The 48,613-nt window shown below is 55.1% G+C and carries 41 protein-coding genes, 1 tRNA gene, 1 pseudogene and 1 CRISPR repeat array; of the genes and pseudogenes, 14 read left to right on the top strand and 29 right to left on the bottom strand.

The genetic code is table 11. From position 1 onward, the window contains the following. The 3 genes from Q4D85_RS10955 to Q4D85_RS10945 all read right to left on the bottom strand — a co-directional run. Positions 1 to 2,521 (bottom strand): fatty acid synthase subunit beta domain-containing protein (locus Q4D85_RS10955; protein WP_303200390.1); only part of this gene is annotated, 2,521 nt, incomplete at its 3' end. Between the two features lie 208 nt (positions 2,522 to 2,729). After that, positions 2,730 to 2,960, bottom strand: a complete 231-nt coding sequence (locus Q4D85_RS10950; protein ID WP_303200389.1) for a hypothetical protein — start codon at positions 2,958 to 2,960, stop codon at positions 2,730 to 2,732. 35 nt (positions 2,961 to 2,995) lie between these two features. Beyond that, complete coding sequence (locus Q4D85_RS10945) at positions 2,996 to 4,429, bottom strand: aldehyde dehydrogenase (RefSeq protein WP_303200388.1); 1,434 nt, start codon at positions 4,427 to 4,429, stop codon at positions 2,996 to 2,998. Between the two features lie 307 nt (positions 4,430 to 4,736). On the opposite strand from Q4D85_RS10945, the gene Q4D85_RS10940 reads away from it, so the two are divergent. Then, positions 4,737 to 6,143 (top strand): FAD-binding oxidoreductase, encoded by a 1,407-nt coding sequence (locus Q4D85_RS10940; RefSeq protein ID WP_303200386.1) that lies wholly within the window; start codon positions 4,737 to 4,739, stop codon positions 6,141 to 6,143. Between the two features lie 164 nt (positions 6,144 to 6,307). Here the strand turns inward: Q4D85_RS10940 and Q4D85_RS10935 are convergent, their stop codons facing one another. After that, positions 6,308 to 6,520 (bottom strand): DUF4926 domain-containing protein, encoded by a 213-nt coding sequence (locus Q4D85_RS10935; RefSeq protein ID WP_303200384.1) that lies wholly within the window; start codon positions 6,518 to 6,520, stop codon positions 6,308 to 6,310. Positions 6,521 to 6,691: 171 nt separating this feature from the next. Here Q4D85_RS10935 and Q4D85_RS10930 point away from each other — a divergent pair. Beyond that, positions 6,692 to 7,836, top strand: a pseudogene (locus Q4D85_RS10930) (IS3 family transposase). A gap of 44 nt (positions 7,837 to 7,880) precedes the next feature. Then, a CRISPR array of direct repeats spans positions 7,881 to 9,133; the repeat unit is 36 nt; unit sequence GCTGGGGTTCAACTCTCAAAATCCCTGGTAAACTTC. Between the two features lie 50 nt (positions 9,134 to 9,183). Here Q4D85_RS10930 and cas2 read toward each other — a convergent pair. From cas2 to cas9, 3 genes are read right to left on the bottom strand one after another with little or no spacing between them, the layout of a single operon-like run. After that, complete coding sequence (cas2, locus tag Q4D85_RS10925; protein WP_303200383.1) at positions 9,184 to 9,513, bottom strand: CRISPR-associated endonuclease Cas2; 330 nt, start codon at positions 9,511 to 9,513, stop codon at positions 9,184 to 9,186. Further along, entirely contained in the window at positions 9,497 to 10,408 is a 912-nt protein-coding gene (gene cas1, locus Q4D85_RS10920; RefSeq protein ID WP_303200381.1) for a type II CRISPR-associated endonuclease Cas1, read from the bottom strand. The genes cas2 and cas1 overlap by 17 nt, the downstream gene beginning before the upstream one ends. Before the next feature lies 1 nt (position 10,409). Then, positions 10,410 to 13,673, bottom strand: a complete 3,264-nt coding sequence (cas9, locus tag Q4D85_RS10915) for a type II CRISPR RNA-guided endonuclease Cas9 (protein WP_303200379.1) — start codon at positions 13,671 to 13,673, stop codon at positions 10,410 to 10,412. Positions 13,674 to 14,179: 506 nt separating this feature from the next. On the opposite strand from cas9, the gene Q4D85_RS10910 reads away from it, so the two are divergent. Beyond that, complete coding sequence (locus Q4D85_RS10910; protein WP_303200377.1) at positions 14,180 to 14,938, top strand: hypothetical protein; 759 nt, start codon at positions 14,180 to 14,182, stop codon at positions 14,936 to 14,938. A 28-nt stretch (positions 14,939 to 14,966) separates the two neighbouring features. Here the strand turns inward: Q4D85_RS10910 and Q4D85_RS10905 are convergent, their stop codons facing one another. From Q4D85_RS10905 to Q4D85_RS10880, 6 genes are all read right to left on the bottom strand, one after another. Continuing rightward, entirely contained in the window at positions 14,967 to 15,494 is a 528-nt protein-coding gene (locus Q4D85_RS10905; protein WP_303200376.1) for a DUF1697 domain-containing protein, read from the bottom strand. A 25-nt stretch (positions 15,495 to 15,519) separates the two neighbouring features. After that, positions 15,520 to 16,614, bottom strand: a complete 1,095-nt coding sequence (locus Q4D85_RS10900; protein WP_303200375.1) for a hypothetical protein — start codon at positions 16,612 to 16,614, stop codon at positions 15,520 to 15,522. 2 nt (positions 16,615 to 16,616) lie between these two features. Then, on the bottom strand, positions 16,617 to 17,888 hold the full coding sequence (locus tag Q4D85_RS10895; RefSeq protein WP_303200374.1) for a glycosyltransferase family 2 protein: 1,272 nt from the start codon (positions 17,886 to 17,888) through the stop codon (positions 16,617 to 16,619). Between the two features lie 8 nt (positions 17,889 to 17,896). Then, complete coding sequence (locus Q4D85_RS10890; protein ID WP_303200373.1) at positions 17,897 to 18,769, bottom strand: ATP-grasp domain-containing protein; 873 nt, start codon at positions 18,767 to 18,769, stop codon at positions 17,897 to 17,899. A gap of 3 nt (positions 18,770 to 18,772) precedes the next feature. Beyond that, positions 18,773 to 19,684 carry a PIG-L deacetylase family protein gene (locus Q4D85_RS10885; protein WP_303200372.1) on the bottom strand — a complete coding sequence of 304 codons (912 nt, stop codon included), beginning with the start codon at positions 19,682 to 19,684 and terminating at the stop codon, positions 18,773 to 18,775. A gap of 307 nt (positions 19,685 to 19,991) precedes the next feature. After that, positions 19,992 to 20,077: transfer RNA gene (locus Q4D85_RS10880), tRNA-Leu, on the bottom strand. A gap of 84 nt (positions 20,078 to 20,161) precedes the next feature. Here Q4D85_RS10880 and Q4D85_RS10875 point away from each other — a divergent pair. The 3 genes from Q4D85_RS10875 to Q4D85_RS10865 all read left to right on the top strand — a co-directional run bounded on the left by Q4D85_RS10875 (position 20,162) and on the right by Q4D85_RS10865 (position 22,226). After that, the gene (locus Q4D85_RS10875; protein WP_303200371.1) at positions 20,162 to 20,575 is read left to right on the top strand and encodes a hypothetical protein; all 414 of its coding nucleotides are present in this window, start codon (positions 20,162 to 20,164) and stop codon (positions 20,573 to 20,575) included. Beyond that, entirely contained in the window at positions 20,572 to 20,919 is a 348-nt protein-coding gene (locus Q4D85_RS10870; RefSeq protein WP_303200369.1) for a DUF3817 domain-containing protein, read from the top strand. Before Q4D85_RS10875 ends, Q4D85_RS10870 begins: the two co-directional genes overlap by 4 nt. 131 nt (positions 20,920 to 21,050) lie before the next feature. Then, positions 21,051 to 22,226: an HNH endonuclease signature motif containing protein gene (locus Q4D85_RS10865; RefSeq protein ID WP_303200367.1), complete on the top strand. Its 1,176-nt coding sequence runs from the start codon at positions 21,051 to 21,053 to the stop codon at positions 22,224 to 22,226. A 22-nt stretch (positions 22,227 to 22,248) separates the two neighbouring features. Here Q4D85_RS10865 and rdgB read toward each other — a convergent pair whose 3' ends face one another. From rdgB to murI, 4 genes are read right to left on the bottom strand one after another with little or no spacing between them, the layout of a single operon-like run. Continuing rightward, the gene (gene rdgB / locus Q4D85_RS10860) at positions 22,249 to 22,863 is read right to left on the bottom strand and encodes an RdgB/HAM1 family non-canonical purine NTP pyrophosphatase (RefSeq protein ID WP_303200392.1); all 615 of its coding nucleotides are present in this window, start codon (positions 22,861 to 22,863) and stop codon (positions 22,249 to 22,251) included. Continuing rightward, a complete protein-coding gene (rph, locus tag Q4D85_RS10855) occupies positions 22,863 to 23,591 on the bottom strand; it encodes a ribonuclease PH (RefSeq protein ID WP_303200366.1) in 729 nt (242 codons plus the stop codon). Before rph ends, rdgB begins: the two co-directional genes overlap by 1 nt. 39 nt (positions 23,592 to 23,630) lie before the next feature. Continuing rightward, positions 23,631 to 24,398 (bottom strand): MBL fold metallo-hydrolase, encoded by a 768-nt coding sequence (locus tag Q4D85_RS10850; protein WP_303200365.1) that lies wholly within the window; start codon positions 24,396 to 24,398, stop codon positions 23,631 to 23,633. Positions 24,399 to 24,448: 50 nt separating this feature from the next. Next, complete coding sequence (gene murI, locus Q4D85_RS10845; RefSeq protein WP_303200364.1) at positions 24,449 to 25,267, bottom strand: glutamate racemase; 819 nt, start codon at positions 25,265 to 25,267, stop codon at positions 24,449 to 24,451. Between the two features lie 131 nt (positions 25,268 to 25,398). On the opposite strand from murI, the gene Q4D85_RS10840 reads away from it, so the two are divergent. Continuing rightward, positions 25,399 to 26,238: a GDSL-type esterase/lipase family protein gene (locus Q4D85_RS10840; RefSeq protein ID WP_303200363.1), complete on the top strand. Its 840-nt coding sequence runs from the start codon at positions 25,399 to 25,401 to the stop codon at positions 26,236 to 26,238. Between the two features lie 38 nt (positions 26,239 to 26,276). On the opposite strand, the gene Q4D85_RS10835 is transcribed toward Q4D85_RS10840, so the two are convergent. The 4 genes from Q4D85_RS10835 to clpS are packed head-to-tail and all read right to left on the bottom strand — an operon-like array spanning position 26,277 to position 28,717. Continuing rightward, positions 26,277 to 26,885, bottom strand: coding sequence for a rhomboid family intramembrane serine protease (locus tag Q4D85_RS10835; protein ID WP_303200362.1), 609 nt, complete (start codon positions 26,883 to 26,885; stop codon positions 26,277 to 26,279). After that, positions 26,882 to 27,847, bottom strand: coding sequence for a P1 family peptidase (locus Q4D85_RS10830; RefSeq protein ID WP_303200361.1), 966 nt, complete (start codon positions 27,845 to 27,847; stop codon positions 26,882 to 26,884). The genes Q4D85_RS10835 and Q4D85_RS10830 overlap by 4 nt, the downstream gene beginning before the upstream one ends. Beyond that, entirely contained in the window at positions 27,844 to 28,392 is a 549-nt protein-coding gene (locus Q4D85_RS10825; protein ID WP_303200360.1) for a DUF2017 domain-containing protein, read from the bottom strand. The genes Q4D85_RS10830 and Q4D85_RS10825 overlap by 4 nt, the downstream gene beginning before the upstream one ends. A gap of 1 nt (position 28,393) precedes the next feature. Next, positions 28,394 to 28,717 carry an ATP-dependent Clp protease adapter ClpS gene (clpS, locus tag Q4D85_RS10820; RefSeq protein WP_083987568.1) on the bottom strand — a complete coding sequence of 108 codons (324 nt, stop codon included), beginning with the start codon at positions 28,715 to 28,717 and terminating at the stop codon, positions 28,394 to 28,396. Positions 28,718 to 28,838: 121 nt separating this feature from the next. On the opposite strand from clpS, the gene Q4D85_RS10815 reads away from it, so the two are divergent. The 4 genes from Q4D85_RS10815 (at position 28,839) to Q4D85_RS10800 (ending at position 34,117) form a co-directional block, all read left to right on the top strand. Next, positions 28,839 to 29,405, top strand: a complete 567-nt coding sequence (locus tag Q4D85_RS10815) for a CAP domain-containing protein (protein WP_303200359.1) — start codon at positions 28,839 to 28,841, stop codon at positions 29,403 to 29,405. Between the two features lie 66 nt (positions 29,406 to 29,471). Beyond that, complete coding sequence (locus Q4D85_RS10810) at positions 29,472 to 30,749, top strand: nicotinate phosphoribosyltransferase (protein WP_303200391.1); 1,278 nt, start codon at positions 29,472 to 29,474, stop codon at positions 30,747 to 30,749. 3 nt (positions 30,750 to 30,752) lie between these two features. Beyond that, positions 30,753 to 32,723 carry an ATP-dependent DNA helicase gene (locus tag Q4D85_RS10805; RefSeq protein WP_303200358.1) on the top strand — a complete coding sequence of 657 codons (1,971 nt, stop codon included), beginning with the start codon at positions 30,753 to 30,755 and terminating at the stop codon, positions 32,721 to 32,723. After that, positions 32,723 to 34,117 (top strand): class I adenylate-forming enzyme family protein, encoded by a 1,395-nt coding sequence (locus Q4D85_RS10800; RefSeq protein WP_303200357.1) that lies wholly within the window; start codon positions 32,723 to 32,725, stop codon positions 34,115 to 34,117. Before Q4D85_RS10805 ends, Q4D85_RS10800 begins: the two co-directional genes overlap by 1 nt. Here the strand turns inward: Q4D85_RS10800 and Q4D85_RS10795 are convergent. The 5 genes from Q4D85_RS10795 to nrdF all read right to left on the bottom strand — a co-directional run bounded on the left by Q4D85_RS10795 (position 34,114) and on the right by nrdF (position 40,223). Continuing rightward, the gene (locus tag Q4D85_RS10795) at positions 34,114 to 34,857 is read right to left on the bottom strand and encodes a YwiC-like family protein (protein WP_303200355.1); all 744 of its coding nucleotides are present in this window, start codon (positions 34,855 to 34,857) and stop codon (positions 34,114 to 34,116) included. The genes Q4D85_RS10800 and Q4D85_RS10795 overlap by 4 nt on opposite strands. 40 nt (positions 34,858 to 34,897) lie before the next feature. Further along, positions 34,898 to 35,668, bottom strand: coding sequence for a peptidyl-tRNA hydrolase (locus Q4D85_RS10790; protein WP_303200353.1), 771 nt, complete (start codon positions 35,666 to 35,668; stop codon positions 34,898 to 34,900). Continuing rightward, positions 35,669 to 36,937 carry a phosphoserine phosphatase SerB gene (gene serB / locus Q4D85_RS10785; RefSeq protein WP_303200352.1) on the bottom strand — a complete coding sequence of 423 codons (1,269 nt, stop codon included), beginning with the start codon at positions 36,935 to 36,937 and terminating at the stop codon, positions 35,669 to 35,671. A 146-nt stretch (positions 36,938 to 37,083) separates the two neighbouring features. Beyond that, positions 37,084 to 38,799, bottom strand: coding sequence for a cytochrome c oxidase subunit I (ctaD, locus tag Q4D85_RS10780; RefSeq protein ID WP_303200351.1), 1,716 nt, complete (start codon positions 38,797 to 38,799; stop codon positions 37,084 to 37,086). A 434-nt stretch (positions 38,800 to 39,233) separates the two neighbouring features. Then, positions 39,234 to 40,223: a class 1b ribonucleoside-diphosphate reductase subunit beta gene (gene nrdF / locus Q4D85_RS10775; RefSeq protein ID WP_303200349.1), complete on the bottom strand. Its 990-nt coding sequence runs from the start codon at positions 40,221 to 40,223 to the stop codon at positions 39,234 to 39,236. A 479-nt stretch (positions 40,224 to 40,702) separates the two neighbouring features. Between nrdF and Q4D85_RS10770 the strand changes: the two genes are divergently transcribed. Both Q4D85_RS10770 and Q4D85_RS10765 read left to right on the top strand, forming a co-directional pair. Beyond that, entirely contained in the window at positions 40,703 to 41,188 is a 486-nt protein-coding gene (locus Q4D85_RS10770) for a ferritin (RefSeq protein WP_303200347.1), read from the top strand. A 209-nt stretch (positions 41,189 to 41,397) separates the two neighbouring features. After that, a complete protein-coding gene (locus Q4D85_RS10765) occupies positions 41,398 to 41,535 on the top strand; it encodes a hypothetical protein (RefSeq protein ID WP_303200346.1) in 138 nt (45 codons plus the stop codon). Positions 41,536 to 41,918: 383 nt separating this feature from the next. Here Q4D85_RS10765 and nrdE read toward each other — a convergent pair whose 3' ends face one another. The 3 genes from nrdE to nrdH all read right to left on the bottom strand — a co-directional run bounded on the left by nrdE (position 41,919) and on the right by nrdH (position 44,936). Further along, positions 41,919 to 44,078 carry a class 1b ribonucleoside-diphosphate reductase subunit alpha gene (gene nrdE, locus Q4D85_RS10760; protein WP_303200345.1) on the bottom strand — a complete coding sequence of 720 codons (2,160 nt, stop codon included), beginning with the start codon at positions 44,076 to 44,078 and terminating at the stop codon, positions 41,919 to 41,921. Positions 44,079 to 44,148: 70 nt separating this feature from the next. Then, positions 44,149 to 44,577: a class Ib ribonucleoside-diphosphate reductase assembly flavoprotein NrdI gene (nrdI, locus tag Q4D85_RS10755; protein WP_303200343.1), complete on the bottom strand. Its 429-nt coding sequence runs from the start codon at positions 44,575 to 44,577 to the stop codon at positions 44,149 to 44,151. A 125-nt stretch (positions 44,578 to 44,702) separates the two neighbouring features. Beyond that, positions 44,703 to 44,936: a glutaredoxin-like protein NrdH gene (nrdH, locus tag Q4D85_RS10750; protein WP_047262780.1), complete on the bottom strand. Its 234-nt coding sequence runs from the start codon at positions 44,934 to 44,936 to the stop codon at positions 44,703 to 44,705. A gap of 1,036 nt (positions 44,937 to 45,972) precedes the next feature. On the opposite strand from nrdH, the gene Q4D85_RS10745 reads away from it, so the two are divergent. Next, the gene (locus Q4D85_RS10745; RefSeq protein WP_303200339.1) at positions 45,973 to 47,481 is read left to right on the top strand and encodes a trypsin-like serine protease; all 1,509 of its coding nucleotides are present in this window, start codon (positions 45,973 to 45,975) and stop codon (positions 47,479 to 47,481) included. The last annotated feature ends 1,132 nt before the right edge of the window (positions 47,482 to 48,613 follow it).

Here is a 48,613-nt window from a genome sequence, read left to right as displayed (position 1 = left end):
CGTAACGCTCATCGTGCGACTGCCACAGCGAATCGGAACGCCACCAGCGGCGCACATCCTGATCGATAACCGGAACGAAATTCACCGGCTTACCGGGGGTGCGGCACAGCTGCATAAACCACGCGACGTCCGCCGGGTGCAACGTATCCGTTGCCGCCTCCGGGTACGCTGCCACTAGCTTTTCGACGACCTTAGCCGGCTCATCTTCCACCGAAACCTGCACCTGCGGGACAAACTGCCCATGATCCTGCGCAACCAAGCGGGCCTCGCAGCGAGCCACCATCTCAGCAAATCGGTTGAACCAGGACACGTCCGTCCACTCACCCTTATACGGGCCGGAAAGCTCAAGGTAGCGCTCCAACCAGGCGGCATACGTCATCTCCGCAAGGTCACCGAAATACGGCTTAGCGGTCTTCGCGATCGCCGCAATGATCTCCTCCCGGCGCGCCGCAACCGCATCAGCATCGCCAGCAACCTCATCCAACAACCGGCCAGCGCGGGCGAAGGAATTATCAATCTCGTGAATATCCGCCCCCAGCTGGGAACGGCCCGAAGCCATACCACCAGCGGCTTGACCGGCACCTACCCACTCTTCAATACCTTTGGTCTCCACCAGCATCTTCTTCACAGATTCACTGGTCTTCGCCTCTTTGGTAGCCATCGCGGCGGTACCAATCAAAATGCCATCAACCGGCATCGGCGGCAGGTCGTACTTCACCGCCCACTGGCCGGTGAGATACTCGGCGGCACGCTCCGGGGTACCGATGCCGCCACCGACACACAGCACCACGTTGTCGTGCGCGCGAATATTTTCATAGGTATTAATGAGCAGGTCATCCAAATCCTCCCAGGAATGGTGCCCACCGGCTTTACCGCCTTCCACCTGAACGATCACCGGAATGTCCGGCACATCGGCGGCGATGTCGAGAACCTTGGCAATCTGGCGCACCGCGCCGGGTTTGAAGGCCACCCACGGGAAGCCGCCGTCGCGCAGTTCATGCACTAAAGCGACGGCTTCGTCGTGCTCCGGGATGCCTGCGGTAATGACAATACCGTCGATCGGCGCGCCGTTCGCCCGGGCTTTCGGCACGAGTCGTTTGCCGCCGATCTGCATCTTCCATAGGTAGGGGTCGAGGAACATCGAGTTGAACTGGGCGTTTACGCCTGGTTTCAGCAGCGAGGTGAGCTTCTCAATATGGGCCTCCAGGATTTCTGGGGTTACCTGGCCGCCACCGGCGAGTTCTGCCCAGTGCCCAGCGTTGGCTGCCGCAGCGACGATTTCCGGGTCGACGGTGGTGGGGGTCATACCGGCCAGCAACATTGGGCTACGGCCAGTGAGCTCGGTGAACTTGGTAGAAACGTGGTTTCCGGTGGCGGTTGCGATTAACCGCGGTGCGAATTCGGTGAAGCTGCGTGGTAGTTCCGGGGCCTGTCCGGCGTCGAAAAGCTGCGATTGGCCGGAAAGTCCGCTCACGCACACCGATACCGCGCCGCGACCGATGAGGATGGAATTGGTCAACGAACCAACGCCTGCGGCTGGCCCGACGTCGAGAATCCAGCGGACACCGGCGTCGACAACCTTGGTGACCTGTGCTAACCAGTCAACCGGGTCGACCATGGCGGACTGTGCGATCTCGCGTGCCAGTTCGGCGTCGATGCCTGCTTTCTCCGCCCAGACGACGACCTGTTCCACACCGTCTGCCATGAGTGGGTGGTGGAAGCCAACCTGTACCGCGAGTGGCGTAACAGTCGGGGCGAATGCGGCGCCGCCGCGCTTCTTCTCCTCGATAGCCTTAGCGTCCTTGCGCGCCCATGCGTTCAAAACGTCGATGACCTTGCGATTATCTGCAGGGCGACCCACGATGACGTAGGTATCACGGGAATTGCGCAGGCCGATCACTGGGCGGCTTTGCGACGCCTCCGCGCCGCACGCCTGGGCGATGGCGGTTTCTAACTGCTCGCGGGTAACTCCGGAAATCGCCACCATTGGCATATCCTCGCCCGTTGCGACTAGGCCGGTGATCCGCGCCTGGCGGGTAATCGCCGCCCCCATTAATTGCGCGATCGCCAAAACCTCGGCCGCACGGCTGAGATCCTGGCACGCAATAACCCCCAATAACCCCTGTGAATGACCGATGCTCGCGATCGCCGATTCCACATCGAGACCCTGCGCCTCCAACTGATCCAGAACCGCAAGCTGGGCGACAAAAATGCCCGGAACGCTCACTGCCGCCTGGGTGAGGTCAATGGCGACGTTTTCTTGGTCAGCCCAGCCCAATGGGTCGAAACCAAATGGTCGGGTACCCGCAATCTCGTCAGCCACTGGGGCGATCAGCGCTGCTGCATGCTCCACCAGCGGCGCTACCGTCTTGCGAGCCCCTTGCGCCACCGCAGCCTGAAGCGTGGGCAGCCACTCGAAACCCTGACCAGAAAAAGCCAACGCAAAAGGCTGCGTAGCAAACCGATCGATGAGTCGATCGGATCCTGGCTGGAGGCCGAATTTGTGGGATGTATCGGTCACGGGAAAACTCCTGAACACTCGGTTACTGAAAAATCCGCCCCTATTTCAGCCGCATTGCGTTGCCTTAAAAAGTTGGCACGACAAAATTAGGGACGTAAAAGTTTTGCCTAACAAATATGCCACAAAACATGAGGGAAGTGTCATCTTTTGCGCCCAAAACCGAGAAATTCACATAAAACTGCCAGACAACAACCCCACCCCAATCCCCCTAAAATCCCAGCTTAATCCCCAAAATCTGGGAAATGACCCGTTCGGCAGATTCCCACTCATCAGAATCTAATTCACCATCCCCATCACCCCTATCCGGCGCATCAGCATCCGGAACATACCACCCAGTTGGCGGCGCGAACTCCTGACAGGCATTCTCCGGTACCACTTCAGCCGACGGCACAATGCCGCGGGCCGCCAAATACTCATCGAAATTACGAGAAATGCTCATAACTCACCAGTGTAATAGGCGGCCCAGAATCGGCATCAGTCCAGGTGAATGACCCCAGTTCGCAGATCGCTCATATCGAGCAGGGTGTGCTTACCGCCAATGCGCCCCCAACCGGTACGGGTACCACCCACACCACCGAACGGCATATTAATATCCCAGAAGCCATTGCTGTCATTCACGACCACCTGGCCGGTGCGGATGTTTTCCACGAACCGATAGGCACGCGTCATATCCTTCGTAAAGACCGCACCCTGAAGCCCCAGCGCATCGTCGTTAGCCAGCCGCAACAGCTCATCGTCATCGGCACCCACGATGATCGGCACCACCGGTCCGAAGGTTTCTTCAACACTTAACAGACTATCCGGCGCCACGTTATCAACGACGGTGAACTCGTAGTACAAATCCGTTGGATAGTCGGCGCTGCGATTACCACCAACCACGATGTCAAAGCCGCGTTCTTTAGCTTCCTGCAAGTGTCGATCCACCTTCTCAGCTGTGCGCTGATTATTCATCGGTCCGAGCGTGGTCTCCTCATCGAACGGATCACCCAACACGGCCTCCTTAGCCGCAGCCTTCACCGCTGCAACGAAATCCTCGTGGACTGCCTGATGCACCAAAACCCGACCCGTGGCACAACATACTTGGCCCGCGTTGTAGTACGCGCCTTGCACCACCGCTTTCGCAGCAGCGTCAAGGTCGGCGTCGTCAAGCACTACCACCGGGCCGTTGCCGGAAGCCTCGATAATGGTGCGCTTCAAACCAGCAGTCTGGACGATCTTTTCCGCCGTCGCCGAAGACCCAATGAAACCAATCGCATCGATTCCCGAATGGCTTACCAATTGGGCACCGAAATCCCCTTCACCCGGCAACACGTTGATCAGCCCCGGCGGAACCCCCGCCTCATTGAGGACATCGACCAAGGTCAGCAGCGTCAGCGGCGTGTGTGTCGGCGGTTTAACCACCAATGCGTTACCGGTAGCCAGACCAGGTGCCGCGAATTCCGAGAACATCAAGACTGGGAAATTCCACGGAATGACGATCGCCCAGGTACCGACCGGTTGATAGAACGTCCACATACGCTTGTGCGGATCGTTCGCCGGGAGGGTTTCGCCGTGCAGCCGCACCGCGTCTTCCGCGTGCAGCCGAAACAGCAATGCCGTCTCATCCACATCCGCATAGGATTCCGTGATTGGTTTGCCCTGCTCCAGCGTCAAAAGCTTCGCCAACTCATCGCGCCGGGCCTCAATCAACTCTCCTACTTTGCGACACACAGCGGCACGTTGCCAAACACCCACTTGCCGCCACTGCGCTTGCGCCTCCCGCGCCACAGCAACCGCACGATCCAGATCGGCCGTCGTCGGCACCGCTACTTCGGCAATCACCTCGCCCGTCACCGGGCTGATAACGGGGGTCACACCACCATCGGAAGCATCAACAAATTCGCCGCCGATATAAAGCTGAGTTTTCATATCTTTGTCACCAACATTCCTTCGAAAAAATGAAACGAAACGGGGGACGCAGCCAGATAAGAAAACCCGAGGGAAAACTTAAGGGCACATTCAGCTACAAAACCCCGATTCAAGAGCACATATAGCCAAAAGCTAGTGCGACCCACCCTATACACACCAACCGAATCCGTGCCACAACTTGACGCAAATTACTACCCCCATCTCCCACATTCACCACAGATTTTCCGAGGGAACCCCACCCCCAAAACCCACACAGTCGTAGCATAGACAGCAAGCAGAAAAGACGAAAAAGGAAACCCCACGCCCCATGTCCACCGCCTACGGATCCATACCAACCCACGACCCGGCGCTTCTTGCCGAGGCCCTAAAAGACGCCAACACCACCCCGTTCTGGCTCGATCACCCCGACCGACCGCAACCCCGACCCGCACTAACCAAGGACATTACCGCCGATCTTCTCGTCATCGGCGGCGGATTCTGCGGGCTATGGACGGCACTTATCGCCAAAGAACGCCACCCCGAGTGGAACGTTGCGGTCGTCGAAAAGCGGCGAATAGCGTGGGCCGCCAGCGGCCGCAACGGCGGATTCTGCGAATCGGACCTCACCCACGGCAAAGACAATGGCAAGCTTCACTTCCCTCAGGAACTGGCGACCATCCACAAGCTTGCCGACGACAACTTCGCCGAGCTACACCGCACCATCACCCAATACGGCATCGACGCCGAATGGGAAAACACCGGCGTTATGGTCGTCGCCACCGAGGAACACCAAGTTCCGTGGATCACCAATAGCGACGCCCAACAGCTTGACCCCACTGGCACCCACGGCCACGGAAACTCCCCCGTCTACCGCGCCGCGCTCTTTAAAAAAGACGGCTATTCCTTCGTGCATCCCGCCAAACTCGCATGGGGTCTCGCCGCGGCTGCCGAAAAACTCGGGGTTTCAATCTACGAAAACACCGAAATCACCGACCTCACACACAACCGGCGCGGCGCCACCGCCCACACCCCGGAAGGAAAAATAACCGCCACCAAAGTAGCACTCGCCACCAACGCCTTCCCCTCCCTACTCCGCCACCTGCGGTTATTTACCCTTCCGGTTTACGACTACGCCATCGTCACCGAACCGCTCAGCCACGCTCAATTAGAAGAAATCGGGTGGACGCAGCGCAACGGAATCACCGACTCTGGCAAAGAATTCCACTACTACCGCAAAACCGCCGACAACCGAATCCTCTTCGGCGGCTGGGACGCCATCTACCATCGGGGCCGTACAATCACGCCCCGCTACGACCAGCGCCCCGAAACCTTCACCCTGCTCCTCGACCACCTCTACACCACCTTCCCTAGTCTTGTCGGTACAAAAATCAGCCATGCCTGGGGCGGGGTCATCGACATGTCCACCCAACTCGTCGCGTTCCACGGCATCACCCGCGACGCAACTGTCGCCTATAGCGCCGGATACACCGGACTAGGACTCGGTGCCACCCGATTCGGTGCGGAAACGATGCTCGATCTGCTCGAAGGAAAAGAAACCGAACGCACAAAACTAAAAATGGCCCGTCGGCTACCCATCCCCATCCCGCCCGAACCGATCGCCTACCCACTGGTGCAAATCATGCGGCGGGCAGTGAATAAATCCGATAAGAACGGCGGGAAAGACGGCCTGCTACTCAAATTGATGGGACTATTCAAAATCGGATTCGATAGTTAATAGCCACGGCTACAGAGATACATTTCGGGCGATCCGGTGTACCTTTCGCGCTGGCTCGCCTGTTAGCTTTAGGGGCGGCTTGTGGCACGTCACCCTTCGGCTATGCGCGCCTTGGGGATGTATGCCTCGGTGATGTACGCGTCGGTGGAAAGCAACGCAGCGACCTACGCTTCCGCGATTTGATCTTCAGTAAGCGCTGGTAAAGCAATGGTTGCCCCGTTTTCATCCACAAACTCAACCAAATAGGCGGCACCATTTAAAAGGTCAACAATGGTCCCTACTGCCCCAGCCGACAACGCCAGTTCGGGCGGGTCAACCGATTCATCCGTGAGGATGTCGGTGGTGAGGCGAACGGTTTGGAGAAGGTTAAAGGGCATAAGGGGCATTGTAGAGGGGATTTGGGTGGTGGGAATACCTAACAAAAAAGGTTTCTCCTACGCGATAGGATGTTTCTTAGAACATCCTTGTGGAGTGGGCGGGGATTTTTGGGCAGGTTGTTTTGAGTGTCTTTCGTGTTGACTCCGTTTGGAGTAGGAAGATTGATTGTTATGAAGAAGTTTTCAAAGCATACGCCTGAACAGATTGTTCGGAAGTTGGAGCAGGCTGAGAAATTGCAGTCTGCTGGCAGTACTGTGGCACAAATATGTCGGGAATTGCAGATCAGCGAGGCTACTTACGCTAGGTGGCGGAAACGGTATGGGACCATGTCACGGACAGAAGCCAAGCAGTTTCAGCAACTACGGGAGGAAAACGCGAAGTTGAAGCGGTTGCTCGGTGAAGCGGAACTAGAAAAAGCAGCGCTTCGGGAGTTGGCTTAAGGGAAACTTCTAACCCCGGCCCGCAAATATGCTGCCGTTGATCATCTCATTAGTCATATGGGATTGTCACAGCGGTTAGCATGTCGTGTGGTCGGGGTGTCCCGATCAGCGTATGGGTATGCGAAAAACCGCGCTGAAAACCCGCAGGGTGATAAATACTCTTCTGTTCGCGATTGGTTAGTTTCTTAGGAACAGCCAAACACCCACGGTGGGGATATCGTCGCGCGTGGATCAAAGCCCGTGAGGCTGGGTTTGATGTTGGTCGTGATGTTATCCACAGGCTATGGCGACAGGAAGGCCTTATGGGTGTTTCCCGCAGGAAATCCAAACGCCGAACCATGATCAGTGCCCCTAGAGTAGAACCAGCACTGTGTCCTAATGATGTGTGGGCACTGGATTTTCAATTTGATTCAGATTTTTCTGGCAAAGCCATGAAGATCTGCAATATTGTTGACGAATTTACCCGCGAGCATATTGCTTTTAAGGCAGGTCGAACAATAACCGCTACAGACGTAGTCGAACTTCTTGATGTCGCAGCGCTACAACGGGACACGCGTCCACGGGTGATACGGATGGATAACGGGCCGGAATGTATCAGCACCACCCTAAAAACCTGGGTTGATGAGGATTTCACCACAACGCGGCATTTCATCCCACCAGGTCAACCGTGGCATAACGGGTTTGTGGAATCATTTCACAACCGACTACGAGATGAACTACTTGAACAGGAGCTATTTGAAAATGTGGCACACCTAGAAAAATCCCTCACCCACTGGTCACACCGGTACAATACATACCATCCTCACTCATCACTGGGATACATCCCGCCCGAGGAATACGCCAACCAATGGCACGCAAACCAGAAAGCATCTTAAAACACACGGTTCAAAAAACCAGACCACCCCACCTGCTTACGCGGGCTGGGGTTCAACTCTCAAAATCCCTGGTAAACTTCGCGGGAAAGCATGGGTGGAAATCGACGCGCTGGGGTTCAACTCTCAAAATCCCTGGTAAACTTCAGAAGTTCTATAACGGTAATGCTGCGGTGCTGGGGTTCAACTCTCAAAATCCCTGGTACACTTCCACCGACTGGTCAGTGATCAGGTCTCTTGCTGGGGTTCAACTCTCAAAATCCCTGGTAAACTTCCCTGGCTTACCCAGTTGCTCCGCAAGCAGCTGGGGTTCAACTCTCAAAATCCCTGGTAAACTTCACGAGTTTGTATTCATAGGTTGTTGGCTGCTGGGGTTCAACTCTCAAAATCCCTGGTAAACTTCCTCAGCGACGACAAAAACAAAAAGTTCAGCTGGGGTTCAACTCTCAAAATCCCTGGTAAACTTCGCCGCCGGATTGTCAATGTAAGCAAGGAGCTGGGGTTCAACTCTCAAAATCCCTGGTAAACTTCGTCGCGAATCTCCTGGGCGATACGGCTCGCTGGGGTTCAACTCTCAAAATCCCTGGTAAACTTCGATGATCGAAGCACCAAATCTTGAAGAAGCTGGGGTTCAACTCTCAAAATCCCTGGTAAACTTCGCATTGAATGCAGCTACCTAGTCCGTGAGCTGGGGTTCAACTCTCAAAATCCCTGGTAAACTTCATTGCGACCATCGTGCAAGAAATAGCCAGGCTGGGGTTCAACTCTCAAAATCCCTGGTAAACTTCTGCCATTTTTCTCGGCCAAAAAACAAGTGCTGGGGTTCAACTCTCAAAATCCCTGGTAAACTTCCCGAACGTCGCAGCCAAGTCGGCGCCTTGCTGGGGTTCAACTCTCAAAATCCCTGGTAAACTTCGGTAACCCCAAGTGCCGAACCATGCGGGGCTGGGGTTCAACTCTCAAAATCCCTGGTAAACTTCTGATTGGTATGGATAAGCAGGAAGAGTTGCTGGGGTTCAACTCTCAAAATCCCTGGTAAACTTCTGACCAGACACCTCCCCTCGCTCAACGAGCTGGGGTTCAACTCTCAAAATCCCTGGTAAACTTCTGCTGTACTACCCGCATGCGCGTGTCGGGCTGGGGTTCAACTCTCAAAATCCCTGGTAAACTTCTCAACCACGATCGCAACCGGATCCGCACGCTGGGGTTCAACTCTCAAAATCCCTGGTAAACTTCCGCCATTAGAGCAGCTTTTGATCGAGGGGCTGGGGTTCAACTCTCAAAATCCCTGGTAAACTTCAGTTAAAGTCAAAAATGGTCTTTTAACTGGGGTTTATCAGGGATCTTTTTCTAAAAAATTGTCAATTGGCCGGGTTTCTCTTCTGCATTTTCTTCAACTGCGTTTGAAAAACGAATCGTTTTCGCCCATTGCGTATCCGTTACAGATAGGATTCGAACGTCGCCGCCTTGGGGCAGATCTGATTTGATAGTTTTCGCGATATTCGAGACTCGTGTAGCTAACGGAAGATACTGGACATAAACACTGAATTGGGCACGGGCAAAGCCGAGATCAAGTAGTTGGTTACGAAATCTTGTAGCTTCCCGCCGTTGGCTTTTCGTGCCTACCGGCAAGTCAAACATCACCACACACCACACCGGAGCACTACCTTTCTTCGGCATCGAAAGGCCCTCTCCATGAAGGCACTTCCAACACATCAATTTCGCCTTCAAGATACATTCCAAATGATTGAGCGAAATCCTCAAAGGCCGTCGAAAGTAACTGCCCGCACTCGTTGAAAACTCCGTTACAATGCGCAACAATCTGACGCTTATCTTCGTTTGATAATTCGTCCTTCGGCGTTAAAGACGAAAACACAAAATGATCGATCATTGGCCGAAAAGGTTCCATCAAGTCATCGACAAGAGCGAAAGAATTGCTTCTACCTCGATGAAATACCCCCAACGCGCCATTCAGACCAGCAGCAGTGATTGCGCGGATTCCATGCCCGCGAAGAATTGTATATCCGTAATCGAGAGAATTATTGTATTTCCCGCCTACCCCAGGAGAACGAAAAAATTGGTGTTTTTTAGGTAAAGCTGCCCAGTACAGCCGAGCGGCTTGCGCCTCTTTATTGTCAGAATCACCTGACTTTACTTGCCGAGACAATTCATAAAGTGCTTTCGACTGATTCAGGTTTCCTAGCACGTTAAGCACATGCGCTTGACCAGCAATCTTTGAACGGATAATTCGAGCCCACGCTTGTTTCTTCCGTGGAATGGACACTGAGGCTTGTGCTTGTTGCCGCGCCCCAATTCTTGTGTGCTCAGACCAAGGATTCGCTGCAGCAATTGGAATCTTTCGCCAGTCACACACTAATAGCGCAATGTCGTATTCAGAAAACTTTGCTATCACAGCGCCACTTACTGAGACGGCTCCGCCAATAAGCACGACTGCAATTTGCACGAGTGGAATTTCATGGAATTCTGCACCACAAATCTTCAAACGTCCACGAACATAACGAAGCTCACCTGAAAACCCTGTGAGATCCAATATTTGCCACCCGTGCGAATTCACGCTATTTCACCTGCCACGAAACCGGAAGATGTGCATGACTTGAAAGGCGTGGACGCCCCAAAACGTCTCTGCGAATCACGGTGACGTTTCCGTTTGCAAAGAGCTTGTTTACTGCCGGTAACCAACCAGGTCTATCAAGAATTTTCCGTGTGTCTGTGGATGCATCAGGGCTCAAGCCTTCAGCACTCATCTGAAGCGGGCGAAGCCTAAGCTTTGAATCTGAGTAAAAGCCATCAACTCGCCAACGTTTGATAACACCCAGTTCTTTTTGCGCTTCTGCAACCTGTCCGGTATTGAAGCTAGTGGGGTCAATCATCAGCTCATCATCTGTGACTATCCAACCTAAATACTCAGCGGTTCCCTCCGCAAGCGCTTTTCGGAGTTTCGGCTCGCACTGCCTGACTGACATTGTCTGCGGTTTGAGCTTCACCGAGAAGAGATCTTCATTCCGGTATTTTTGGAGGTCAATTGCATAAACACGCATCATGCAAAAGGCCGTGTTCTTTCCGGATGGCACTTTATAGATACGTGCGTGGTGGAAGCTTGACCCTAATTCAACATAGCCGCCGCGCACTGCTAATGCCCCGGCGCCTACAGGGAAAACGGTAATTGTGTCATCGGCATTTAGCCGAGTGCCATGAATCCGAATTTCACGGTTTGGGTTCTCAGGCAAACCAGTTTTCGGATCATACTCTGGATCGCGAGTTAATGCGCACCATAATGCTTCGCTTGAAGCACGATCAATATCAACCGCAGAGATACCATCTCCGACCTTCAGCTGTTTTAGCTTTCCAATCGTATCTTCATGCACAGACCCATTTCCAAAACGGAGCCGAAGATTGGACATAACAACAATGCGGTCTTCATCAAGCGCACGAGTCAGCAGGTTTGCGAGGGCGTTCATTCGAGGCAGCCAGCGGTTCCAGGCAGCGCGGTGTGCTGGGTCTTTCCCAGTGAATTCTTTCCATTGTGGCGGCATACGCTTAATTTCCTGGCAGAATTTCTGGTTTGACCGTATTGCAAGGGTTTCAGCCACATAGTTGGATACGAACGCAATTACTGCTGCATCAACTGCGTGGTGCCGCCTATCCAGCCGTGATTTTCCGGTCCCATCAATAAACCGCAATTGTCCTGTTATTCCCGAAGCGGCTCGAGCTTCAGCGGTTAATGCGCCTTTATAAACTCGTACCTCGGTTCCGGCATCTTTGTACCGTTGAGCAATACGAGAGCGTAGTTCATTTGCCATCCACGCGACTGACTCAATTGATCGCGCATCAATTTCTTCATCCCTTGTCTTCCTCATGAGCCTTTGACGAACGTCTTTTGTGAACTCCGCGAACTGCTTAGCGCTTAAGCCCGGATCAGACACCCAATGCCGAGTTCGTTCAACGGCTTCTGCTACAGAAACACCTTTCCGCGCAGTTTTTTCTGCCCAAACTGCAAAAGGTATGTTGGATTTTTCTGAATTGCATGGTTTACAAACGGCGACAAGGTTTTCGCGTTTATTTGTTGAACCTTGCCCCATTTGCGGAACGATATGATCCATTTCGCATGTCTTGAAGTCAATCGGGAGACCGCAATACGCACACTGACAATTTTGTCGTTGGATTGACTGGAATCGCCATAAGTCTCCCCGACGAGGTTTTCCTTTTATCCCAAGGCGTTCATTCATCTGCGCAATCAATTCCAAATTGCGCTTTTCACGCCTCTTATTGCTCTTTTCTATCTCCCTTGTTTCGCTTTCAGAGATGAAAGCAGCACGAACATGCTCAATGTTGATACTCAGCGGCGAACCCCAGGCAGACTCAGCGGCGAGTAACCAACGAGCAACACCTTTTAGCACGCGGTCAACTGCCGGATTGCCAACTGGCTCGCCGATTTCGGGTGCTGGTGGAACCCAATCATTAGGAATCCCAAACTCGGCCTTCCGTGCTTCATAGAGATCCATCCCGTCAGTAAGCATTCGTTTTGTGAGTCGAACGAGAGTATTTTCACAATACGCAGCACGTCCGATAGGTAAATGCAACGAATCCAATTTAGCGTGCGTTTCATCATCTAATTCGGAAAAGAATGCTTGTACTTTGGCACCAGCAGGTGAGTCGAAATCATCCACCTCCGCATTCGACATTGCTTTTATCATTGCCGCTTTTTCTGCGTCATTAGCTTCATTCCACCAGGCAACCAGTGGTTTGATCTTACTGTTAAGTACCGCTCGATGCGTTTCAAAAACCGGAGGTTTGGATCCGGCCCGTTCACCGTCGTCAGTCATCGTTGCGGTTCCAAGGAGGTCTCCCCGGTCAATGCCAAGTATTTCTGCTACCCCTAACCAGGTAGGTTGTTCCTTTATTGGGAGATTTCTGAGGTAATCAAAAATGAGTTTGTTTTCTTCAGCGGACAAGCGTTTCGGCTCTCCTTGAACCCGAATTCGCAAGTTAGCTATCAGTGCAGCAATTCGGTAGTTTTGAAATTCTTCCGTCGCCTTAAGTGCGCGAAGTTTAGTTGGTTGTAAGGGATCCTTTCCAACGCGTCCAGCCGCTGATCCTTTTGGCGATTCGGCTGCAAAAACCTTGTCGATTATCTGCCCCACCAGATCATCGTCCAGGCCTTGAGTTTTTGCTATCTTTATGATTTCGGTGGCGTAGTCAGATTGATGCAACCGTGCTGATAAAAGCCCATTTGGCCCTCGGAGTTTTTGTTTACCGAGTTCGGCAGCGACAACGATATTTGCCAGCGTTGCGCCTTCAGAAATTTGTCGACCTATCGACTTAGATGCTAACTCCCTGATCCCCTCAAGCGCAGACGTCGGCTCCGTCATGACTTTCAGGGTGTCAACCTTAGAATATGGATTACGCCAACCTCTGTGCCGGGCAATATGCCGAAATGCAATTGAGAGCTTTTCTCCCCGCTCAGTCTCATCAGCAATAGGTGTTGATACCAGTTCATCACGGACACGCCAGGGATAGAACGGGTCTGAGTATTCTTCAAATTCTTTGGTGATCCATCCCTGGTTTTCAAGAAACGAATCAAGCGCGATCAACCGACGACGTTTTCTACGATACAAACGTCGTGTTCGGCGAGCGATCCCCGAGGAGGCAAGACGCGTAACCGCTTCCTTGATTTTATCTGGGTCTAAACCCGAATCGTGGATTAGCGAAACAGAACTCAAAATCTCTATTGGAAAATCATCCTCGTCCACCGCAATTGCAGACAAGCCCAATGAGTAACTTCCAACATCGATACCCACTCGGTATCTAACTCTTTCCATCGAATATTCTGCTTTCAGTAGATAGAGAAAAGCCGACAGCAGATGCTGTCGGCTTTTGGAGCATTCAGCATCGGAAACTAGCCAATGCCTTACTGAGGTTCAACTCTGGTAAAAATAATAAAGACATTAACGAGAGCAGTCAAGGTTAAGGTTAGAAATTTCCATACAGGGGGGTAAAAGCCTATCGCACAGAAAACGTTCAAACCACAAATAATCACCCAAAACCCATTTAAAAATACACAAAACCACATTAAACAGTAAGTCTAATCCACCCCCGTCGGCCTTCCTTAAATTAAACAAAATACATTGCCAGCAACCAGTCCGGTAACACCCAACTCGGCAGAGGACAGACTCATCACTGAAATCCCTAATCAAAACCCATTAAGAACAGATTTTTAGTATACTTGTTCGAGTTTTTGTAGATTTAACCCTACAATCAACCCGAAAAGAACATTCTTGTTTTCGTTTTTCGCATAACCGTATCCCCGCCCACACAAGGATTTCCTATGCCCCACGCCACCCACCGAACCCAAACATCTGTGGTCATGACGGATCATCCGGCATGGTTAGTGCAGGAAGGTGGGAAGTTTCGCTGTTGGCGGCATGCAGATGGTCGCATTCAGGAGGCAACGGTGACGGATATGGGTGCGTGGGTTGGTGGTTCACCATCCGACCATGCGCCGCACGTAGTCGCTACTATGCCCACACCTGGCCAGGAAACCCCAATCACTGTGCGACGGTGGGCTACAACCGATCTGTGGGAGGCGATCGCCGCCGGTATTGTGCGGCAAGTCATTCGCGCCGATCAAGCGCGGAAGCTCTACTCGGTTGCGGCGAGGCAGTTGGGCGAAGACTGCGGTAACGGTTTCCGGTTGTTCCCAAGCGCCGAGCAGGTTTTGTCGCGTCCTACCCAGGATTTCATTGATTGCGGCCTGGCGTTCCAGGTCCCGAAGTTGAAGGCGGCGGCCGAATGGTATGCCGCCGCCCCTGCTGCCCCACTGGAGTTGGATACCCTTGCCACGCAACTTAGCGGTATTCCGGGGATCGGCCCGTGGTCGGTGGGCGTTATTATCGCGGATATCAGCAATGATTTCGCGTGGTATCCCTATGATGATCTTGCGGTCCGGCGCGGTGCGCAGCGGTTGTGGCCGGATTATGGGTTCCCGGATAAACCCGGCGCGTTTGCCCGGCAATGGGCGGAATTCACTGGTGATAATCGAGCTGCGTTCACTGCGGTGGCGCTTTCGGGCATAGCGTCGTTGTAGGCTGCCACCGGTGCGGCGTCGAAAAGCATTATATCTTTTTCAGCAATCTGATTATTGTGCTCCGGGTGCGGGTGGTGGCGACGCCACTGGTTGCGGTTTCGATTTCGCGGGTGGGGCTGCCAGTGGTGTTGTTGCGTTTGCGGATGGTTCCCAGCGCGATGCCGTCGTCGATAGCAAAGATGGTCACGTCGTTTTTGGGATTTGTCCAGGGCAGTTCCCAGGTTGGTTCCGTGTTGCTTCTGAAGAACGTGACGGTTTCGCGGTAGGTGTCATCGTTGGTGTGGTGAGCGTAGCCGTCATTGGTGACGGTCTCTTTGAGACGATCGATGGGAATTATGAAGTTAGCGTCGTCGTAACCGCAGGTGTGCGCGATGGTTTCCGTCGCTTGTTGGGTGTGTTCGTCGGGTGTAGCGGTTTTGATTATCACTGTTCCATTGGTTTGAAACGACGTTGCGGCTTCGCAGCCAGCGTCACGAAACGCGGCTTCCAATTGGGCGTGGTTGGGAGAACCTGCATGGCCAAGGTTCATATTCCGGAAAAAGACTACGTAATTCACGCCTGCGGTTCCAAGCGTCTGTTGGTTATTGCCCAACCCAGATTTCTCCCAATGTCGTCCAGTGTTCGTCGGTCATTTTACTAGCTGGGGTCACGGAGACGTGATCGGCCCCGCCCTGGGCGGCGTAGCGAAGCGCCAAGGCCATGTCGGCCGGACTTACAGTTGTGCCGTTGTCGCCCCATAACCCGACGGAAATGGTGTATCGGTCGCCGTAGCGGTCGCTGAGCGAGGTAGCTAGCTCCTGGGAGTATCGGGCTGGTTTGTCGTTCATGACGTGGTAGTTCCATACCCCGATCCGGTCGGCGCGGCTAAGTAACGCGTCGTAGTCGTGGCCGGACAGCGCCCGGTCGGAGGTGGGATCGTCCCACGGGGCGCGCACGTCGAGTTCGAGTTGGGTGCTTTCCGGGAGTTGGTCTTGGATTTTTTCCGCCAAGTGGCGCAGTGCTTCGGATCGCCATTTCCCCAGGCTTGGGTCGGCGGTGTCGATGGTGGTGCCGGTGCGCGGCCAGTCGGCTGCGCCGCTGTATTTTTTGTAGGATTCGAGGTCGTCTTCGCCGAAGGTGAAGTCGTCGAACATCAGCTCAGTTAGCACGATGCGCTGTGGGTTGTACCTATCTGCGAGGTATTCGGCAAGCTCAATGATCCGGTCGCCGACTTCCCCGTCGCGCAGCGCCGTCACCGAGGCGAAGTTGGTGGAGCGCTCGCCGGTGGGTGAGACCCCGGCAAGGCTGGGATCTTCGGCGATCTTCGACGGCACCAAGGTGTCGATGATGAGGCTGTAGCGGTAGGAATCGCCGAGGGTGGTCATGGCGGTTTTCACCGGGTCGGCGGTATCGTCAAGCGCTTGGGAATCCGTATACGCAGGCCACGGGTGCGCGACCCATTCGACCCGGCCCACTCCCAGCCCCACGGCGTTGGCGCCGACGGTTTTCAGTTTGTCGGCGGCCCCCGCCCAGTCGTAGTCGAGGTTGGAGACGTCCTCAAAGCCGAAATTGACGCTGCGTTCTTCGGGTATGGGGGCGTCGTCAAGCTTTTTCAGCTCCGAGCTTGACCCGCACGCGCTAAGCAGCAGGATGCCGGTGGTGGACAATGCGAGTTGGAGAAATTGTCGACGTTTCATGGTTATGCTTCGCTCCGCTCTTGCTTTTCGACGCTGAGCCCTTTGATACTAATCGTGCCGGTACGTTCCAGCTTGTTCCAGTTCTTTTCAGCGCCCCGCAATTCGAGAATAACCGCCCAGCCTAGCGCAAAACCCATGACGGTTGCATAGATCGGCCACAGCGGAAACACCCAAAAATATCGTAGGTCTCTCCACGCCCGGTTAAGCGCAATGGAATACAACAAGACAATCAAGGCCAAGGTAAGCCCGATCAAACTAATCCACCCAATGAAGTCACTCGGCAGGTTATCGGGTTGCGTGATCAACACCACCGGCAGCCCGATCATGACGAAAATTTGGGCCACTGGAACCACGATCATGCTGAGGGTATTAAACAGAAGGTAGATGCCGAAAGCGCCGTACCGGGGGTTACCGATCATGTCTTTATGGATCACCGTCGATTGCAGCATTCCACGCGCCCACCGCACGCGTTGCCGCCACAACCCCCGCAGCGTCGACGGCGATTCCGCATAGACGACGGCTTTCGGGGCGAATTTCACCGTGTAGCCCGCCCGGTGCATTCGCCACGTGAGTTCCAGGTCCTCGCCAAGCGTGTCGGTGCGTAACGCACCTGCTTTCTCCAATGCCTCCCGGCGAAACATCCCGATGTTTCCGGACACCACCGGCAGACAGTCGATGACAGACAGGGCACGCCGAATGAAACCGGTGCCGACGTGGGAAATCAGCGATAATAGTTTGGTAAGCAACCGATCCAAGTTCACCGGACGGTCGTCCCCGCTTACCGCCCCTACCTTGCGGTTTTCGAAGGGGCGCAGCATTTCATTGATGGTGTCCTTGCCAAACACCCCGTCGGAATCCACATACATGATGAACCGGCCATTGGAGTAGGCCGTTCCCGTGTTCAATGCCGCACCCTTGCCGGAATTCGGCTGGTCAACGAAGATCGTCTTGGGGTAGGTTTGCGCCAATTCCCGCATGGTTTCGGCGGTGCTGTCGGTGGAACCATCATTGACCAAAATTAATTCGTAATTCTCGTAATTAGCGGCCACAATCGATTGCACACAGCTTACTACCACCCGATCTTCGTTATAGCCGGGCACGATGATGCTCACCAACGGTTCCTCGCGCTTGGGTGCTTTCGCTTGTCGACGCCTCCTGCGCGCGGCTTGGATCTCAAAAATTGCGGACAAGGGGATAAAGAGAATCTTTATCGCCCCAATCCAGAAAATAAACACACTCAATGCCGCAACGGTGGCGGTCACCAGTACCGACATCGACGCTGTCACTCCGTCGAAAAGCTAAGAACAGCGTTTAAAATCTCCGGTGCCTGTGAACTATTGGCACCAAACCGGGCATTGACCTCCAATACCACCGGTCGCCCATCCGCCATGCGCCGAATATCCAAATCCACCGGCCCCACCAGCTTTAAGGCGCGGCATGCCCGCACCGCAAGCATAGCCACATCCAGCGCCTCGGACGTATCAATCAACTGCACCAACGGCGCTTCCGTGCCGCAAAAATCTTCACGCTTCTTGTGCACAACCGCGACTAATTCCTCGCCATCCTTGGTGCCCATGTGCACCATCGGCGCGTATTCCTCGCCCGAAGCGAAAGCCTGAATGATGTAAGAATCATCGTACGCAGCCAAATTAAAGGACTCCGGCGAACGATGCACCTTGAAGCCGCGACCGCCTCGCGCCACCCGCGGCTTGGTAATAATCACCTCGCCCAGCTTGGCGAATACATCCTCGGCATCCTTGAAATCGCTCGGCAGCCCGAACGGCGGCACCGAAACCCCCGACTCCCGCAGCGCGCGCATGGTGAAAAGCTTATCGAAGCACTTCTCCACCGCCTCCGGGGCGGAAATAACCACATGGGCATCCGCGAAAACACCGACATTCGCGGCCTTAGCCACCATCAAAAGCTCGTCCGCAACCGTCGGAATCAACACATCAACTTGATACTGCTGAACTAATCGCGCTAAATGATTAATCATTTCCGGATCGTGCGCAGCCGGAACCAGCTCAAACGCATCCACCTCAGCAACCGGAACCTCCTGCATGTCCACGCCGATGACACTATGCCCACTGGTAGCCAATTGCTTCACCAACGCCCGGCCAGCTGGGCCGCCCACACCTGTAATCAAAATATTCATCTTCTACCTCAACCCCGCAATCGAATCCTTCAACCTGACAATTTCAAACCCCTCAGCCAATTCCACCTTCCCCTGGGCACCCCGGAAATTAGCCATGCCCTTGAGCCGATCACACCGCAAATAGCGCTTACCTGCCTGATCCCGATGATCCTGCACCGCCTTGACCTTGACATCCATATAATCCGTGATGTCGATGAACACGGCCGGGTTAAATTCCGCAGTCACCGACGGCGACTCGAAACACAAAATAGACGGGTGCTTCCGGGCAGCACGCAGCACCGCATAATGCACCGCTTGATGATCCTGGTGCTGATCATGGATCGAATGAGTAAAGATCACCTCAGGATTAATCTCATTGATCTTCGCCTCCACAATCTCCACCATCTCCATGTTGTGATCCTCCAACCGGGTATCGGTCAAGGAATACACGTCGATCCGCTTGATCCCCATCGTCCGCGCACCATTACGCGCCTCATCCGGACGCACCCCCTGATCACCACCCTGACGACCGTCACTCATGACGATTGCATGAATCTCATGACCTTCATCACTCAACCGAGCCAAAGTACCACCACAGGCGATCTCCAAATCGTCCGGGTGCGCACCAACAGCCAACACCACCTTAGGATGTACGGCCCGTTGCGGCGCCGCAATTCGATTGCGCAACAGCACAACCAGCAGGCAACAACAACCACAAATAATTATTGCCAACGGAATAGTCACCGACCAGGCCGCTTCCCCATTCACGGCAAGGATCCCCAAGGCGATAAGAACAAGTGCCAATACCGCTATGAACGCGCCACGAATCTGCGCCCCCGCAGCAAACCGCTTAAAGAACACTGTGCGACCATTGGGCGAAATCGCATATCCAATGAGCGCCACCACCAACAGCATTAAAACAATATAGAGGGCCATGACCAGCCTTTTCTTAACGTTAGATTAATAACGATCATTACTTTCAATTTTGCGCAATAGGTTTGGGTGACCACTGTTTTTCAAATTGAAACATAACGATACAGTGACTAACTGTATCCAAACGCAATCAATCGTGCGCAAATACATCATGAAAAAATTTTCATTTTTCTCACCGTTTCACACAATTGCTGGTCATGTCACCTATCCCCCCTATTGGGGAAATTCAAAGTACGCAAATCAAACGCAACAACACCCCCAAATGTGCTAACAACAAAAGCACTTCCCATTGGGGAAGTGCTTTTGTTGTTGGTGCGCCCGGGGAGACTTGAACTCCCACGTCACTAAGACACTGGAACCTAAATCCAGCGCGTCTGCCAATTTCGCCACGGGCGCTTGCCCTATGCATTCTACAACCAACCCCCCTGCCAAACACAAATCAGCAAGGGCGATTTGCGCAACACGGTATCCTTAAGGCTTGTGAGTACCAACGAAGAAACCCCTCGCCCGGTCAAGAAACTCAAAGTCAAAGCGTGGCACATCATCTTCCTTGCCATACTCATCACCTGCACCCTCGCACTCGCATGGTGGCAATGGACGCGGTTCCAATCCGGAAGCGGCACTTTCCAAAACTTAGGCTACGCCCTCCAATGGCCATTCTTCGGACTCTTCTTCGTCTACGCCTACAAAAAATTCATGGCATACGAAAACGAAAAACGGGCATTCGAAGCAGAACAAGCCGATGAGACGGAACAATTCACTATCCACGACGCCCCAAGCGACATGATCGACGAGGATTTCCTCCCGCAGAGAAAACAACTCACAATCGAGGAATACAATCAACAAAATCAACCCCGCCGACGAACGACCCACCTACAAGGAGACCCCCAATGACCATCCACCCCGAACGCAAAAAACGAGTAAAAACCGCACTCACCTTCTTCTCCATCTCCGCCTGGGTTACAGGCGTGTGGCTGCTGATCCTTACCGCCCGTATGATCGCCGAATACCTATTGGGGATTTCGGTTCCCCAATGGATGCACTATATTGGGCAAGTCCACGGGCTGTTCTACATCATCTACCTCATCGCCACCCTTAACCTCGGCACCAAAGCCCTCTGGCCTCCATTGCGCTGGGTGGTCACCGCGCTTGCTGGATGCATCCCGTTCCTGTCCTTCTTCGTCGAAAAGTGGCGGCGGGATGAAGTTACCGAAAAATTCCAGCTCAACGTTTCCTAGCTATTGGGGAAATACAAGTCCCCAATAGTTAGACTCAGTCAATACCCCAATCGGTTCCCTGTTGTGAGATATCCCCTTTAACAGGGAAAATACCTTGTCAGTTGGGCGTCGAAAAGCATAGGCTGCAGGGTATGAACCCCACTCCGCTTCTCGACGCCTACGCCGCGGCCACCCGGGCCAGCGCAGGCATCCTTGCGGAAATCAAGGGGGCAAAACCCAAACCAGAGCGTCTCGCGCAGCAACTTGGCATCACCCAGAACGCAGCAACCCAACTTTTACGCAACGCCACCTACTTTTCCGCCGAACAGTTAGCGGACATGGGGCACGCCCAGCTCACCATGGACACCATCGCCACCATTGGGCGATTCTGCCGAAAACTCTCCAATCTCGACATCGACCCCAACGAGTTCTTTCACCAATCAGTCGACTACGCGACCACCGCATCGCTAACGGAACTTACCGAACACCTGGCCGCCATCGTCGCACAGCACAACAAGGCTAAAGCAAACCGGCCCCGCGCCGACTGGGCCCGCTTCAGCCACAGCGCCGACTGCGACGGCAAAGCATATCTCAACATCAAAGCACCCGCCGCCGACCTAGCCCGCATCCGCAGCCTTATCGACGACGAAGCCAAAGCAACCTTCCACCAAGGCCACGCCACCAGCATCGCCGAAGCATACGCGCACATCATCACCAAACGCATCATCGAACACAGCCAACCTGCCACCGACCCAAACCCCAACCCCCACGACTTCCGATACCGGCCCTTCGTCACCATCTGCCACCCCTGGCAACTAAACAACCACGACGGAAAATACGCAACCACCGACGGCACGATTATCGATCCGGTCGAATTCTCCAATGCCATGCTCGAACCACTCGGCTGGGCCACCGTAGCCTACAAAAACCCAAACAACCAGCTAGAATTCACCCCACCCATCGAAATCCGCGCACGACAAGCAACCGACGCACAACGACTAATCCTCAGCAACGCACACCCCATCTGCGCCCACCCCGACTGCCGAATCCCCGCCCGATACTGCCAAATCCACCACATCGAAGCCTACGCCGCCGGAGGCGTCACCGACCTACCGAATCTGGTGCCCTTATGCCTTCGCCACAATAAAGAAAACGACGACGACCCCACCAAACCCAAAAACGGCCGAATAGAAAAAGACCCCGTAACCGGCCGAATAGGGTATCGACGAAAACCAAACGAGCCCTTAAGACACAACCGGGCGCCCATCGTCCGATACGGGGCATTCGAACAAGCCAAACGCTACTTCGACACCAATTCCGCAGAATAGGCCGAGAATAAACGTTCTCGGCCTAAAGGTGCTGCCCAATAATTGGCGCTAATTGGAGCAATGCTTTACGACGGTGGCTGACCGCATTCTTCTCATTGGGGGAAAGCTGGGCACTGCTGCGCATCGTGCCACTTTCAACCTCCTCATTGGGGACGAACAGTGGATCGTAACCAAAACCGTTTTCGCCTCGAGGCTCCCGCAGCAACCAGCCGTCCCAACGCCCCTCAGCAAGATACTCCTCCCCATTGGGGAAAATCAACGCACACACACTCACGAATGCCGCTTGCCTACGCTCATCAGGAACATGCGCCATTTGCTCCAATAGCAGGGAATTATTGGCGGCATCATCCCCATGATTGCCAGCCCACCGTGCGGATAGCACACCAGGACAACCATTTAATTCCTCAACAGAAAGACCGGAATCATCCGCAATCGTAATCATCCCCGTATTGGAGACGCCTGCGCGGGCTTTAATAAGCGCATTATCCGCAAAAGTTCGCCCATCCTCGACAGGTTCCGCATACTCAGGAGCATCGCGAAGTAAAACTACTTGGACACCAGACAGACCGAACTCTGCCAATATGGTTTCTAGTTCACGAGCCTTTTTCGCATTATTGGAAGCAAGCAGTATCTCCATCATTTCCCCAATGCCTTAAGTTGGGCTTGAATTAACTCCCTACAACCTTTCTCAGCGTAATCCAGCATGTCATTGAGCTGTTGTCTGCTAAAAGTATCGTGCTCGCCAGTACCTTGAATCTCTACGAATTTTCCATCCGCAGTCATGATCACATTCATATCGACTTCAGCTCGTGAATCTTCTTCATAAGGCAGGTCAAGGCACGTGTGCCCATCAAGAATCCCCACCGATACGGCCGCCACAGGAGGAAGAAGCGGTTCCCCTGGCACCACGCCTTGGTCTTTCAAAAAAGCGATGGCATCTGCCAATGCCACGTAGGCACCTGTGATTGAGGCTGTTCGAGTGCCGCCGTCTGCTTGCAACACATCGCAGTCGATTTGAATTGTGTTTTCCCCCAATGCTGTCAGGTCAATCGCTGCGCGTAGGCTTCGGCCGATCAGGCGGGAAATTTCGTGGGTGCGACCTTTGACTTTTCCTTTGAAGGATTCGCGCGGCATGCGCTCATGTGTGGCGGCAGGAAGCATTGAGTATTCGGCGGTTAGCCACCCTTCACCCGAGTCTTTTTTGAATCGGGGAACACCGGTTTCGACGCTTGCGGTACACATGACTCGGGTGTTGCCGTATTCGATTAGTACGGAACCTGCCGGATTGGTGGTGAAGCCACGAGTGATCCGTATTGGGCGAAGTTGATCGGGGGCGCGGCCATCTGCACGAGTGAAAACTGTCATAGTTGTTAACTTTAGTGCTTGCCGACGTTTCCCCAATAGTTAGATCGTCAATTCCAACCCCGAATACGCCACTTCAATCGGCCCGTCGTAGTGTCGCGCCGCGGCTTTTTTCGCGGCTTCGGCATCTGCCCACGGTGGGATGTGCACAAGCACCAGCTTTTTTGCCTGGGCTTTAGCTGCAATCGTTCCGGCTTCGTTTCCGCACATGTGCATATTGGCGGCTTTATTTGTGCTGGATTCACACCAGGTGGCTTCGCATAGGAAGATGTCGGCGTTACGAGCGCAGTCTATAAGTTCTTCGGTGTATGCGGTGTCACCGGAGTAGGCAATGGTTTTTCCGGTCGAATTTTCGGTAATCCGAAGTGAATACGATTCGATGGGGTGGATCGCTGGATATGGGGTGATGGTTACCGTGTCGAATAATTGGGAAACGTGGTTTTCCCAATAGGTGAAGGCGAATGTGTCCGACATATCGTCTATTTCGCCTGGCTTATCCGCGCTCAGCCGCCCGAGGTGTTCCGGAGTTGCGATTGGCCCCGCACACAGGTTTCGGGCTGGTGCGGGCCGGGTCGGATGGTATCGCCGCCACACTAGCAATGACGGGAAGTCCAGGCAGTGGTCGGGGTGTAGGTGGGAGAATATGACGTGGGCGTCGTTGGGGTCTTGGTGTTGTTGGAGTTTTGCTAGCACGCCTGGCCCCATGTCCATGATGATGCTTGGTCCATGGTTGGGCTGTATGAGGTAGCCAGATGCTGGGTTCGTCGGCGCCGCTACGCTGCCGGAGCTTCCTAATACAATCACCTTCATGGTCTTACTTTCCCATGTTTTTCCCCAATAGGGAATTTTTTTGGTGGGGATTACATCGGGTTTAGCTTTTCGACGTGCGTCACATGCGGCCCCAGGAAACGTTCGGCAAGCTGGGCGAACATGTGGGGGTCGCCGGTGGATTCGAAGGTTTTGACGGGGGCTACGGTGTCGTCGGCAAGCAAATTGTGGGTGGTGAGTTCCTTGAGGACGTCTTTGGCGGTTTCTTCAGCCGAGGACACTAGTGTCACATGGTCCCCAATAGCGAGTTGGATGACGCCGGACAGCAACGGGTAATGGGTGCACCCCAATACCAGCGTGTCCACGCCAGCGGCCTGTAGTGGTTCTACGTAGCTTTGGGCAACGCCTAGGATTTGTCGGCCGGAGGTTATTCCGCGTTCGACGAAGTCGACGAAGCGGGGGCAGGCTTGGGCGTACGCGGTGACGTTTGGGTTGACTGCGAACAGGTCTTGGTATGCGCCGGAGTTGACTGTCCCTTCGGTGCCGATGATGCCTATTTTTCCGTTTCGGGTTGTTGCGATCGCGCGTCGTACCGCGGGTTGGATAACCTCGATGACGGGTACGTCGTAACGTTCGCGGGCATCACGTAAGCAGGCGGAAGAGGCTGTGTTGCAGGCTATGACGATCATTTTGCAGCCGCGTTCGACGAGTTCGTCGGCGATATTGAGCGCATGATTGCGGACTTCAGCGATCGGCAGTGGGCCGTAGGGGCCGTTGGCGGTGTCCCCAATGTAGGAGATGGACTCATTGGGGAGTTGCTCCATGATGGTTCGTGCGACGGTCAGTCCGCCGACTCCGGAGTCGAAAATCCCGATGGGGGCATTGTGGGGGGTTTGCGCTGGGGTTGTCACGTTCCCCAATGGTAGTGATTTTCTCCCCTATTGGGGAATTGCCGGATGTAACGTTTCGTTTGCTATGGACTATTTATCTATTTGTATTAGTCTTGATGGGTCTAGGTTTCCCCAATGAGAGGTCGGTTGTTATGAAGTCTCGTCGGTTTGTGGCTGCGATATCCGCAGTTGTGGCTGGGTTTAGTTCGGTAGTGGCGGGCCCGATGGCGGTCGCCCAGGAAAAAAATGTCGTTATGTTTGGTGATTCGGTTTTGGCGAATCCGACATTTTTGTGGGCGGAGATTTTCCAGGGGCCGGGTAAAGCCACGAAGAACGCGCCTGGGGATTGGCGGTGCCCCCGCGGCGAAAGCCGGATTGCGGCGTCGTTGCAGCGGGAAATTGGCGGCAAGGTAGAGGATTTCGCCTGCACCGGCGCGGTTGCGTACGCCCCTATCGATTCCAATAAGAGCTTGAAGAAGCAAGTTGATACCGCACTCAATCAGAATCAGCTGACTCCTGCGACAACGAATGTGTTGATTCAGATCGGTGTCAATGACACGTGGAAGGCACCTGGTTTGTATCACATCCAGTCGAAGAACTTCGTCGACGAAATGCGCGCACAGGTCGGCCGTATTAAGGCTGCAGCCCCTAACGCTCGGGTATCTTTCGTGAGCTACCCGGCAATGGTGGGTCCGCATGGTGAGACCTGCCCGTTCCATATCAATAATGCGCCTGCCCCGGTGATTCCGGTGGGCGCGGTACGGTCGGCGTTGAATGCTGCTCACGATTGGCAGCGGCAGTCGGCTGCGGCTACGGGTTCGGATTGGATCAATATTGAGCCGGAAACTACTGGGCATGATATGTGCGCCCCGCAGAATCAGCGGTGGGTTGCCGGGATTTTGGATAATTCTACCGAGCCGTACAATATTACGACTCACTTAACGCACCGAGGCAACGACGAGGTCGCTAAGATTTTGAGTCGCCACCTCTAGGAGACAACGAAACACCAGCCGTGTGCTGGTGTTTTTGCTTATCGACGCCCCGCCGCCGCACGTTTTGCTTGCAGCGCTGGCGGGTCGTCGGAGGTTATGAACGCTCCAGCGACCATTCCCCCAATAGCGCCGAATAGGTGGGCCTGCCAGCTGACACCGGGCTCACCTGGCAGCACTCCCCACACCAGTCCGGAGTACGCAACAGCAAGCACAAACCCCAATAGGACTTGGTTGAGGCTGCGGTTGAAAATGCCTCGAATAATCAGGTAGGCCAGCCAACCGTAAATCAACCCCGATGCCCCAATATGGGTTGTGCCAACACCACCGGTGAACCACACGCCGATCCCACCAATCGCCATCGTGATGAGCGTGACTTCCCAATAGACCCGGGCTCCGGACCATCCGATAAGAAACGAGAACACTGCCCCGGGCACGGTATTGGCTATCAGGTGGTTGAAGCTGCCGTGGATCAGCGGGGAGGTGACAATATGCCACAGGGTGGCCGGGTCAAGCGGCCGGATGCCGAAGTAGGCGAGGTGATTGCTGAATACGGAGGCGTTGATGATGTGCACCGCCCAGATGATGAGGGTGTATCCAATGGCGAAGCTTAGGGCGGTTGTGATGCCGCCGCGGGTTGGTTGCGTCATGGGTGGACTTTCGTGGTGTCGTCGAAAAGCTCGTTGAGGGTAGTTAACCCGTAGCCGGGTTCGGCGGAGGCTACCGCCGTAATGATAGCGTCGGATACCACGGTGGCGGCGGCGTGGGACAGCTGCCGCATAGTGTCGATATCGACGCCGACGGGGTCCGGCGTGGTCGACAGCGCGAAAAGTGTGTCGCCGTCGAGTGGACTGTGGGCGGGCCGCACCGCCCAGGCGATCCCGTCGTGCCCGGCGATTGCGAGTCGTTTCGCCTGAGCCACGGTGATCGGCGCGTTGGTAGCGAGCACACCAATGGTTGTGTTCAGCTGCGCGGTGTGCGGCGGCAGCGCGCGGTACGCCGCCGGATCCACCCGCATGTCCGGCCGCGCCCACAGCGCCCCGGTGTCGGGATTAATAATGTCGCCGACGGGGTTGGCGACGATCGCCGCAGCGACCACCCATTCCCCAATACGGGTCGACGCCTGCCCGAAGCCGCCCCGCAGTTTACCGGCAGTCGCCCCACAGCCCGCCCCAATGCTGCCATTGCTTTTCGACGCCACCCCGTTCAGCGCCGCTTCCGCCGCCTGGTACCCATCGGCGGCGGAAGGGCGATTGTCCGCATCCCCAACCAAGAGGTCGAAGATCACCGCGGCGGGCACTATTGGGACAATCGGGCCGGGCACGGATTTCCCCAATACCGGGAAGCCGATCCCCGATTTCTCCAATAGGGTCATAACCCCGTCGGTCGCCGCCAAGCCGTAGGCGGAACCGCCGGAAAGCGTGATCGCGTGGACGTGCTGCACCGTGTTGTGCGGTTCTAGAAGGTCTGTTTCGCGGGTACCAGGCCCGCCGCCGCGTACGTCGACCGCGCAGATCGCGGGGGTTTCCGGCACTATGACGGTGCAGCCGGTATCCCCCAGGCTGCGGTGACCGATTCGGATGCCGGGGACGTCGTCAAGCGTTCCGCTCACGAGGGGTACTCTCCTGTCATCGCGCTGAGCAGGGACTCTTGGTTATAGGCCAGCCATTCCACCAGGTTGTCCCGGTCTTCCGCGTGTTCAGCGTCGGGCACGTCGCTGGCGGCGAGGAATAACCGCATGTCGTTCAGCGCGATCAGCCAGGCTCGGGCTTGTTCTTCCGTGATGGTCACCGATACCGACCCATCGGGGCCGACTGCCTCCCCTAGGATGGCGAGATTGATGAGTTTCGCCTTGGTGATGTCCGATTCGTGGAGGGATCGCAAGAGGGAATTGTCGCCGTCGTATTCCTCGTCGCCGTCTCGTTCAAAATCTGGCAGGAGCCGTAACAGCGCCGGGTCTGCGGGGGCTTCTTTATGCCCTGAGGGCATTCCCGCCAATTCGGCCAGTTCGTCCTTAGGCGCGGATTGGGCTCGGTGCATGAGCGCGTCGGCGACGGTGGCCGCTATGTTCCCCAATACCTCGCGTTCGATCGGTTCGAATACGCAGGAGTATTTCGGTTGGCTGAACAGCCCTTTTTTGCGTTTCCAAGCTTTCATTTTAACCCGCCTGTTGCATGGTGGCCCACAGTCCGTGGGTGTGGAGCTTTTTCACGTCTGCTTCTACTTTGTCTTTCTCACCGGAGGAGACGACCGCTTTTCCTTCGGTGTGGACTTGCATCATTAATTCCATGGCGCGTTTCTTGTCGTAGCCTAGAACCGTTTGAAAAACGTAGGTGACGTAGCTCATGAGGTTTACTGGATCGTCCCACACGATGCATAACCAGGGTAGGTTTTCACTGGTTGCCACGTCGACGACAATGTCCTCGTCGAGTTCCGGCGAGGCCATTGGGGAAGACAGCGTGACTGTGTGGTTTGTGTTCATGGCTAATACAATAGTCAACGTCCTAAAGCCTGTGCATTGGAGGGGTTAGTCGAACTGTATTTCTTATGAGAATTTTCTTGGTAGAATGATCTACCGAAATGCAGGTGGAAGGTGTTAGTTGATGAATCAGATTGTTAATTGGTTGGTGCAGTGGATTCCTGGAATGTCCCAACCTGAGCGATATCGGCACATCCAAAATTTGCTGTCGGTGATTCTTGCGGCCTTGACTTTCGCCAGCGCTGCGGTCACTTCATACAATTCTCTTAACGATGGTGGCAGTTCGGACAATAAGGCCGACCAGCCGAAGCTCTCTGAGCTGGTGCAGCCGTTGGACACCTCCCGGCTGTGGGAAGATACAACTATCCGAAACGATCTGACCAATATTTTGAATCAGTCGCGGATTGAGGCGGGCCGCAACATTGTGGAACCAAGCTTTGATTTGAGTTCCACCGCCCAACGGTGGGCGGAGCGTAACGCCACTACGGATAGTTTTAAACCAACGCCAGATAATGTCGTTATGGTTCAGGCAGCGTTGCCGTCAACCGATGCGAAGGCAGCCCGCTTCTTAGGCGGCTGGTTCAGCGATCCGCAAAGCCAAGCGGCACTGGGGAAACCCGACTTGCGCCATATCGGTGTCGGAGTTGCTAGCGCGAATGGCAAAACTTTTGCGGTGATTCAACTTAGCTAATCGTAGGCTCGGCCATTAAGCTGGGGTGCTGTGAATCCTTTGCAATCTACTGCCCTATTAACTGACATGTATGAGCTGACCATGTTGCAGTCAGCTCTCGCCGATAAAACCGCACACCGCAAGTGCACCTTCGAGGTGTTTTCCCGTCGGCTGCCCAATGAGCGACGCTACGGTGTTGTGGCGGGAACCGCCCGGGTGTTATCCGCCATCAAGGAATTCCGGTTTACCGAGGAGCAAATTCAGTCGCTGGATTTCCTCAACGACGAAACCCGCGATTACCTGCGTTCCTATTCCTTCTCCGGCCAGATTGATGGCTACCGTGAGGGGGAACTGTATTTCCCCCACTCCCCGATTTTGACGGTACGCGGCACCTTTGCCGAGTGCGTGATTTTAGAAACGGTTATCCTCTCGATCCTCAATGCGGATTCAGCGATCGCTTCGGCTGCCGCCCGTATGGTCACCGCAGCCGATGGCCGTCCGATCATCGAGATGGGGTCCCGCCGCACCCACGAATTGGCCGCCGTCACCGCATCCCGCGCCGCCTATTTAGCGGGCTTTGTCGCAACCTCCAATCTGGAGGCGGTGCACCGCTACGGCATTCCCGGTTCCGGCACCGCGGCCCACGCCTGGACGTTGTTGCACATCAACGACGACGGTTCCCCCAATGAGGCCGCAGCGTTTAAGTCCCAGGTGGATTCCCACGGGGTTGGTACTACACTATTGGTCGATACCTACGACATCACTCAAGGCGTGAAAACCGCCATTGAGGTGGCTGGCACCGAATTGGGTGCGGTGCGGATCGACTCCGGCGATTTGGGTGTTTTGACCCGCCAGGTGCGCCAGCAGCTCGACGAGCTGGGCGCACATAACACCAAGATCATCGTGTCCTCCGATTTGGACGAGTATGCGATCGCCGGTTTGCGCGGCGACCCGGTCGACGGCTTCGGCGTGGGCACCTCGGTGGTCACCGGTTCCGGGGCTCCTACCGCTTCCATGGTGTACAAGCTGGTGGAGGTGGACGGTCATCCCGTCGCAAAGCGGTCGCGCAATAAGCAGTCTGCGGGCGGAACGAAGCGGGCGATCCGTACTCACCGCGACACCGGCACCGCGGTGGAGGAAATTGTCTTCCCCTTCGATGCTGATATGCCGGACATCGGTCATTTAAACGCCACCGAGCTTACGGTGCCGCTCATGCGGGACGGCGAGATTGTGCCAGGTTTGGCCACCTTGGATCAGTCGCGCGATTACTTGGCCAAGCAGCTGATTACCCTGCCGTGGGAAGGCTTGGCGCTCAGTAAGGACGAGCCGGTTATTAACACGCGGTATGTCGGGTTTTCGCGTTAATCCATGAGCACGGAAGCAGCGTGCACTACCGGTGACTTGTTAACCGCCGCTGTCACCAGTATCGGTGGTGCCACCCGGGCTGGCCAGGTGGCGATGGCGGAAGCGGTTACCCGGGCATTGGAAACGGAGCGGCATTTGGCGGTGCAGGCGGGCACCGGCACCGGTAAATCGCTCGCGTATTTAGTCCCGGCGATCCGCTACGCGCAATTGTCGGATTCCACCGTCGTCGTCTCCACCGCCACCATTGCGCTGCAACGCCAATTGGTGGAGCGGGATCTCCCTCGGTTGGCGGACGCATTGGAGCCGGTTCTAAACAACAGGCCCACCTTTGCCATCATGAAGGGGCGGCATAATTACTTGTGCCAGAATAAAATCGCGCACGCCGAGAGCCTCGCTGGCGATGAGGAAGCACTTATCGACGAATCCGAGGTCAGCTGGTTAGGGGCGCAAATAACCCGCCTGTACGAGTGGGCGAATGAGACCGAAACCGGTGACCGCGACTCGCTCGAACCAGGTGTCTCCGATCTGGCGTGGCGGCAAGTGTCGGTTAGCTCCAAGGAGTGTATTGGGGCGAGCCGGTGCCCACACGGCGACACGTGTTTTGCGGAATTGGCGCGGCGGCAGGCCAAAGACGTCGATATTGTTGTCACCAATCACGCGATGCTGGCAATCGATGCGATGCTCGATGTCAATGTGCTACCGGAACACGACGTGGTCATCATCGACGAGGCGCACGAATTAGACGGCCGGATCACCTCGGTTTCCACCACAGAAATCTCCACCACTACCTTGACCTTGACCGCCCGGCGCGCCGGTAAGTTGGGTGCCGAGGGGCGAGACGAGAAGCTAAAAGAAGTGGCCACGGAGTGGGAGCAATCCATGTTGGGGATTGAGCCGGGTCGGTTGGTTAACTTGCCGGAGCAGGTGGCGCCGACGTTGACGGCGCTGCGGGATTGTTTATGGCAGTTAAAGCAGACTATCGGCCAGGCCCCAGCAGGCGAGGCGGCGAATCAGCCGGAGCAGCATGCGGAGCGGTTGAGTTTGGCCAACCATATTGAGGATCAGCACGACTGTGTGGTGCGGATTTTGGAGGTTTTTGCACAGCCGGACGAGTCCCAGCACTCGGATGTGGTGTGGGCCGAAATCGACGAGCGCCGGGGCACGATGCTCAAGGTCGCCCCGCTGTCGGTGGCGGGGTTGCTGCATGACCGGTTGTTTGGTTCCAATACGGTGGTGCTTACCTCGGCGACGCTGACTATTGGGGGGAATTTCACGGCGATGGCCGCGAGCTGGGGCTTGCCGAAGGGTAGCTGGGATCATTTGGATGCGGGCACCCCGTTCGATCCGGCGAAGTCCGGGATTTTATATACGCCTCGGCATGTCCCGGAGCCCGGTCGCGATGGTTTGCCGCAGGAGCTGGTAGATGAGATTTACGATCTGATCATGGCTGCCGGTGGCCGAACGTTGGGGTTGTTTTCTTCCCGGCGCGCGGCGATGCAGGCTACGGAGTTACTGCGTCCGCGCCTGCCGTTCGATATTTTGTGCCAGGGCGACGATACTACCGGCGCGTTGGTGGATCGGTTTGCTAAGCAGGAGAACACGTGTTTATTCGGCACGTTGACGTTGTGGCAGGGGGTGGATGTGCCGGGTAAGAGTTGTTCCTTGGTGTTTATGGATCGGATTCCGTTCCCCCGCCCGGATGATCCGTTGCTGCAGGCGCGTAAGGAGGCTGCGGATGCGGAGGGGCGGAATGGCTTCATGGAGGTTGCTGCGACCCATGCGGCGTTATTGATGGCTCAGGGCGCGGGCAGGTTGCTGCGTCATGTGTCGGATCGGGGCGTGGTTGCGGTTTTGGATAAGCGCATTGTGGAGAAACGTTACGGCGGGTTTTTGCTCAATTCGATGCCGCGGTTTTGGCGCACCACGGATAAGGCTGTGGTGACGGCTGCACTGGGTAGATTGGTGGCGGGTTAATGGAGTTTCCCGATGTGTCGTTGACTCGCTTGCTTTTCGACGCCGCCCCGCCGGAGCGCACCGCGATTATTTCCCCAATAGGGGCGCTGAGTTACCGGGAACTTTTCGACGACATTCGGCGCGTAGCCGCCCGGTTGGATCTTTCTCCTGGTGCGGTGGTGGGGGTGCACTTGCCCAATGGGGCGGATTTTGCGGTGGCGTTCCACGCGGTGTTGTGCGCTGGTGGGGTGGTCACCCCGATCCCTATGACCGCAACGGATGCGGATGTTTCCTATCAGGTGTCGGCAACCGGTGCGGTTATGGTCATCACCGCCACCGAATTGGCGAGGTTGCGTGCCCTTCCCCCTATTGGGGAAATTTCGGGTCTTTTCGACGCTGCACCGACGGGGCTTGCGTGTTTACCGATGAGTTCGGGGACCACCGGTCTGCCGAAGGCGGTGATGCTTACGCACCGGAATTTGGTGGCCAATACCATGCAGTTTGCTCAGGTGGTTCCGATCTCGCCAGGTGAGCGGTGTTTATCGGTGTTGCCGTTTAGCCATATTTATGGCCTCACGGCGTTATTGCACACCCCGTTGTTCTTGGGGGCGACGGTTATCGCCCAGCCGTTTGCGGCTGAGTCGTTTATTCAGGCTCATGAGCAGCACGGCGTTAATGTCACGTTCATCGCGCCGCCGCTTGCCACGTTATTGGCGCGGCATCCGCTGGTGGATCGGACCGATTTTTCCTCGTTGCATACGATCATCAACGGCGCGGCTGCGTTGCCGGCTGCGACTGGGGAGGTCGTCGAAAAGCGAACCGGGGCGCGGGTGATTCAGGGATACGGCATGACCGAGGCTGCGCCGGTGACCCACCTGGCGCAGCGCGGCGATACGCCGATGGCGTCAATCGGTAGCGTTGTGCCGGGGACGGAGACGCGGGTGGTTGACCCCGAAACCAGCACCGAATCCGCGCGTGGCGAGCTGTGGGTGCGGGGTCCGCAGGTCATGGCCGGGTATCTGGGCGACGCCGCCGCCACCGCCGCCACGCTTGTCGACGGCGGCTGGTTGCGCACCGGCGATATCGTCGCCCGTGACGGCGAGGAGTTTTTCGTGGTGGATCGGTTGAAGGACATCATTAAATCGCACGGGGTGCAGGTGTCGCCGCAGAAGCTAGAAAATATCATCCTGACCATTCCCGGCGTGCTGGACTGCGCGGTGGTACGCGGCTTCGGAGCCGATGGGGAGGAGCAACCCGTCGCGGTGATTGTCGGCGATGTACCGGCAGCGGTGGTCATGGAGACCGTAGCAAGCCGGGTAACACCAGCTGAGCGGATTCGGCAGGTGCGGTTTGCAGATAGCATTCCGCGTTCGGCTTCGGGGAAGATTCTTCGACGGCTTATGCAGGATGGTTAAGACGCCAACACAACGGCGGCCAGCGCGGCGCTGGAAACCATTTCCCCAATGCCGATTTCTTTCGGCCGCCACTTTCTACCCATGGTGGGCACCCACCATGCACGCAGCGCGTAGGCGAGGAACACCGGAAGCGCCCACCAGCTCACCAGCTGGTTCCAGGCTAGTTTAGAGACCAGGAAAAACGCGACCGCATGATAGCCCACCGAGCCTTGCAACCAGGCGGGGTCGTTCCGGTTCCGGATCAACGTCTTTACGTAAGGGATCGTGCCGCAGAAATACAGTGCGACCAGAAGGGTGCGCGCCCACACCGACCACGGATCGGCACCAGCGGCGGCCACCGTGACCGGCAGCATGAGGGCGCTGGCCAGAACCGTTGCGATTCCCGATGCCAGCGATCGGGGGCGACGTTTGATCGCCTCCCATGCGGCTACGGCAACCAGCGGGGTAAACAGCAGGCCGAACCACAGCAGGTGGGGGTTAAGCCAGAGGGTTAGCAGGCAAGCGAGCGCGGAGACCATCCCGTATGTGATAAGCGGCGGTAGGTAGTGCGGTTTCCTATTGGGGCGCGCCTTGAACCACAGGGAGGCGGCGAAGAAACAGAAATAGCCCACCAGCCAGGCAATAAACAGCGGCAGGTGGATAAGGTGGGGCCTGGCGATGATGACGCCTAAGACGAACGGTAAGAAAACCATAACCCACGCACCGTGTTGATCCGGTACCCAGCCGCGAGTGCGCGCCATTTTCTATCTTTCCGCCTGTTAAGTCGATATTTTCTCCGGACTAAAGTATAGCCTGCGGGGCGGCAATCGCCGTAGCACTCCCGGCAGCAACCTCGGTAAACCCCGCATCGCGGACGACCACAACGTCCGCGTGCTCGCGCAGCTGACCGAAAGTCTGCGCATCAACCATTTCCACCGCGAGCGGGAAGCCACCGTTCGCCCACTCACGCACCCAGTCCAGCGGCCTGGCGGCGGCCAGGAGCATCGACGCGTGTCCGGCCTGCGCGGCCAGTTTTCCGGTCGACATAGCCAAACCAGAATCCAAGTAAATATGCGGGCACCCACTTGGCCGCTTGTCGACGTCCCCATCGTCGACGTTAGTTCCACCGATCTGGAGTTTCGCCACCGCTGGGTCGACCCGATAGACCGCACTGGGCACTATCGCACGCGCCGCCGCCTGCTCGTAGGTGGCGGTGACCCCGGGAACCAGCTGCACCCGCTCCCAGGCCGCATTGCGGGCGCGGCGGGTTACTTTCCGTATCCGGTGCTGGTACCACGCGTCGATTGCGGCGGCGAATGAGCCATCACCTGGTTCAAAGCCGAAACCCGCCCGGTCATCTAAGCACAACCGCACCGTCGCCTCCGCCGCTGCGGCCACCAATGCTAGTTGCGGCGGCGGATTGAGCTTCGGGATATTCAGCACGATCTGCATGGCGTGAATGGATTCTGGGTCGGTGGGGTCTTCACCGTGATCGTCCCAGTCCCGGTCCGCCGCTGCGGCCTGGAGGCGTCGAGAAGCGGTGGCGAAGTATTCCGAATGTGGGTCGAGCACCTATTGCTCCAACGGAACTCGGTGGACGGTGCCTGCATGCTCGTCGGCGGCGTCGACCTCGGCGCGGGTTATGCCCAGCATGTGCAGCACCTCGTCCAAAAACGGCGAATTAACGGACGTATCCGCTACTTCCCGCAACGCGGGCTTGGCGTTGAAGGCAATGCCTAAACCGGCAGCGGAAATCATGTCGATGTCATTCGCGCCGTCACCGACGGCCACGGTTTGGTGCATTTCCAGGCCGGAATCGGCAGCAAACTCCGCCAAGAACTCGGCCTTGGCGGCTCGGTCCACCACCTTGCCGATGACGTTTCCGGTCAGCTTCCCATCGACGATCTCCAAGGTATTGGCACGAACGTAATCGAGGTCAAGTTCTTCGGCCAAATCCGACAAAACCTGGATGAAGCCACCAGAGACCACAGCTGTCTTATACCCCAGCCGCTTCAACGTGCGGATGGTGGTGCGCGCACCCGGCGTCAGCACAATATCCGCTGCCACCTTATCGATAACGGACGCATCCAAACCCGCGAGGGTTTTCACCCGCTCCCGCAACGACTCCTCGAAATCCAATTCGCCGCGCATGGCGCGTTCGGTCACTTCGGCGACCTCCTTCTCGCGCCCGGCATGGGCCGCGAGCATCTCGATAACCTCACCGGTAATCAAGGTCGAGTCGCAATCGAAACAGATCAATCGCTTCGACCGCCGCTGTAAACCGGCTCGTTCGATGGCAATGTCCACCCCCAGTTCTGGAGTGAGCTGAGCCAACGCCTTACGGATGGGAATACCACCGCCCGGCTTCGGGTTCGGAATGGTTACTTTGAGCTCCAGACCCGTCACCGGGTAATCCGCAATGCCCCGGATAGTGTCGATATTGGCGCCGTAATCGGCAAGCGTTTGGCCAATTCGGGAAATATCCTTAGCCTCCACCGGGTTACCGAGAATCACTATCTCGTGGGTGGAGCGGGGGCGAGAAGACTGCGCTTCGGACTGCAATTCCACGGAAACGATCTGGCCATACCCCTTGAGGGTTTCCCTCAGGCCTTCCTCAAGATTGTCCACCCCCTCCGGGGCGATGCCGACGAAAGCGGCAAGCGATAAATAACCGCGGAACTGCGACTGCTCAACGTCAAGCACCTGCACGCCATTTGCCGCTAACACCCGGAAGAATGCGGCCGTCACCCCGGGGCGGTCCTTGCCAGAGATAGTGACCACTGCGGGGATCAACCCGTGTTGTAGCGCAACCGTTAACTGAGTGGAATTTGCATCAGACACGTTGTTGTATTCTTCCATGAAAATCGGGCCGGAGAAATTCCAACCTCTTCGCTGCCCTCAACAAGGGGAAACCAAAAAGGGTTAAAGGAGACATCCAATGTCCCTTTAACCCTTTTATCGAAAAGTCAGTGAGGTAGTTAAAGACTTTACTTCTTGTTCACCGGCTCGGTGTGGTGCCCAACGTGAGCTTCACGACGCATCCGCTCCACCATGTGTGGATAGTGCAGCTCGAATGCAGGACGCTCCGAGCGGATACGAGGCATGGAAACGAAGTTGTGGCGTGGCGGTGGGCAAGAGGTAGCCCATTCTAAGGAGTTGCCGTAACCCCATGGATCGTCCACGGTAACGATCTCACCGTAGCGCCAGGACTTGATCACGTTCCAAATGAACGGGATCACAGACATGCCCAGCAGGAAGGAGAACACGGTGGAGATCTGGTTCAGCGTGGTGAAACCGTCGGAGTCAAGGTAGTCGGCGTAGCGACGAGGCATACCCATGTTGCCGACCCAGTGCTGGATCAGGAAGGTGCCGTGGAAGCCGATGAAGGTCAACCAGAAGTGAACCTTACCCAGACGCTCGTCCAACATACGGCCGGTCATCTTCGGGAACCAGAAGTACACGCCAGCAACGGCGGCGAATACCACGGTACCGAACAGGGTGTAGTGGAAGTGAGCGATCAGGAAGTAAGACTCAGCCAAGTGGAAGTCCAATGGCGGAGACGCGAGCATAATACCGGTCAAACCACCGAAGAGGAAAGTAACCAAGAAGCCCACTGCCCAGATCATTGGGGTCTCCCAGGAGATGTGACCCTTCCACATGGTGCCCAGCCAGTTGAAGAACTTCACGCCGGTTGGAACCGAGATCAGGAAGGTCATGAAGGAGAAGAATGGCAGCAAGATCGCGCCGGTCACGAACATGTGGTGTGCCCACACAGCCATGGATAGCGAACCAATGGACAAGGTAGCGAATACCAGGCCGATGTAACCGAACATTGGCTTACGGCTGAACACTGGGATGATCTCGGAAACAATGCCGAAGAATGGCAGTGCGAGGACGTACACCTCAGGGTGACCGAAGAACCAAAATAGGTGCTGCCACAGGATGGCACCGCCGTTACCCGGATCGTAGATATGTCCGCCCAGCTTGCGGTCGTACAGTACACCCAATGCGGCAGCGAGCAGCAGTGGGAAGATCATGAGCACGATGACGGAAGCAACGAAGATGTTCCAGCAGAAGATCGGCATACGGAACAAAGTCATGCCTGGGGCACGCATGGTCAGCAGGGTGGTGATCATGTTAATTGCGGAAGCAACGGTACCGACACCGGTTGCACCCACACCCACGATCCACATGTCAGAGCCGATGCCTGGGGAGTGGATAGAGTCCGCCAGCGGCAGGTACATGGTCCAGCCGAAGTCAGCAGCGCCACCTGGGGTCAGGAAGCCTGCCAACATTGCGACAACGCCGATGCTGGTGATCCAGAAACCGAACGCATTCAACCGAGGGAACGCAACGTCAGGCGCGCCGATCTGAAGCGGCAACACGTAGTTTGCGAAGCCCCACACAACGGGGGTACCGAATGCCAGCAGCATGATCGTGCCGTGCATGGTGAACAACTGGTTGAATTGTTCGTTGGACAGGAACTGAAGTCCTGGGGTGAAAAGCTCGGCACGGATAAGAAGTGCCATCAAGCCACCAAGGAAGAACCACACGAAGGACATGATGATGTACATGATGCCCAGCAATTTGTGGTCGGTGGTGGTCAACATCTTCCAGGCCAGAGAGCCGATGCGGGCTCCTCCGGTCGGTGCGGGCCGAGTTGGCTCGGAGTAATTCTCCTGCCGTGGCACCACAGCGGTCATACGATCCTCCTGACTTTATGAGATAGCAGCCCTGATTTTTGACCATCTGGACTGTATCTAAAAATTACGCTTCCTCATTCTAAGGGAGCGCAACGCGGATATACCAGCTATTCCTAGCTAGACTTCCCTCTACCCTACCTGTGTTCTTCGCTGGTTAAAAAGTGTTTTTTGACAATTCCTGGGCTTTTCTCTCCCACCACCTGCAGTGAGCTTAGATTTCCCGCCATTTATGTGATCGTCAACACATTTGTGACGCATGGTGCCAGCGACGCGCCACCCCCTTTCTTGGATAATTCACACCCCCAGGTGGTATCAATCCAAAGGTGGAACGAAAGATGATGATCACATGCCACCCTCATTCGTCGTAACGCAAAGAACGGCCCGCACCCCACCTACATTGAAAGGCGACGTGCGGGCCAGCGATCGAAATCTACTTAAAAGTCCCAGTCATCGTCGGTAGTATTCTCCGCCTTACCAATGACATAAGAGGAACCCGAGCCAGAGAAGAAGTCGTGGTTCTCATCAGCATTCGGCGACAATGCCGACAAAATTGCTGGCGATACCCGGCATTCGTCGGCCGGGAACAACGCTTCGTACCCCAAGTTATTCAGCGCCTTGTTGGCGTTGTACCGCAGGAAGCGCTTGACATCTTCCGTCCACTCCAGCGGGTCATAGAGATCCTCGGTGTAGTGAATCTCATTCTCATAGAGGTCATACAGTAGGTCGTAGGTGTACTCCTTGAGCTCTTCCTGACGCTCCGGCGACTCCTTACGCAACGCCTGCTGATATTTATAGCCAATGTAATATCCGTGCACCGCTTCGTCGCGGATGATAAGGCGGATAATGTCGGCGGTATTGGTCAGCTTGGCATGACTCGACCAATACATAGGAAGGTAAAAGCCGGAATAGAAAAGGAATGATTCCAGCAACGTGGAAGCAACCTTACGCTTGAGCGGGTCACTCCCTTCGTAATAGGAAAGAATAATTTTGGCCTTTTTCTGGAGGTTTTCATTCTCCTCCGACCACCGGAATGCCTCATTAATTTCTTTGGTCGAGGCCAACGTCATGAAAATATTGGAATAGCTCTTGGCGTGCACGGATTCCATGAAGGCAATATTGGTAAGAACCGCCTCCTCATGCAGGCTTACCGCATCCGGCAACATAGCCACCGCACCAACGGTTCCCTGAATCGTGTCAAGCAAGGTCAGGCCGGTAAAGACCCGCATTGTTGTTTGCTTTTCCAGATCGTTGAGCGTTCCCCAGCTCTTAATGTCATTTGATACCGGAATTTTCTCCGGCAACCAGAAATTTCCGGTCAGACGATCCCAGACCTCCAGGTCCTTCTCATCCGGGATAGTATTCCAGTTGATTGCCCGCACCGGCTTGGGGTGGGTTTGGATGTATGCATCCTCAACGCTATTCATAAAGCGCATTCTCCTCGATCCAACAGGACTATTGGTGTTATTGACTTTTGCGCACGTGGGCACAGAATCATTGGCCGTGAGCGCGCAATATAGATAGGCACCACGCCACGGTCACGCTTAAAACGCGAATAGTTCAACAGTACCCGAATATCGGCCGTTTCCCCATTCCCCCACCGCGGTCTTCCAACCCAATCCCCACCCACCGTCACCAAAACTCAACCGGTGAAATATGATCTTGGTCACACCCAGCTGGTGGGACTTAATTTCCCCTACCCTTAGTAGCATTTTCGACAGCCTCAACTTCGCAACCAAACGGGCGGAATAGAAAGTGGCATTCACCACATTAATTAGATAGTCGTTTCAATAATGCGACCGCCATTTTCAGTAGGTTATCTTAGGATATCCAAATTGCATAAAAGCGGGTTAAGCTGGGCTAACTTTAGCTGACAATGCGATTATTTGCCCTTAAACTCCAAGGCATGAGGATCAATGAGAAACTTGCATCAGCAATCAATAACCAAGTAACCGCCGAACTTGAAGCCGCAATGGTTTACCTGCAAATGTCCTACATTCTTGAGGATATGTCGCTTACCGGAATGGCTTCCTGGATGAAGAAGCAGCACGAGGAAGAGCTGGATCACTCGCAGCAGTTCGCCCAGCACCTACTCGACCGTGGCTACACCCCACAGATTGGCGACATCGCACCACCAAAGGTGGATGTTTCCTCCGCAATCGATGCCTTCGAAGCAGCATTGGCACACGAGCAGAAGGTTACCTCCATGATTCGGGAGATCGCCGTTCTGTCCGATTCACTGCAGGACTTTGAGTCCCGCCCATTCTTAGATGGATTCCTTCAGGAACAGATCGAAGAAGAGTCCTCCGTTGAGGAGATCCTCGACCGCCTAAAGCTCGCTGGCGAAGGCCTCGGCACCATCATCATGGATGGCGAATTGGGCAAACGCTAGCCCGTTCCATAACGGACGGATACACGCAGTAACGCCACTACCCCACCGGTTTAAACTGGTGGGGTTTCGTGTTCCTAGAATCCACGGCGGATTCTATGTCTCATGAGATCGTTGAGGAAGGGTTTTCAGAAAATCCCCATTTATCGTGTAGGTATTGTGCGCTTTGCCACCATAAGGTTTGGTTATTGTCCGGGAGACTAAGGGGAAATATGAAAAACTTCACCAAGAAAGCAACCGCAACAGCTGTTATCGCACTAGCGCTAACCGGGGTGATGACCCCACCAGCATCAGCGCAAGGGCAAGCATGGAACGAAGAGTGCTACAAGGGAGATGGGCAGACACGGTAGGGGCTGTTTACGACCGTGTTATTAAAACCATTGACCCTAATACATTTGCCCCACATTCCACGGTCGAAGGTATTACAGAATATGTAAATGCTGGACTTGCATATTACCCCGCTATGTCTTCTTTCGCCGCCGGATCCACAATTCACTGCAGTTCCCATAGCTAGCCACGAGTTGGTAACGCCTAATCGTGTATGGGTTGCCGAAACACGAAAAATGCTCTGCAGGATGGTTTGTTCCTATGGAGCATTTTGCTTGTAGAATCCGGCCCGTCCTTATACCCCAATGCCGGACAAAGCGCCAATGGCAAGCCCATATCAACACTTAAAAAGGTTGAGGGACACCGATACGCAGTCGGAGTCCCTCAACCTTAGCCTTTTATCGTCTTACAGCATGCAGGATACGCAGCCTTCGACGGCGGTGCCTTCCAATGCGACCTGCCGCAATCGGATGTAGTAGAGAGTCTTGATCCCGTTACGCCACGCGTAGATCTGCGCGCGGTTGATGTCACGGGTGGTCACGGTGTCCTTGAAGAACAGCGTCAGCGACAACCCCTGGTCAACATATTTGGTTGCCACCGCATAGGTGTCGATGACCTTTTCGTAGCCGATTTCGTAGGCGTCTTGGAAGTATTCCAGATTGGAATTATCCATATGCGGCGCCGGGTAGTAGACGCGCCCGATCTTTCCTTCTTTGCGGATTTCAATCCGGGAGGCAATCGGGTGGATCGACGAGGTGGAGTTATTGATGTAGGAAATCGACCCGGTTGGTGGCACGGCTTGCAGGTACCGGTTAAACAACCCGTGTTCCATAACATCGGCACGTAATTGAGCCCAGTCCTCAGCGGTTGGGGTGTGGATGCTGGAGTGAGCGAATAATTCCTTAACCTTGTCGGTCTGCGGCTGGAAGTCCGCCGGGTCGAACCGATCGAAATATGCACCAGTTGCGTATTCGGAGCTTTCAAATCCACCGAATGCCACGCCGCGTTCCCGCGCGATCTTATTGGAGGCGCGCAGGCATTGATATAGCACGGCGGCGAAATAGGCGTTGGTGAAGTCCAGGGCTTCCTCCGATCCGTAGAACATCCGCTCGCGACCCAGGTAGCCGTGCAGGTTCATCTGCCCCAGGCCAATCGCGTGGGCGTCGTCGTTTCCTTTGCGGATGGACGGAACCGAATTGATGGAGGTTTGTTCCGACACCGCGGTTAATGCCCGAATAGCGGTCTCAATGGTGTCGGCGAAGTTCGGCGAGTCCATCGCCATCGCGATATTCAGTGAGCCGAGGTTACAGGAGATGTCTTCGCCGACTTCCGAATAGGTGAGGTCCTCGTTGTAATAGGACGGCGTGTTGACCTGGAGGATTTCGGAGCACAGGTTAGACATGTTCACCCGGCCAGCGATCGGGTTGGCCTTGTTGACGGTGTCCTCGAACATGATGTAGGGATATCCGGATTCGAATTGGATTTCGGCCAGGGTCTGGAAGAATTCCCGGGCGTTGATCTTCTTCTTGCGGATCCGGGGGTCCTCAACCATTTCTTGGTAGTGTTCGGTGACCGATAAGTCGGCGAAGGCTTTGCCGTAGACCCGTTCGACGTCGTAAGGACTAAAGAGGTACATGTCGGAATTGGTCTTGGCCAATTCGAATGTGATGTCGGGAATGACTACGCCCAGTGAAAGCGTCTTGATGCGGATCTTCTCGTCGGCGTTTTCACGCTTGGTGTCGAGGAAGTTAAGGATGTCCGGGTGGTGGGCGTTCAAGTAAACGGCACCGGCACCTTGGCGCGCTCCTAACTGGTTGGCGTAGGAGAACGAGTCTTCCAGCAATTTCATAACGGGGATGACACCGGAAGACTGGTTTTCGATGTGTTTAATCGGGGCGCCGGATTCCCGAAGGTTCGACAGCAGGAGTGCGACGCCGCCGCCACGTTTGGAAAGCTGCAGTGCGGAGTTGATGGAACGACCGATCGATTCCATATTGTCTTCGATACGCAGCAGGAAGCATGATACTGGCTCGCCGCGTTGCGCTTTGCCCATGTTGAGGAAGGTGGGGGTGGCGGGCTGGAACCGGCCGGTCATGATTTCGTCGACAAGGTGGCGGGCGAGGTCACGGTCGCCGTCGGCAAGGGCGAGCGCCACCATGCATACCCGGTCTTCAAAGCGTTCGAGGTACCGACGCCCGTCGAAGGTTTTGAGGGTGTACGAGGTGTAGTACTTGTAGGCCCCCAGGAAGGTCGGGAACCGGAATTTATGTGCGTATGCCTGTTTAAAGAGGTCTTTGATAAACGCAAAATCGTATTTATCCAACACAGCCGGGTCGTAGTATTTGTTTTCGACCAGGTATTCCATTTTTTCTTCCAGGTCGTGGAAGAAAACGGTGTTCTGATTGACGTGCTGTAGGAAGTATTGGTTGGCAGCTTCGCGATCCTTATCAAATTGGATCTGGCCGTCCTCGGAATAGAGATTCAACAGGGCGTTGAGAGCGTGGTAGTCGAGTTGCTCCTCGCGGGAGGCGGGTTCTGCCACGTTTTTTCCGTAGGTAGTTGTCACGTCAATTGCACCTTTGCGGGTTGTGTCGGTTCTAGGAAGTGATATGTAGTTATTGGACGTTTAGTTGGTTTCAGGGTTCGAGCCCGAGCGTTTGTGCGTTGTCGATCAATCCTTGACGCACCGCTGCGACGTCTTCAGGCATCCCCATGAGCTCGAAGCGATAAACATAAGGAACGTTGCATTTTGCGGCGATCAGGTCGCCTGCTTTGCCGAAGTCGGTTCCGAAATTTGAGTTGCCGCCCGCGATGACTGCCCGTAACAGGTCGCGGTTATGTTTGTTGTTGAGAAACCGGATCACCTGCGGTGGCACTGGTTTCGTGTTTGTCACCCCGCTTATCGACGCACCACCGCCGTAGGTCGGACACACCAAGACGTATGGCTTGTCGACGATTAACTCCGGATCCGTTTTATGGAGCGGTATCCGCTGCGCTGGCAGATTGAGCTTTTCGACGAAGCGATGTGTGTTTTCCGTCGCGGAGGAAAAATAGACGACCAGCATTGTGTCTTTCCATCAGGGGGCTAAATATGAAAAGCGCTGCCCAAGTGGTTGCGCCCCGGCTTGCCAGTCATTGGTTTCTGGCGAGCCAGATAGGGGCTTCGGACAGCTATATCATCAAGGTTGGGTTAAGCCACTTGGCTTGCAAGGCCACTGATGCGCTCTGGACGGAATCCGGACCAGTGCTCACCGTTTGCTTCCACCACTGGAGCCTGGAGGTATCCGAGCGCCATGACGTAGTCACGAGCCTCTTCATCAATGCTGATGTCCACGAGGTTGTAGTCGAGTCCCGCGCGGTCAAGAGCCTTCTTGGTTGCGTTGCACTGCATGCAGGCTGGCTTGGTAAAGAGTGTGATCGACATAGCTCAAAATTCCTTAGTTCTCTTTCGGCTGACCGTCCTGGTCAGCCTCGGGGGATTCTTTGTTATGAGCCACTGCTTCACTTGACTACCGATGGCCATTGCGGTGTCACGTTGCGTCCGTGGCGACAAAAACGACACTATACGTTGTGGCGATTTCGTGCAACAAGCACTACATATAGTAGTTACAATAGTGAAATTCCCAGTAAACGACCCTCTGCAGCACCACATGTAGGCATTGGTTCCCCCAATCAAATTACAAAGATGTGAGCTTCAATTTTCACACGCGTAACGTCTTCCCAGCTCGCGGCTACCGCGCGAGCAAAATGTGATTTAACACACATTTTAGCTCACATGCTACCCCATACCCCCAGCAAGAAAGACATTTCCTATCAACCAAACATTGATTAACGTATATATACCTCTTATTAAAATTTAAGCTAGGGAGCTACTTTTATATAACAATCACAGTTATAAAACCAAAACCACGCAGCACCATTGCTATTCTTACAATCCCAAAAACCTATAACTGAATTGAGGAAATTTACCGGTAAAAATGAGAAACGTCGCAGCAAAACGTCGCGCAGATATTTTGTTATCAAAACGTGAAAATAACCGCGATAAACAGCCCCCACCTATCGCAATTAGTTGTCATGGCACCAAGATTTCACAAACGTTGTCATCACAACTAAATCAGGACACTTCAAGAAATACCTTAAATATCAAAGGTTGATTCATCGACTCTTCTGTCCCCCCACTATCAACCCAACGACTACCCCAAGCTACCCCCACGCCAGATTTTGAACCGACCACCGCAACCCCTGGCGTCGAAAAGCTTTGCAACACCTCACGCAAAAGACATGGCAGGCCCCTTCACGGCACGCGGCAATAAACTCAGACTAAGCTGTGCCCCAATCGGGGATCGACAGAAAATCCCACGTAAATTGACGGAAATCAATTTCCACATATTGCACACACCGCCAACAACGCGCAATCAGAGATAAAAAGAAAGTAATTACATAAGTGTTAAAAACGTTCAATGCTCACCGTTGCGACCGCATGTCTCGCCGCAACCTCCTGCATCGACGCCCAGTCCGCTTCCTCCCTCGAAGGCGGACGCCTCACGCTCGCCGAAGAAATTGAAGCGAAAAAAGTAGTCAGACTTGAACAAAACGGCGGCCTGTGCACCGGCGTCGCCGTCGACGAGCACTGGGTCCTCACCGCACTGCACTGCGGAACAATGGGCGAAACACCGTTTTATATCCAAACCGGCATCAACCGCAAGGCGGCAACCATCGTGGGAAAGCCTTCCATTGCCGCCCCTTCTGGTGACATCGCACTCGTCTTCGTCGAAAACGGCCTGGGGCTTGAACACTACGCCGACATCGCAAAAGAACTGCCGTCGTGGGGTGACCGGGGAATCAACTACGGCTGGGGAATCGGCACCGGCGATACGTTGAAGGCCTCCCACCAAAAACTCACCGGAACATACACCACGGGTGGCTACAACAACGGCAAAATGTTCGTCGGTGACAACGAAGATGGTGCCAAAAACCAACCCGGCGATTCCGGCGGCCCAATTTTCTTCAACGGCGTCGTCGCCGGAATCACCTCCTCCATCGGGGGTTCCACCGCCACCAACTTTAGCTCCGTGCCCGCCGTCTACGAATGGATCGTTACAACCGTTAACTCCAAGCCCCAGGTACGCAGCACCACGTTCATGGCGGACATCGACCCCGCTGCCCTAGCCCGGCTGAACCAACGAATCAAGGCCGCCGAGCAACAGCGCAATATCGCTAATCAGAACGCCCGGGAAAAAGCCGAACGCACCGCCACCGAAGCCACCACAGCACGCCAAGAGGCGGAACGGCTCAAGGTCGCTGCCGAGGAAGCAAAGAACACCGCAAACGAGCGCGCCAACGCTGCGGAACGCGCGGCCGATGAAGCTACAACCGCCCGGGAAGAAGCCGAACGTCTAAAAACCGCCACCGAAGAAGCCAAAAACGCTGCAAAAGCACGGGCACAAACCGCCGAACAGAACGCCCGCGAGGCCGATGCGGCGCGGAAAGAAGCAGAGCGCTTAAAAACCGAAGCTGAACGGGCACAGTCTGCAGCGGAAGCAAAGGCCCAATCCGCTGAGCAGCGGGCAAGCCAGGCCGAAGCCGCAAAAACACAGGCGCAACAAGAAGCAGCAGATGCTCAAACAGCTCGTGATAATGCTCAGCGGCTAGCGAACGAAGCGAATAACGCCCGTCAGGAGGCCGAAAAGTCCCAGAAAGAAGCAAACCAAGCACAAGCTGCTGCGGAGGAAAGCCTTAAGGCGGAGCAGGCCGCACGCGCCGAGCTTGAGAAAGAATTAGCGAAGGAGAAACAGAAACGGCAAGCGGCGGAAAAGAAACTCCAAGATTCCGAGAAGCCAGACCAAGGTTCTACTTCCCCATCGTGGTTGGTTACGATCATCAGTGTCGTCGTGGCACTTGTCGGTGGCGGAATCGGTGGCTGGTTGCTAACCACCCTCAAGTCCGCTTCGTTGCCATTCCGGTTCTAGTCGCGCCGCTGGGTTCTACCTAGCCCTGGTTATAGTCTGGTAGACCGGGTTATTCCGGCGACAACCACGAACGAATCTGACCAGTCGATTACACGGCTCCTGAGATCATTCGGGGGCCGTTTTCTTATTCGCACAACCAAACACCCCATAAGGACCGCTTGACCTACACCTTGCAATCGTTGTTGCTGCCAGAAAGCACACACAGGGCTTCAATGCTGAACCGTATGAACCCCACACCATCGCTACACCGTGACCACGGAAAGCAAAACCGGCGTAATGGATAAGGGACGAAAAGTGTGTCCGTTTTTAAACATCAGCGCAGCTTAAAAGGAATAAACCAGTGCTGTATATGACGTGGAACCAGACACAATTGTGGTGAAGCTCTCACTACCATGATCCGTCAACGGAATGTGCCAACTTTCGTCACCCTAGTGTTGAAATTGTCTAGGCAGGGAACCATGAACCTGTGGAACACCGGGAAATCGGGGCGGGGTCGGTGAAGGCAACTCGACCTTTTAGCAACCAACAGGCTGGTTTCGCAGCGTAAGAACCCTAAAGGTCGAGTTGGATTAATTCCCGTGGCACTACCTGCGGTACTTCCTGCGGCCAAGAACAGGTCTTAACGTTAAAAACTCACGGTTACATCAGGGCATCTGCCCGACGCCTGCCTGCTGCCCGGACACACCAGTGGGATGGAAGTTCTGTGGAACACCGCAGGAGATCAGGGCGGGGTCGGTGAAGGCAACTCGACCCTTTGGCAACCAACAGGCTGGTTTCGCAGCGTAAGGACCCTAAAGGTCGAGTTGGAAGCTGACTACCAGAGGGTCCATGGCCTTTCCAAAAATTTGTGGATACCGCCAACAACAAAAGCTGAAGGGAAGATTAGCGCAAAACACCAGGTCAAGGCGTTAGGTACATGAGCGTCTTCACATGCATCTTCGACGGTCAGGGCCTCCCACCTCACCTCAAATCGCAGCACTGGCTACACCTGCTCTCCGCAGGATCACAATCAAAACATGCCTTCCTCATGACAAAAAGTCCCGGCAACAACACGCTTTTGCTTCTAACCCCATCCAGGGGTTAAGGGACAAAATGTGTGTCTATTTCTGGGTATTGGCCCAGCTTAGAGGGG

Source organism: Corynebacterium sp. (assembly GCF_030532965.1).
Taxonomy (GTDB): Bacteria; Actinomycetota; Actinomycetes; order Mycobacteriales; family Mycobacteriaceae; genus Corynebacterium.
Note: the sequence above shows the minus strand (reverse complement) of the source record. Positions and strands in the feature narration are given on the sequence as shown.

Coding starts and splice junctions, on each gene's coding strand:
- Q4D85_RS10950 (WP_303200389.1), bottom strand. CDS start 2,960: ATGAGCATTTCTCGTAATTTCGATGAGTATTTGGCGGCCCGCGGCATT.
- Q4D85_RS10945 (WP_303200388.1), bottom strand. CDS start 4,429: ATGAAAACTCAGCTTTATATCGGCGGCGAATTTGTTGATGCTTCCGAT.
- Q4D85_RS10940 (WP_303200386.1), top strand. CDS start 4,737: ATGTCCACCGCCTACGGATCCATACCAACCCACGACCCGGCGCTTCTT.
- Q4D85_RS10935 (WP_303200384.1), bottom strand. CDS start 6,520: ATGCCCTTTAACCTTCTCCAAACCGTTCGCCTCACCACCGACATCCTC.
- cas2 (WP_303200383.1), bottom strand. CDS start 9,513: ATGCCGAAGAAAGGTAGTGCTCCGGTGTGGTGTGTGGTGATGTTTGAC.
- cas9 (WP_303200379.1), bottom strand. CDS start 13,673: ATGGAAAGAGTTAGATACCGAGTGGGTATCGATGTTGGAAGTTACTCA.
- Q4D85_RS10910 (WP_303200377.1), top strand. CDS start 14,180: ATGCCCCACGCCACCCACCGAACCCAAACATCTGTGGTCATGACGGAT.
- Q4D85_RS10900 (WP_303200375.1), bottom strand. CDS start 16,614: ATGAAACGTCGACAATTTCTCCAACTCGCATTGTCCACCACCGGCATC.
- Q4D85_RS10895 (WP_303200374.1), bottom strand. CDS start 17,888: ATGTCGGTACTGGTGACCGCCACCGTTGCGGCATTGAGTGTGTTTATT.
- Q4D85_RS10890 (WP_303200373.1), bottom strand. CDS start 18,769: ATGAATATTTTGATTACAGGTGTGGGCGGCCCAGCTGGCCGGGCGTTG.
- Q4D85_RS10885 (WP_303200372.1), bottom strand. CDS start 19,684: ATGGCCCTCTATATTGTTTTAATGCTGTTGGTGGTGGCGCTCATTGGA.
- Q4D85_RS10870 (WP_303200369.1), top strand. CDS start 20,572: ATGACCATCCACCCCGAACGCAAAAAACGAGTAAAAACCGCACTCACC.
- Q4D85_RS10865 (WP_303200367.1), top strand. CDS start 21,051: ATGAACCCCACTCCGCTTCTCGACGCCTACGCCGCGGCCACCCGGGCC.
- rdgB (WP_303200392.1), bottom strand. CDS start 22,863: ATGGAGATACTGCTTGCTTCCAATAATGCGAAAAAGGCTCGTGAACTA.
- rph (WP_303200366.1), bottom strand. CDS start 23,591: ATGACAGTTTTCACTCGTGCAGATGGCCGCGCCCCCGATCAACTTCGC.
- Q4D85_RS10850 (WP_303200365.1), bottom strand. CDS start 24,398: ATGAAGGTGATTGTATTAGGAAGCTCCGGCAGCGTAGCGGCGCCGACG.
- Q4D85_RS10840 (WP_303200363.1), top strand. CDS start 25,399: ATGAAGTCTCGTCGGTTTGTGGCTGCGATATCCGCAGTTGTGGCTGGG.
- Q4D85_RS10835 (WP_303200362.1), bottom strand. CDS start 26,885: ATGACGCAACCAACCCGCGGCGGCATCACAACCGCCCTAAGCTTCGCC.
- Q4D85_RS10825 (WP_303200360.1), bottom strand. CDS start 28,392: ATGAAAGCTTGGAAACGCAAAAAAGGGCTGTTCAGCCAACCGAAATAC.
- clpS (WP_083987568.1), bottom strand. CDS start 28,717: ATGAACACAAACCACACAGTCACGCTGTCTTCCCCAATGGCCTCGCCG.
- Q4D85_RS10815 (WP_303200359.1), top strand. CDS start 28,839: ATGAATCAGATTGTTAATTGGTTGGTGCAGTGGATTCCTGGAATGTCC.
- Q4D85_RS10810 (WP_303200391.1), top strand. CDS start 29,472: ATGTATGAGCTGACCATGTTGCAGTCAGCTCTCGCCGATAAAACCGCA.
- Q4D85_RS10805 (WP_303200358.1), top strand. CDS start 30,753: ATGAGCACGGAAGCAGCGTGCACTACCGGTGACTTGTTAACCGCCGCT.
- Q4D85_RS10800 (WP_303200357.1), top strand. CDS start 32,723: ATGGAGTTTCCCGATGTGTCGTTGACTCGCTTGCTTTTCGACGCCGCC.
- Q4D85_RS10795 (WP_303200355.1), bottom strand. CDS start 34,857: ATGGCGCGCACTCGCGGCTGGGTACCGGATCAACACGGTGCGTGGGTT.
- ctaD (WP_303200351.1), bottom strand. CDS start 38,799: ATGACCGCTGTGGTGCCACGGCAGGAGAATTACTCCGAGCCAACTCGG.
- nrdF (WP_303200349.1), bottom strand. CDS start 40,223: ATGAATAGCGTTGAGGATGCATACATCCAAACCCACCCCAAGCCGGTG.
- Q4D85_RS10770 (WP_303200347.1), top strand. CDS start 40,703: ATGAGGATCAATGAGAAACTTGCATCAGCAATCAATAACCAAGTAACC.
- Q4D85_RS10765 (WP_303200346.1), top strand. CDS start 41,398: ATGAAAAACTTCACCAAGAAAGCAACCGCAACAGCTGTTATCGCACTA.
- nrdI (WP_303200343.1), bottom strand. CDS start 44,577: ATGCTGGTCGTCTATTTTTCCTCCGCGACGGAAAACACACATCGCTTC.
- nrdH (WP_047262780.1), bottom strand. CDS start 44,936: ATGTCGATCACACTCTTTACCAAGCCAGCCTGCATGCAGTGCAACGCA.
- Q4D85_RS10745 (WP_303200339.1), top strand. CDS start 45,973: ATGCTCACCGTTGCGACCGCATGTCTCGCCGCAACCTCCTGCATCGAC.